We start from the raw sequence: 43102 nt of genomic DNA, 5'->3' as shown, positions 1-43102 counted from the left end.
CACCACCTCCGGGCGGTCGGCCTGCGTGCGGGTCTCCGGTGATCTGGTCTACGAGACCGTGGACGCGATGGTCGAGGCCGCCGTCCAGCTCCTCATCCGCCAGCCCAACCTCGCTGACCTGCATCTCGACCTGGCCGAACTCGTCTTCTGCGATTCCGCAGGCCTGTCCGGCCTGCTGCTGGTCCACCGCCGAAGCGCTCAGGCCGGTGTGCTCCTGCACCTCGACCATCGACCGCGATTCCTCGACCGCATCCTGGACGTCACCGGCACGTTCGAGCACCTCGTCACCGCGTCCGTCTCGGATGCGGGCGGCCAGAACGCCCCGGGAGAAACCGGGGTTCGCTGACCCCTCGGCCGCCGGGGCGAGAGCCCGTAGGCTGGAACGCGACCGATGGCACCCGACGGATTTCTCCGGCACTCTGCGACGCGCACCTTCCGCGACCGCCGCGAGGCCGGTCGCGCGCTGGCCGAGCAGCTGGTGTCCTACCGCGACAGGGACGACGTGCTGGTGTTCGGGCTCGCCCGCGGCGGCGTGCCGGTGGCGTGGGAGATCGCCGCCGCGCTGCACGCCCCGCTGGATGTGTTCCTGGTCCGCAAGCTCGGGGTGCCGCGGTGGTCGGAGCTCGCGATGGGCGCGTTGGCCAGCGGCGGCGTCGTCATGAACGACGACGTGGTTTCGAGCCTGCAGATCAGCGACGAGCAGGTCCGTGAGGTAATCCGAAGCGAGACAACCGAACTCGCCCGCCGTGAGCGCGCGTACCGGGGCGATCGCGCGCCGTCCGACCCCCGCGGCCAGGTGGTGATCCTGGTCGACGACGGCATCGCGACCGGGGCCAGCATGCTGGCCGCCGTCCGGGCGGTGCGAGCCGCGGGCCCGAGATCGATCGTCGTCGCGGTGCCGGTGGGACCGCGGTCGACCTGCCGTGAGCTCACCCTCGAGGCGGACGAGGTGGTCTGCGTGACGATGCCGCCCGGATTCGAAGCGGTCGGCCAGGTGTACGACGACTTCCATCAGGTGAGCGACGACGAGGTGCGCGAGACACTCGCCACGCCCACCTGCTGACTGTTACTTGGCGGCCTCGTCGCCGCGGCCCTCCGCGGCCACCGCCGACTGTTCGGTCGCCTCCGCCGATGGCGGCGCGCCGGCTTCCGCCGGCGCTTCGTGGGCGCCCTCGTCGGGCGCTTCCTCGGTTGCTTCCTCGGGGTAGTCGACGGCCTCATCCTCGTGTTGCTCCGTGGCGCCCGCGTCGCGGCGCTGCCGCTCCTGCAACGCGTCGATGATCAACAGGACCACGCCGAGCACGCTGGCGCCGATGCACACCCAGGCCACCAACTCGTTGCTCGTGACGACGGCGAACACCAACGCGACGAGCCCGACCAGGGCCAGCACCAGCGCAATGATCAGCATCGGTCATCCTCCAAGCGGCGAGCGGGAGAGCCAGTTCGTGTGCAGGTCTAGTGTGCCGACCGCGCAGCTGGGCGAGTGTCCGGCACGCCTGTGAGGCTAGTTGTTACCCCGATTGAATTGGTCGAACCCGCCGGCGTCGGCACTGGAGTCGACGGGCGCCGCCGATCCACGCTGGCCGAGCTCCTCCAGCTGCGATTCCAGGTAGGTCTTGAGCCGGGTCCGGTATTCGCGTTCGAAGGTACGCAGCTGCTCGAGCCGGCCTTCCAGGACGGTGCGCTGCTGGTTGATCGTTCCCATGATCTCGGAGTGCTTGCGCTCGGCGTCGGCCTGCAGGGCGTCGGCCTTCTCCTGCGCCTGGCGCAGCTGGGTCTCGGAACGGGTTTGGGCGTCGGCGAGCATCGCGTCGGCGCGCTGCCGGGCCTCGGTGACCGTGGTCTCGGCCGTCTGGCGGGCCTCGGAGAGGATCTGGTCGGCGTTGGCGCGGGCATCGGCCAGCATCTTGTCCGACTCCGCCTTGGCCGTGCTGGTCAGCCGGTCGGCGGTGTCCTGGGCCAGGCTGAGCACCCGAGCCGCCTTCATGGCCTGTTCCTCGTTGCTCGACGAGGACGCGGCAGGCGCGGCCACCGGCGCCGCCTTGGGGGCCGGCTCCGGCTCGGGGACGGGAATCGCCTGAGTGGGGGCGGCCGCGGCGGCTGGGGCGGCGCTCGCGCCGCCGCCGGAGGCCAGCTCCTGGTCCAGCTCCTCGATCCGCTGACGCAGATCGCTGTTCTCTTCGATGAGCCGCGTCAGCTCGGCTTCCACCAGATCGAGGAAGGCGTCGACCTCGTCTTCGTTGTACCCCCGCTTGCCGATCGGTGGCTTACTGAACGCCACATTGTGGACGTCGGCTGGTGTAAGCGGCATTGTTTCGTCCCCTCAAGTTCCTGTCTAACGTTCTGGAAAGTGTAGAACGCAGTGGTAGCCGTCGTGCAACTGCCGTCCATCCTGTCACACCAGGCGCGACCGTTGCTGTTTAGGCCAATAAATAAGAACCAATTTCAAACGCTCAGGGCAATAAAATCCGAAACCTTAGAATTTTTAAATCGCAGCCACCAAACCGAGGCGAAAACGTGGCCGAACCGTCTCCGGGCACCGAAGCCGGCCCGCGGACAGGGACCGAAACGGCCCGGAGACAAGGCGCCGGAGACAAGGCGCCGGAGGCAGGGCGCCGGAGGCAGGGCGCCGGAGACAAGGTTAGGCCGCGGCGCCGAAGGCGAGCTGCATGCCGATGAACGCGACCAGCAGCAGCACCATGATGGACAGGTCGAAGCGGACCGCCCCGATGGTGAGCTGAGGGATCAGCCGGCGCAGCAACTTCACCGGCGGATCGGTGATCGACATGATGATCTCGAGGATCACCACGGTGATGCCGGTGGGATGCCAGTCGCGGCTGAACGATCGGATGAACTCGACGACGACCCGGGCGATGAGCAGCAGCCAGAAGATGAACAGCGCAAACCCAAGGATCTGAAAGAACAGCACCAACTGAAGAGCCCCGACCTTACCGATGAGATGTCATGCGCCGCAGGCATGCGCGGCGCCTGCCAGCGTACCGACTCCGGGCCCTCGACCACATCTCAGCTCGCCCGGCCAGCGAAGGCGGCGGCCGACCGCCGCCGCCGAGCCGGGTTTATTGGTAAGCGTAGAAGCCGGTTTCGGCGATCCGGCGACGCTCCTCCGGGGACACGTCGACGTCGGCGGGCGACAGCAGGAACACCTTGGTGGCCACCTTGTCGAAGGAGCCGCGCAACGCGAAGGCCAGGCCCGCCGCGAAGTCGACGAGCCGCTTCGCGTCGGCGTTGTCCATCGACACCAGGTCCATGATGACGGGGGTGCCGTCGCGGAACCGCTCGCCGATGGTGCGGGCCTCGCTGTAGTCCTTGGGCCGCAGCGTGGTGATCTTGGAGAGCGGGTGGCCCTCCTCGAACATCATCGCCATCCGGCGCGGGTCCATCGCCAGCGCGCCGCGGGTCGAATTGCGCAGCCAGGACCCGAAGCGCGGCCTGCCCATCTCGGGCCGCTCGAACTCGCGGGGGTGGACGGCGCCGTACCGCGACTCCTCCGCGTAACCGCCGCGGTAGCCGCCAGGCGGCGGGTAGTCCGCGGGCTCGCGCGGGTCGTCGTAGTCGCGCCCCTCGTAGCGGCCGTACCCGTCGTCGAAACGGGGGCGCGGGAATCCGCGGGAGGGCGCGTGGTCGTCGTAATACTCGTCGTCGTAGTCGTCCATCGGGGCCATACCGAAATAGGCCTTGACTTTGTGCAGTGTGCTCATTGCGTTGACCCCTTCTAGCCCCTGATGCTTGGTGTCAGTGATGAAGATGTGACTACAGTGACTTAATACGGTGACGGTAGCGGCCGCGGGCCCAATAGCGCGGTACCGACACGCACACATGTCGAACCGTGTTTGACGGCAATTTCGAAATCGTCGGACATGCCGGCGGACAGTCCGACGGCGTTGGGATGCGATTCCAGCACGCGCAGATGCTCCGTTCGCAGGCGCCCGAAGGCCGCGTCAGGGTCCGAGCCCAGCGGCGGGATGGCCATCAGCCCGGCCAGTTCCAGGTGTTTTGACTCCTCGGCCTGCGCGCAAAGCTGGTCGACCGCGCCCGGCAGCGAGATGTCGACGCCGCCCCGCGACTCGTCGCCGTCAAGGCTGATCTGGACGTAGATCCGCATCGGATCGGCGCGGCGGCCCTCCGCCAGGGCGGCCGAGACGCCCCGATCGAGGGCGCTGACCAATTGCGAGCTGTCCACCGAGTGAGCGGTATGCGCCCAGCGGGCGACCGAGCGGGCCTTGTTCCGCTGGATGTGGCCCACCATGTGCCAGCGCATGGCCGGGACGTCCACCCGCGATAAGAGTTTGGTGACTTCGCTCACTTTTTCCGATGCTTCCTGATCCCGCGATTCGCCAACGGCCCGGCAACCCAAACGCGACAAAGTCACCACATCGGTTGCTGGGAAGAATTTGGTAATCGGCAGCAGTTCGATTTCACCGACATTGCGACCCGCCGCTTCGGCGGCCGCCGCAAGGCGCGAGCGCACCGCCGCTAATGCGTGGGTCAATTCCGTTTCGCGGTCACCCCCCGCAGGCATGTCCACCGCCATCGCGGTCACTCCATCCACACCAGGGAGGCCAGCCGGCCGGTGGGCGCGTCCCGGCGGTGGCTGAACAACGTCGGGTCGTCGACCGTGCACCGCGGGTCGATGTCGATGGCCCTCACACCCAAATCCGTTAACTGGCAAGCGATTCCGGCCCGAAGATCGAGGCCGGGGGTGCCCGCCGAGGTGGTGGTGCGGCTGCCGGGCAGCGCGGCCTCCACCTCGTCGGCCATGGCCGCGGGCACCTCGTAGTTGCGGCCGCTGACCGCCGGGCCCAGCAGGGCCGAGATGTCCTCGGGGCGCGCGCCCAGCTCGACCATCGCCTCCACGGTGCGGGCCACCACCCCGCGCTGGGCGCCGACGCGGCCTGCGTGCACGGCCGCGGCCACTCCGGCGCGCGCGTCGGCGAGCAACACCGGCACGCAGTCGGCCGTCACCACCGCCAGAGCCAGCCGCGCGGTGCCGGTCACCAGCGCGTCGGTGTTCTCGACCGCGCCGCCCCGTGGCCGGTCGACCACCTCCACCCGGTCACCGTGGACCTGGTCCATCCACACGACGCGCTCGGGCTTGAGCCCGATGGCGGCGGCCAGCCGGTTGCGGTTGGCGGCCACCGCCGCCGGATCGTCGCCGACGTGGTCGCCCAGGTTGAAGGTGTCGAACGGTGGACCCGAGACACCACCGGCGCGGGTGGTGGTCACCCGCCGGATGCGCACGCTCACTTCTTCAGTATCCGGAGCCCCCCGGCTGCCAGCGGGCAGCGCCATCCTGCCCGTGCTTTTCGTGGCCGGTTTGTCGCGCACTGGCAAGCAGATCGAGACCCTCAGCGGCGCATGAACGGCGGCACGTCGACGTCGTCGTCGTCGCCACCGATATTCAGCGTGGCGCCGTTGGTGTGAACCGGGACGCTGACCGCGTCGACGGGTTCAAACAGTGTCGAGGTGAGCTTGCCGGCCTTCGCCGATTCGATGCGGTGCGCGCCGCCTTTTTCGGCGGCGCTGTCCCCGGTGACCGGTCTGCGACCGGGACCGGTCGCGCTGAAGCCCGCGGCGATGACGGTGACGCGCACCTCGTCGCCGAGGGAGTCGTCGATGACGGTCCCGAAGATGATGTTGGCGTCCTGGTGGGCGGCGTCCTGCACCAGCGAGGCGGCCTCGTTGATCTCGAACAGGCCCAGGTCGCTGCCGCCGGCGATCGACATCAGCACGCCCTGGGCGCCCTCCATGGACTGCTCCAGCAGGGGTGAATTGATCGCGATCTCGGCGGCCTTGAGCGACCGGCCCTCGCCGCGGGCCGAGCCGATGCCCATCAGCGCGGTCCCCGCGCCGGACATGATGCCCTTGACGTCGGCGAAGTCGACGTTGATCAGGCCCGGCGTGGTGATCAGGTCGGTGATGCCCTGCACGCCGTTGAGGAGCACCTCATCGGCGCTGCGGAAAGCGTCCATCAGGGACACCGCGGCGTCGCCCATCTGCAGCAACCGGTCGTTGGGGATGACGATCAGGGTGTCGCAGCTTTCCCGCAGCGTGTTGATGCCGCCTTCGGCCTGCGAACCGCGCCGCTTGCCCTCGAAGGAGAACGGCCGGGTGACCACGCCGACGGTCAGCGCGCCCAGCTTGCGGGCGATGCTGGCGACGACGGGCGCGCCGCCGGTGCCCGTGCCGCCGCCCTCGCCGGCGGTCACGAACACCATGTCCGCGCCACGCAGCAGCTCCTCGATCTCGTCCTTGGCGTCCTCGGCGGCCTTGCGGCCGACCTCCGGGTCGGCCCCGGCGCCGAGCCCGCGGGTGGAGTCGCGGCCGACGTCGAGCTTGACGTCGGCATCGCTCATCAACAGCGCCTGCGCATCGGTGTTGATCGCGATGAACTCCACGCCCTTGAGGCCCTGTTCGATCATCCGGTTGACGGCGTTGACGCCGCCACCACCGATACCCACAACCTTGATGACGGCCAGGTAGTTATGCGGGGGGGTCATCATCTCGTCTTCCTCCCTGGTGGGGATTCGGTTTCTCCGGTCACTCACGGTCCCCCTGGCAAACCCTCAACCTCAACCATAGAGTTAGAGTTATGTCAAGTAGTTCCGCGCAACCAGAACGGTATGGGCATGGCGCGCCCTAACCCCGCAGGCGCGCCGACGCGCGGCTCGCAAATTTTTTCTGTTACGACCGTCACACGCCGCGCTTGACCGGCGTCGCTACTTCACCGTCGGCAGGTCGGGGCTCGACACGTCGTAGGTCCGTCCGGGCTGGGTCAGCAGCGCGGCCAGCTTCTCGGCCTTCTCGTCGGTGCGATCGGTCGTCCCCCAGATGACGACCCGGCCATCGCCCAGCGTCAGCGTGATCGAGGCGACCGAGGGGGCCGCGACCCGGCCCACCTGGCCCGCGACCTCGGGTCGCAGCGCGGTCAGCACCTGCAGCGCGGCCTTGGTCGCCGGGTCGTTGGGGCCCGGGTTGGCGACGTCGAGGTACGGCAGCGCCGGCGGCGGCGGCCCGGTCGCGAAGTCGACGCCGTCGCGGTCGAACAGGTGCGGGCCGTCGGGAAAGTCCTTCACCGCCACCGCGATTCGCTCGACGATGGTGATGCGCAGCGCGGACGGGTACTGGCGCTGCACCCGGGCGCTGGCCACCCGCCGGATGGCGGCCACCCGGTCGGCGACCTGGTTGGTGTTGATCTGCAGCAGCGGCGTGCCCGGCCGCACCCGGGCGGCGTCCAACACCTCTTCCCGGGTCACCACCCCGGTGCCGACGACGACGATGTTGCGGGCCGACATCGCGGGGGTGAAGTACAGGATCAGCGCGAGCCCGATCCCGAGGGCGACCAGCAGCACCGTCACCAACAGCATCTTCAGGCCGCGGACCACACCCCGGGCCACGGGTTTGGGCTCGTCGGCCGCGCGGCCGGTGGCCCGGCGTTTGGCCTCCCGGCGGGCCTCTTCGATGGCGGTGGCGCGTGCCTGCGCCGCGCGGCGCTCGGCTCTTTCCCGGCGCGCCCGTCGGCGCGGCCCCTCGAATTCCTCGTCCTCCGTGGGCTTCTCGACGTCGGGCCCCGCGGCGAAGATCGGTTCGGTGATCGCGCCGTCCGCCGAACCGGAGGCCGATTCGCCGGCGACACCCACGGGGTCGTCCGGCTGGGTCATCGCGGCACTCCCGGCCGGCCGGGCGCGCTGCGGTTGTCCCGGATCCGCAGCTCGGTGACGATCTCCGGCCCGAGCAGGGTCACGTCGCCCGCGCCCATCGTGACGATGACGTCGCCCGGGCCGGCAGCCGCGGCCACCTGCTCGGCGACCGCGGAGAAGTCCGGCAGGTAGCGCACGGGCACGCTGACGTGCTCGGCGACGCTGGCGCCGCTGACCCCGGCCAGCGGTTGTTCGCGGGCGCCGTACACGTCGAGGACGAACACCTCGTCGGCGGCGTCCAGCGCGCGACCGAATTCCGCGGCGAATTCCTTTGTGCGCGAATATAAGTGAGGCTGAAAAACCACGAGGCTGCGGCCGCCGGAGCTCTGCTCGAGGACCGTGCGGACGGCGGCCAGCGTCGCGCTGATCTCGGTGGGATGGTGGGCGTAGTCGTCGAAGACGCGCACCGACCCGGAGTTGCCGACCAGTTCGAACCGCCGGCGGACTCCCTCGAAACCGGCCAGCCCGTCCAGCACCGCGTCCGCCGGGGCGCCGATCTCGAGCGCGGCGAGCAGGGCGCCCAGCGCGTTGAGCGCCATGTGCCGACCGGGCACCGACAGCCGCATCACGCGGGGATGCTGTTCGCCCGCCAGCTGGACGTGGGCGACCGCCTCGGTGCCCTGCTGCTCCCAGGACAGCAGGGTGGCGGCCTGGTCCACGCCCGGGTCGGATCCATAACGCAGCACCCGGATTCCCAGCTCGGCCGTGCGGTCCGCCAGCGCGGCCGCGCCCGGATCGTCGACGCACACCACCAACGCCCCACCCGGGGCCAGCCGCTCCACGAAGGCGTCGAACACCCCGACGTAGGCGTCGGCGCTGCCGTAGAAATCCAGGTGATCGGTCTCGATGTTGGTGACCACGGCGACGTTCGGCGTGTATTCCAGCAGCGAGCCGTCGCTCTCGTCGGCCTCCGCCACGAAGCAGTCACCGCTGCCGTGATGCGCGTTGGTGCCGGCCTCCCCCATCTCACCGCCGACCGCGAACGACGGGTCGCGCCCGCAGTGCTGCAGCGCCACGATCAACATCGACGTCGTCGTCGTCTTGCCGTGCGTGCCGGTGACCATCAGCGTGGTGCGCCCGTCCATCAGCTTGGCCAGCACCGCCGGGCGCAGGATGATCGGAATGCCCCGCCGGCGGGCCTCGACGAGCTCGGGGTTGGTCTTCGGAATGGCGGCGTGGGTGGTGATGACCGCCGTCGGGCCGCCCGGCAGCAGGTCGAGCGACGACGCGTCGTGGCCGATGCGGATCGAGGCGCCCCGGGCGCGCAGGGCGTGCACGCCGCGGGACTCCTTGGCATCGGACCCCGAGACCAGCGCGCCGCGGTCCAGCAGGATGCGAGCGATGCCCGACATGCCGGCTCCGCCGATGCCCACCATGTGCACCCGCTGCAGCTCGGGCGGCAGCTGTTCGGCGTTCACCGCCGCCCTCCCGCGGCTGCCTTCCTGGCGATGTCCAGCGCCGCCTGCGCCACCTGGCGCGCCGCGTCGGGGTGCCCGACCCGCGCGGCGGCCGTCGTCATAGCCGCCAACCGGGGCGGGTCGTTGAGCAGGGCGGACACCTCGCGGGCCACCAGTTCCGGCGTCAGCGCGGCGTCGGCGACCACCATGCCGCCCCCGCCGTTGACCACCGGCAGCGCGTTGAGCCGCTGTTCGCCGTTGCCGATCGGCAGCGGCACGTAGATGGCCGGCAACCCGACCGCCGAGACCTCGGCGACGGTCATGGCGCCGGACCGGCAGATCGCCAGGTCGGCGGCGGCGTAGGCCAGGTCCATCCGGTCGAGGTAGGGCACCGCGACGTACGGCGGATCGCCCGGTTGGCTCTCCCGCAGGTCGAGGGTGTTCTTCGGCCCGTGCGCGTGCAGCACCGACACGCCCGCGGCCGCCAGGTCGGCGGCGGCGCCGGACACGGCCCGGTTGAGCGACACGGCCCCCTGCGAACCGCCGAACACCAGCAACACCCGCGCGTCCTCGGCGAAGCCGAAATGCCTGCGCGCCTCGGCGCGCAGCGCCGCGCGGTCCAGCGACGTGATGGCCGCCCGCACCGGCACCCCCACCACCTCGGCGCGCGGCAAACCGCAGTCGGGAACCGCGGACAGCACCCGGTCGGCGCCGCGGGCGCCGACGCGGTTGGCCAGGCCGGCGCTGGCGTTCGCTTCGTGGATCAGCACCGGGACGCGGCGCCGACGGCTGAGGCCGCGGGGAATCCCGCGGGCGGCGAGGTAGGCCGGCAGCGCCACGTACCCACCGAAACCGATGATGACGTCGGCGTCCACCGCGTCGAGCACCGCGCGGGTCTCGCGGACCGCGCGCCACACCCGCGGGGGCAGCCGCGCGAGGTCGCCGCTGGGCTTGCGCGGCAGCGGCACCGGCGTGATCAGCTCGAGGTGGTAGCCGCGCTGGGGCACCAGCCTGGTCTCCAGCCCGCGGTGGGTGCCGAGCGCGGTGATGCGCACCTGCGGATCGAGTGCGCTGAGCGCGTCGGCCACCGCCATCGCGGGCTCGACGTGGCCCGCGGTGCCCCCGCCGGCCAGCACGACCGACAGGGGTTTAAATGCCGACAACGCGGCACCGGCGGGCTGGGGACTTGTCCCCCGCCCGCCGGTCGGCTTGCTGACCGTGTCGTTCACCCGTAACGCTGACCTTCCAGTGCGCGTGCGCGCCGTGCCTGACGCTGGCCGGCCCCGCGAGTGGCGGAGCGCTGGCCAGATCCATGATGCACCGCCCTGCGCGCCGGCCGTGCGGCTGTGCGGGAGAACGCCGGCCGCAGCGGTTCCTGGGCCGTGCGGGCGGGCTTGCGCGCGCCGTTGCGCGGCGGGCTTCCCTTGCCCGGTTGCTTGCCGCCGCGCTTGCGGTCGCGGAACGATTCCAGCCGCGTCGGCACGTACGGCTGCGGCAGCGGCAGCCGCAGGAAGCGGTTCACCTTGTCGTCACGGCCGGCGCGCAGCGCGGCCACCGCCTCCGGTTCGTGACGGGCCGCGTTGGCCATGATGCCGATCATGAAAAGCGTTGCAGCCGTGGAAGTTCCACCCGCTGAGATGAGCGGCAGCTGGATGCCGGTGACCGGCAGGATCCCGATCACGTAACCGATGTTGATGAACGCCTGGCCCAGCACCCACATCGTCGTCGTGGCGGTCAGGAGCCGCAGGAAGGGGTCGGCCGACCGGCGGGCGATGCGCATCCCGGTGTAGGCGAACAACCCGAAGAGCACCAGCAGCCCGAACGCGCCGACGAAGCCCAGCTCCTCGCCGATGATCGCGAAGATGAAGTCGTTGTGGGCGTTGGGCAGGTAGTTCCACTTCGCGACGCCCTGGCCCAGTCCGTCGCCGAAGATCCCCCCGTGGGCCAGGGCGAACTTCGCCTGGCGGGCCTGGTAGCCGGTGTCCATGGGGTCGTTCTCGGGGTTCATCCAGGACTTCACCCGGTCCGAGCGGTAACCCGCGGACATGGCCAGGACCGCGCCCGCCATGAACACGGCCAGCAGCGAGGTGGCGAAGACGCGCAGCGGCAGCCCGGCGTACCACAACAACGCCAGCAGGATGATGCCCAGCGACACCGTCTGCCCCAGGTCAGGCTGGGCGACGATCAGCGCCAGCGCGATGACCGCCGCCGGCACCAGCGGGATCAGCATCTCGCGCAGCGAGGCGCGCTCCAGGCGGCGTGCCGCCAGCAGGTGCGCGCCCCAGATGGCGAAGGCGATCTTCGCCAACTCCGAGGGCTGCATCGAGAAGCCGGCGATGACGAACCACTTCCGGGACCCGTTGGCCAGGTTGCCGATGCCGGGCACCAGCACGAGCACCAGCAGGATGACGGTGACGACGTAGCCGGTGAAGGCGACGCGGCGGATGAACCGGACCGACATGCGCAGCGAGGCGTAGCAGGCGATCAGGCCGATCACCGTCCACAGCACCTGCTTGCCGAAGATCACCCAGGCCGACCCGTCGGCGTCGTAGGACCGCACGCCCGAGGCCGACAGCACCATGATCAAACCGAGCGTCGTCAGCAGCCCGGCCACGGCGATGATCAGGTGGAACGAGGTCATGGGCCGGCTCAGCCAGGCGCCGAACCGGTTACGCCCCTCGCCTCCCGCCTGCGGCTTCGTGGACGGCCTGGCCTCCGAGCTGCCTGCGGCGCTGACGGGGCCGGTCGCCGCGTCGTCGTCGGCGTCCGGCTGCTCCGGCGCGGCGGCGTCGGTGGCCTTGGTGGCGCCGGCCTCTGCAATGTCCTTGCCCCGGCGTCTGAGCCGGGCCAGCGGGTTACCCATTCCCGCCCTACCGGGTGGCCGCGCGGACGGCGGCGGCGAAGGCGTCGCCACGGTCGGCGTACCCGGTGAACTGGTCAAACGAGGCGCCCGCGGGTGCCAGCAGCACCGTGTCGCCGGGCCGGGCCAGGTCGCGGGCCGCGGCCACCGCCGCGGTCATGACGGAAGTGCCCAGATCGTCGCCGGAATATTTCACTTCTGTCACATTTGCACCAACAACCACAGCCGTCGCATTCATATCAGCATCCTCGCCTGTCACAACCTGGACGACGGGGACATCCGGCGCGTGTCGCGATAACGCCTCTGCAACCTCTTGCCGATCCCGGCCGATCAGCACGGCCCCGACCAGGCGGGAGGCCATCCGGGCGACCTCGGCGTCCACCGACGCGCCCTTGAGCAATCCGCCCGCCACCCACACCACGCGGGGGTAGGCGAGCACGGACGCCTCGGCGGCGTGCGGATTGGTGGCCTTGGAGTCGTCGACGTAGGTGATGCCGTCGGCCACCGCGACCACCTCCGCCCGGTGCCGGCCCACCCGGAAGGACGCGACCGCCTCCGCGATCGCCTCGGCGGGCACGTCGACGCTGCGGGCCAGCGCGGCCGCGGCCAGGGCGTCGAGGACGCCGACGGGCCCGGGCACCGGGATCGAGTCGACCGGCAGGAGCGCGAGGTCGTCGGCGAAGGCGCGGTCGACCAGCCGGCCGTCGCGCACGCCGAGTTCGCCCACCGCCGGCTCGCCGAGCCGGAAGCCGACGCGCACCGGCGCCGCGGCGGTGCCCAGCAACGCCGCGGCGCGGGCGTCGTCGAGCCCCACCACCGCCACCCGGCCGCCCAGCACGCGCGCCTTGGCCGCCGTGTAGTCGGCCATGGTCGAATGCCAATCCAGGTGGTCCTCCGCGATGTTGAGCACGACGCCCGCCTCGGGCCGCACCGAGGGCGCCCAGTGCAGCTGAAAGCTGGACAGCTCAACGGCCAGCAGGTCGGCCGGCTGCTCGAGCACGTCGAGCACCGGGTCGCCGATATTGCCGCACAGCACGCTGCGCCGGCCCGCGGCGGTCAGCATGGCATGCAGCATCGACGTCGTGGTCGTCTTGCCGTTCGTGCCGGTCACCACCAGCCAGCGGCGCGGTGGCCCGTAGTAACCCGCCGTGTCCAGCCGCCAGGCCAGCTCCACGTCGCCCCAGATCGGCACGCCCTCCGTCGCGGCGGCGGCCAGCAGCGGCGTGTCCGGCGAGAACCCGGGGCTGGTGACCACCAGGGCGTACTGCGCAAGGCGCTCCGCGGACGTCGACGTCGTCATCGTCGCCACGCCGCTCTCGGCGTAGCGCCGCAACGTGGCCGGGTCGTCGTCGCACAGGGTCGGCACCGCGCCGAACCGGATCAGCGCGGACAGCACCGCCTTGCCGGTCACCCCGCCGCCGGCCACCAGCACCGGCGCGCCCGGCACCAGAGGCTCGAGTCCGGGCACGTCAGGCACCGATCGCGCCCAGCCACTCACCGTAGAAGAGGGCCACGCCCAGCCCACACGTGATCGCCGTGAGCAGCCAGAAGCGAATGATCACCGTGGTTTCGGCCCAGCCCGCCAACTCGAAATGGTGGTGGAACGGCGCCATCCGGAACACCCGGCGACCGGTGGTGCGAAACGCCAGGATCTGCAGCACCACCGAGGTGACCTCGGCGACGAACAGCGACCCCAGCACGACGGCGAGGATCTCGGTGCGGCTGGTGACCGACAGGCCCGCGATGATGCCACCCAGCGCCAGCGAGCCGGTGTCCCCCATGAAAATCTTTGCGGGAGCGGCGTTCCACCACAGGAAGCCGATGCAGGCGCCCGCGGTGGCGGCCGCGACGAGCGCCAGGTCCAGCGGGTCGCGCACGTTGTAGCAGCCCAGGCCCGGCGCCGTCACGCACGCGTTGCGGTACTGCCAGAAGGTGATCAACACGTAGGCGGCGGTGACCATGGCCATGCACCCGGCGGCCAGGCCGTCCAGACCGTCGGTGAAATTGACCGCGTTGGACCACGCGCTGACGACGACCACGCAGAACAACACGAACAGCGCCGGAGTCAAAGTGACGGTGGCGATTTCGCGTACATAGGACAGGTCCGAGCTGGCCGGTGTCAATCCGCTGCCGTTGCGGAACTGCAAGACCAGCACGCCGAACAGCACCGCGGCGGCCACCTGCCCAATGGTCTTGGCCGTCTTGTTCAACCCGAGGTTGCGCGACCGGCGGACCTTGATCAGGTCGTCGAGGAAGCCGACGCCGCCGAGCGCGGTCGCCAGGCCCAGCACCAGCAGGCCCGACGCGGAGACGCCCTCGCCGTCGAACGCCAGCCCGGCCAGGTGGGTCCCGAGGTAGCCCGCCCAGATGCCGGCGAGGATCGCCACGCCGCCCATCGACGGCGTGCCGCGCTTCGAATGATGGCTGGGCGGCCCGTCCTCGCGGGTGTGATGGCCGAAACCCTGCCTGGTGAACAGGCGAATCAGCGCCGGCGTCAACAGGATTGACACCGCGAGCGCGATCGCGACGGCGATCAGGATCTGCCTCACGAGCCGGTCCCCCCGTCGCCCGATGGTGACGACCCGCTTCGCCCGGCTTCGCCGCCCTCGCGATCGACGCCCGATGGTGACGACCCGCTTCGCCCGGCTTCGCCGCCCTCGCGATCGTCACCAGCCAGGGCGTCGGCCAGCGCTCCCAGCCCCGCCGCGTTGGAGGCCTTGACCAGGACCACGTCGCCGGGCTGCAGCTCGGCCCGCAACAGCGCCAGCGCCGCGTCGGCATCGGCCACGTTGACCGCCTCAGCTCCCCACGAGCCCTCCATGACCGCTCCGTGGTGCATGGCGCTCATCGACCTCCCACTTCCCACGACGACGAGTCGAGACACATCTAAGCGCACCGCCAGGCGGCCGATGCGATCGTGTTCGGCCACCGCGTCGTCGCCGAGCTCGGCCATTTCGCCCAGCACCGCCCAGCTCCTGCGCTTCTCGCCTGCGCGGTGGGCGATCCAGGCCAGCGCCTGCAGGCCGGCCCGCATCGAGTCGGGGTTGGCGTTGTAGGCGTCGTCGATCACCGTCACCCCGTCCGCCCGGGTGGTCACGTGCATCCGGTGCCGCGACACCGGCCCCGCCTGCGCCAGCGCGGCGGCGACCTGGTCGACGGTCGCGCCGCACTCCAGCGCGACCGCGGCGGCACACAGCGCGTTGGTGACCTGATGGTCGCCGAACACGCCGAGCTCAACCGCGACCGCGCTGTCCATCGCGTGCAGGGTAAAGCGCGGCCTGGCCAGTTCGTCCAGCGACACTCCGTCCGCCCAGACGTCGCTGGGACCCGCGTCGGTGCGGCTGGACCGGCTGACCCACACCACCCTCGCCCCGGTGACGCGGGCCATCGACGCCACCACCGGGTCGTCGGCGTTGAGGATGACCACACCGGACGGCGGAACCGATTGCGGCAGTTCGGATTTGGTCCGCGCGATGGCCTCCCGTGAGCCGAACTCGCCCAGGTGGGCGGTGCCGACGTTGAGCACCACCCCGATCGCGGGCGGGGCGATCTCGGCCAGCGCGGCGATGTTGCCGGGATGGCGGGCCGACATCTCGAGCACCAGGTAGTCGGTGTCCCGCGTCGCGCGCAGCACCGTCCAGGGGTGGCCCAGCTCGTTGTTGAACGACCCGGGCGGGGCGATGACCTCGCCCAGCGGCTCGAGCACGGTCTTGACGAGGTCTTTGGTCGACGTCTTCCCCGACGAACCCGTGATGCCGATGATGGTCAGGCCGCCGGCCACCAGCTCGGCGGCCACCGCCTTGGCCAGCCTGGCCAGCGCGGCGAGCACGGCCGCGCCCGAGCCGTCGGTGTCGTGTTCGAGCACCCCGGCCAGGCCGCCGCCGCGGCTCGCCCGCTGCGGGGGCACCACGATCGCCGGCACCCCCACCGGCCGGGCGGCCAGCACGGCCACCGCGCCGGCCGCCGCCGCCGCCCGCGCGTAGTCATGCCCATCGGCGTGCGCCCCCGGCAGCGCGAGGAACAACCCGCCGGGACCCACTGCGCGCGAATCGAATTCGACGGTTCCGGTGACGCGGAGCTCGGCGGCGGCCCGCGGTGAGATGTCGGCCAGCGTGCCGCCCACCAGCTCGGCGATCTGCGCGACGGTGAGGTCGATCATGACCGAGTCTCACGGGGCCGACGGGCCCGCAACGCCTCGGACAGCTCCACCCGGTCGTCGAACGGACGGGTTTCGCCGGCGGCGCGCTGCCCGGTCTCGTGCCCCTTGCCGGCGACCAGCACCACGTCGCCCGGTTGCGCCCAGGCGACGGCGTGCCGGATGGCCGCGCGCCGGTCCCCGATCTCGACGACCTCGGCCGCACCACCGCTTTCGGTCGCACCGGACAGTATCTCGCGGCGGATGGCGGCGGGGTCCTCGCCGCGGGGGTTGTCATCGGTGACGACGACCAGGTCGGCCAGCTCAGCGGCGGTCGCGCCCATCGGCGCCCGCTTGCCCGGGTCGCGCTCGCCGCCGGCGCCGAACACCACCGCCAGCCGGCGACCCGGCCGCGCCAGGGTGGTCAGCACCGCGCGCAGCGCGCCGGGCTTGTGGGCGTAGTCGACCAGCGCGAGGAAATCCTGGCCACCGTCGATGTCTTCCATGCGCCCGGGCACCCGGGTCTCCAGCAGTCCCGGCGCCGCTTGCTCGGGAGACACCCCCACCGCGTCCAGAAGCGCAAGCGCCACAAGGCAATTGGCGACGTTGTAATGCCCCGGCAACCGGATGCCGACCCGGTGGCGCACGCCGGTGGGGTCGATCGCGGTGAACTGCTGTCCCCCCGCACCCATCGGCATCACGTCCATGGCGCGCCAGTGCGCGGGCTCGCCGGCGGCGCTGACGGTGATGGCATCCCCGGCCCGCGCCGCCATGGCGCGCCCGGCTTCGTCGTCGACGCAGACCACCACCCGCCGGGCCCGCAACGGTGACGCGGGGTCGAACAGCTTCGCCTTGGCCTCGAAGTAGTCGGCCATGGTGGGGTGAAAGTCGAGGTGGTCCCGCGACAGGTTGGTGAAGCCGCCCACCGCGAAGCCGGTGCCGTCCACCCGGCCGAGCGCGAGCGCGTGGCTCGAGACCTCCATGACCACGGTGTCCACCCCGCGCTCGGCCATCGCCGCGAACATGGCCTGCAGCGCGGGCGCCTCCGGCGTGGTCAGCGCGCTCGGGACGTCGGCGCCGTCGATCCGGATGCCGATCGTGCCGATCAGCCCGGCCTTGCGGCCCCCGGCGCGCAGCCCGGATTCGACCAGATACGTCGTGGTGGTCTTGCCCGAGGTTCCGGTGATCCCGATGACCGTCGTACGCTCCGATGGGTTCCCGTACACCGTGGCGGCCAGGGCGCCGAGGACCCCGCGGGGCGCCGGATGCACCAGCGTCGGGACGGTCGAGGCCGACGCACCCATCTCCGCGACGCCGGCGGCGTCGGTGAGGACCGCGACGGCGCCGCGTTCGATCGCCTCGGGGGCGTACCGCGCCCCGTGGGTCGAGGCGCCCGTCAGCGCGGCGAACAGGTCGCCGGGCCGCACGTCCTGGGCGCGCAGCGTGACGCCGGTGACGGGCACGTCGGGCACCGCCGCGCCCCGGTCCGCGGGCACCGCCCCGACCTGGGCCGCCAGCGCGGGCAGGCGCGCGCCCGCCACGGCGCTGGGGCGCAAATCAGTGGGCACGGCACACCTCCCGTCCACGCACGTGGTCCTCATGATCGGCCATGACACCCTACCGAGAGGCGCCTGCCAGCCAGGTGGGCTCATCGATCGAGTGTGCGTTGAGGGCGGGATTTCGGCCCGAATCCCGCCCTGGACGCACACCCGACGTCACTGCACGACAGATCGGCCGGCGGTTTCCGGTTGGCTACGTCGCCTGCAGGGTCAGCGGCGGACCCGGGTCCGGCGACAGCGGCACGTTCTCCCGCTGCATGAGCCAGCCGGCGATGTTGTGGAACAACGGGGCCGCCGAGTGGCCCGGCGTACCGTCGGCGTTGCGATCCGGGTTGTTCATCATGATCCCGATGACATAGCGCGGGTTGTCGACGGTGGCCATGCCGGCGAAGGTTATCCAGTAGACGTTGTCGAAGTAGCAGCCGCAGGCCGGGTTGATCTGCTGAGCGGTGCCCGTCTTGCCGGCCATCTGGTAGCCGGTCACCGCGGCGGAGGGCCCGGTGCCCTGCTGGTAGCCCATCGGGTCGCGCTGCACGACGGCGCGCAGCATGTTGCGCACGGTTTGGGCCGTCTGCGGCGAAACCACCCGCACGCCCTCGGGACGCGCCTCCTCGGTCCGGGTGCCGTCGGGTGCGATGGTGGCCTTGACGATCCGCGGCGGGATGCGCACCCCATCGTTGGCGATCGTCTGATACATGCCGGCCATCTGCAGCAGCGTCATCGAAAGCCCTTGCCCGATGGGCAGGTTGGAGAAGGTGCTGCCCGACCATTGGTCGATCGGCGGCACCAGCCCGGCGCTCTCACCGGGCAGGCCCACGTTGGTGCGCTGCCCGAGCCCGAATTTGCGGACCATGTCGTAGAAGCGTTCCGGCCCGACGCGTTGCGCGAGCATCAAAGTGCCGACGTTGGAGGACTTTCCGAACACGCCGGTCGTGGTGTAGGGCATCACGCCGTGCTCCCACGCGTCGTGCACGTTCACGCCGCCCATGTTGATCGAGCCGGGCACCTGCAGCACCTCGTCGGGGTTGGACAGGCCGTACTCGATGACCGAGGACGCGGTGATGACCTTGTTCACCGAGCCCGGCTCGAACGGCGAGGACACCGCCAGGTTGCCCAGCTGCTTGTCGCCCTGGCGCCCGATGTCCTGGGACGGGTCGAAGGTGTTGTCGTTGGCCATCGCCAGAACCTCGCCGGTCTTCGAATCCAGCACGACTGCCGAAACATCATGTGCGCCGGACAGATTCTTGGCCTGCTGCACCTGCTGCTGCACGTAGAACTGGATGTCGTCGTCGAGCGTCAGCTGGACCATCGAGCCGTTGACCGCCCGGTGCCGGTTGCGGTAACTGCCGGGGATGACGACGCCGTCGGATCCCCGGTCGTAGGTGACCGAGCCATCGGTCCCCGACAGCACCGAGTCCAGCGACTCCTCCAGCCCCAGCAGCCCGTGGCCGTCCCAGTCAATGCCGCCGACGATGTTGGCCGCCAACGACCCGCCGGGGTACTGCCGCAGATCCTGCCGCTCCGAACCGACTTCGGGATACTTGTCGGAGATCGCGCTGGCGACCGCGGGGTCGACGGCGCGCGCCAGATAGACGAAGTTCTCGTCGCTCTGCAGCTTCTTCAACACGGTCGCGGAGTCGGGCTTGTTGCCCAGCCTGGTGGCGACCTCTTTGGCGATGTCCCGCAGCCGCTGCTGCGGGTCGGGGGCCGCCGAGTTCTTGCTCTTGGCCTCGTCGAGTTGTTTGCGAATCCTCTTGGGCTGGAACGTCAACGCGCGCGACTCGGTTGTGAACGCCAGCTGATCCTTGTTGCGGTCGACGATGCTGCCGCGCACGGCCTTCTCGACGTCGGTGACCTTGAGCTGGCTCGCCGCCTGGGCGCGCAGCGTCGGCGCGTTGGTCACCTGCAGGACGAACAGCTGGACCGCCGCCACCACGATCAGAAGCCCGATGGCCGCGTTCCCGGCCCGATGCCGGAACACGAACGACGCGCCGCGGCTGCCCGCCTGAACGAGCTTGCGGGTGCGCCGCTCCCGAGCGGAGTGCTCGGTCGCCGCGGCCTCCGGACGGTCGGCCGCGCGGCCCTGCTTGGCTTCCTTGGCTTTCCGGAATCGCTTCGGCTCCCGGACGTCCTGGGCCTGCTGTTGCTTCCCGCGGCGCTTCGGCTGGCGAACCCCCTTGGCTTCCTGCGCTTTACGGGGACCACGGCTCGGCTGCGACCGGCGGGCGCGCATGGAGTCGCCGCGGCTCACCGGGGCGCACCCGGCGTCACGGCGGGACCGGGAGCCACCGGCTGCGGCGCCAACACGGGGGCGGCGGGCACGACGGGAGCCACCGGCGGGGGAACCGCGGGGGCCCGTTGCACCGGCACCGGAACCTCAGCGGGCAGCGGTGCGGGCACCTGCCCGGGCGGCGGAATCGGCAAGCCGCCCAACGGCACCGGCACCTCGGCGGGCCCGGGAGCGGGCGCGATCACCGCAGGCGCGGGCAGCCCCGGCACCGGCACGCCCGGCACGGGCAGCGCACCCGGCACGGGCAGCGCAGCGGGCGCCTGCCCGGCTGCCGGTGCCCCCGGTATGCCCGGCGGTTGCGGCCCGGTCTGCGCCAGGTGCTGGCCTCCGAGCGTCGACGATCCGTCCGGTGCACGCAGCAGCGCCTCGGGACCGGACCGGGCCGGCGCGGGCGCCGCGGGGTCGGGCTGCAGCCGGACCGGGACCTCGGCGGGCGGCGCCGGCGGTGCGGGGGGCACCGGCGGGCCTTGGTCGGGAAGCTTGCTGTTCAACGGTGGTGGCGGCACCCCGTCAGCCGGCTTGGGCGTGCCGACGACCACCCAGTTCCCGGACGGGTCCTGGACCAGGTGCGCGGTGTCCCGCGTCGGGATCATGCCCTGTTTGCGGGCCGCCTCCGCCAGTGCCGGTGCGGATTCCGCCTCGCGCACATCACGTTCCAGCGCTTCTTTCTGCTGTTGCAGCAGCCGAGTCTTCTCGCGGGCGTGGCTCAATTTGTAGGAGCGCTCCGCGGAGTCCGTGGACAACCACAGGGTGAGACCCAGGCCGAGGCCCAGCGCGCCGATGACCAACACGACGAACGGGACCTTGGCCGCCAGGGTGCGGGGCCGCAGGTCGATCGAGGCCAGCCGGGTCGCCAGGCGCTCGCTCAGGCGTGGGCGAACGACCTTGGGCGCCTTGGCCTTCCGTGCCTTAGCCCGCGCCTTCGCCTGGCTCGTGCTCTTGGGCCGCGCGGGACGCTCGGCGGGCCGGGCGATGGGGCCGGTGAGCGGTCCGGATTTGGGCGCGCGGCTCTCCCGGGTGGGCGCCGCGCTCCGCCCCGGCCGGGTGCGGCGGGCCGAGCCGGGCTCGGCGGCCGAGCGCCTGCTGCGCCGGGCGGAACCGTCGCGCCCGCCGCGGCGATTCGGCGTCTCCCGCTTTGCTTTCATGCGTCGCCCTTTCCGGTTGCCTGCTGGACCCGTTGCACGGCGCGTAGTCGCACCGCGGCGCTGCGCGGATTGCGTTCGACCTCGGCGGCGTCCGCGCGTTCGGCGCCGTGCGTGAGCGACCGGAATCGCGGCTCGTGGCCGGGAAGCTCGACCGGCAGATCCACCGGCGTGCGGGACGCGACCGCTTCGGCGAACAACCGCTTGACGATCCGGTCCTCCAGGGACTGGTAGGCCAGCACCACCATGCGCCCGCCGACGGCGAGCGCGTCCAGCCCGGCCGGGATCGCGCTGCGCAAAGAGTCCAACTCGTCGTTGACCGCGATCCGCAGGGCCTGGAAGGTGCGCTTGGCCGGGTGGCCCCCGGTCCGCCGGGCCGGGGCCGGAATCGCTTGGTAGAGCAGGGCTACCAGCTCCGCGGTCGACGTGAAGGGTGCGCGGGCGCGCTGGCGCACGATCTGCGCGGCGATCCGGCGCGCGAACCGTTCCTCGCCGTAGCGGTGCAGGATGTCCGCCAGCGCGGCTTCGTCGTAGGTGTTGAGGATGTCGGCCGCCGTCAACGGCGACTCGGGATCCATCCGCATGTCCAGCGGCGCGTCCTGCGCGTAGGCGAAGCCCCGCTCGGCGCGGTCGAGCTGCATGGACGACACCCCGAGGTCGAACAGCATCCCGTCGAGCGATCCGACTGTGTCGTAACCGGATTCGGCCAGTGCCGCGGTGAGGCCGTCGTAGCGGCTGTGCACCAGCGTGACGCGGTCGGCGAATCGCGCCAACCGGTCGCCGGCGATTTCCAGCGCGCTGGGGTCGCGGTCGAGTCCGATCAACCGCAGCCCGGGCAGGTCGGTCAGGAACCGCTCGGCATGCCCGCCCGCGCCCAGGGTGGCATCGAGCAGGACGGCCCCCGACCCGTCGGCATGGTGACGGGTCAGCGCGGGGGTCAGCAGTTCGACGCAGCGCTGCAGCAGGACGGGTACGTGTCCGAAGTCGCCCGAATCGTCAGCCACCGCAACGCCTCCCCGGGTCCGGCGAGACGCCCCTGCATCGAGGTCCCTGTCCGAAGGCACGAACCTGGCGTTGGGGAAGTACGCCAGGGTCGGTTCGGGCAGAGGCCACGTTGCACGGGCGTGCGCCTCAGATGATGTCGCCGAGTGCTTCATCGCTGGCCGCGGAGAAGTTCTCTTCGTGGGTCTGCTGGTAGTCCTGCCAGGCTTGCGCATCCCAGATCTCGAGGTAGTCGACCGCTCCGATCACCACGCAATCCTTGGAGAGGTTCGCGTAGCGGCGGTGGTCAGCCGACAGTGTGATGCGGCCCTGCGCGTCGGGATGCTGCTCGTCGGTGCCGGCGGCGAGGTTGCGCAGGAACGCCCTGGCGTCGGGGTTGCTCCTCGACGCCTTGCTCGCCCGGCGCGCGAGCTGCTCGAATTCGCCCCGCGGGTAGACGGCGAGGCTGTGGTCCTGGCTCTTGGTGACCATCAACCCCCCTGCCAGCGCGTCGCGAAATTTGGCGGGCAACGTGAGCCGCCCTTTGTCGTCGAGTTTGGGCGTGTAGGTGCCGAGAAACACCGGCTCACCTCCCACTCGGGGTCACCCAAACACTGTGGCCACCATACCCCACAATCCCCCACTTCGCCCCATTCCGAGAGTGTCGTGGCGGACTTTTCCGGGTTATCCGCCACCCATGGGCGCACATGCCATCGCACCCGGACCCACCGGGCCCCGCCTCGCATTCCAGTAGAAGGTAGGAAACCGCAGCTCAAAGCCGCACAGGCCACGATGTGGGGCGAAGTGGAGGCACTCGGTGGGGCGCGGTGGGGCTCAACTCCTGCGCCAAAGCACGGTTGCGGCTCGATCCGGCCTCAAAACCGCATCACCGGCCCGGCGATACTCAGCCGAGCCGGATCAATCTGTGACGATGACGGCGCGCCCGGCTACGAAACAGACATGAAAAAGGGGGAGCCCGGTGGCTACCCCAGATTCGTTGGCGAGACCGCTAGTCGTCGAAGCGGCGGCGGAACCGGTCTTCCATGCGACTGGTGAACGAACCCCCGCCGCCCTTGTTGCGGCGCTGCCGCAGCGAGCCGGGCGCCGAGCCGGGGTGGTCGGGGCGGCCGGACAACCGTGGACCCGTGATGGCGAACACCACGCCACCGAACATCACGATGAACCCGAAGACGCTGAGAATCGGGAAGTTTCCGATCATGGTGGCCTTGAACGCCACCCCGGAAACCAGCATCGCGAGGCCGATCACGAACAGGGCCGCGCCCTGCAGGCGGCGGCGCGCGGTGGGCGCGCGCAACCCTCCGCCGCGGACGCTCGACGCGAACTTGGGATCTTCGGCGTAGAGAGCGCTCTCGATCTGATCGAGCATCCGCTGCTCATGATCGGAGAGTGGCATTCGTCCCTCCTTGCCGACAGTTGACGCGTATCTATCGATAACACGCGGATGCCCGTTGTAGGGCAACTAACTGAAATGATACGAGGTCAATCTGCGCCATACCACTGGTTCGGTGGCGATTCTATCCTGGCCCCGGCCGTGCCCCCGTCGGAGCCGGAACGGCCGTGCGCTACAACCGGCTTCCCCAGCCGGGATGGGTGGGCGGTTCGTTGCCGCGACCGCCCGCCGGACGGCCTCCCCACGCGTCCGATAATGGCGGTGGCGGCGCGGGCCGCGCGACAACGTGAACGCCGGCATGCGAGCACAGGGTGAGGAGGACACCGCGAGTGGCGATATTCCTCATCGATCTGCCGCCCACCGATATGGAGCGCCGTCTGGGCGAGGCCCTGAAGGTGTATGTCGACGCGATGCGGTACCCACGCGGCACCGAGAACCAGCGCGCCGCGATGTGGCTCGAGCACATCCGCCGGCGGGGCTGGCAAGGGGTGGGCGTCGTGGACGCCGAGCCGGCCGAGGGCGCGGACGGCGCGGTCCCGTCGGCGGCCGAATTGAGCAACGCCCCGCTGCTCGGCATCGCCTACGGGTACCCCGGGGCACCCGGGCAGTGGTGGCAGCAGCAGGTCGTCCTCGGACTGCAACGGGGCGGCCGGCCGGCGCAGGAGATCGCCGGGCTGATGAACAGTTACTTCGAGTTGACCGAGCTGCACATCCACCCGCGCGCGCAGGGTCGCGGCCTCGGCGAGGCGCTGGCCCGGCGGCTGCTCGCCGGTCGAGCCGAAGAGAACGTCCTGCTGTCCACGCCCGAGACCAACGGCGAACCGAACCGGGCCTGGCGGTTGTACCGCCGGCTGGGCTTCACCGACGTGATCCGCGGCTACCATTTCGCCGGTGACCCGCGCGCATTCGCGATCCTGGGCCGCAAGCTCCCGCTGTGATCGCCGGATCGCGGGCGCGCCCGGGCGGACCCGCGCTGGCGGCGCGCCGAATCTGGCACGATGACCTGGTGCGCGCCAGCCTCTCCCCGCCAAGATCCCGCGGATTCACCGCTCGGCGCCGCCGCCTGGTGGCCATCGCGATGCTGCTCATGCTGGTGCCGCTGGCCACCGGCTGCCTGCGGGTCAGGGCGTCGCTCACCGTCTCCCCCGACGACCTGGTGTCCGGGGAGATCGTCGCCGCCGCTAAACCCAAGACGCCCAAGGACACCGGCCCCCAGCTCGACAGCAACAACCTGCCGTTCAGCCAGAAGGTGGCGGTGTCGAACTACGACAGCGACGGCTACGTGGGATCGCAGGCGGTGTTCTCGGACCTGACGTTCGCCGAGTTGCCGCAGCTGGCCAACATGAACTCCGATGCGCAGGGGGTGAACCTGTCCCTGCGGCGCAGCGGCAACCTGGTCATCCTCGAGGGCCGCGCTGACCTGACCTCGCTGACCGATTCCGAAGCCGACGTCGAGCTGACCGTCGCCTTCCCCGGCGTGGTGACGTCCACCAACGGCGACCGGGTCGAGTCCACGGTGGTGTCCTGGAAGCTCAAGCCGGGCGTCGTGAGCACGATGACGGCTCAGGCCCGCTACACCGACCCGAACACGCGGTCATTCACCGGGGCGGGCGTGTGGCTGGGCATCGCGTCGTTCGCCGCGGCCGGCGTCGTCGCGCTGCTGGCCTGGATGAACCGCGATCGTTCCCCGCGGTTCACCGCACCGCGGGACCAGCCGCCGAGCTAGCTGTACTGGGCGGGCGACCAGTACGCCAGCATCTCCGCGAACGTCTGGAAGGCGGGCGCCGACACCCCGTAGGTGGCCTCGAGGTGGATGCTCAGCGGGAACCCCAGCTCGGCCACCCCGTCGATCACGCGCTTGTAGAGGTCGGTCATGAGCTGACGCTTCTGGGGCGGTTCGCTGGCGGCCAACCGCTTGACGAACTCCTGCTCGTCGGCCACCGCCGCGTTACCCGGGTCCTGAATCAGCCAGTTGATCAGGCCGACCCGGCCCTCCATCTTGGGGACGAAACCGAAGGACAGCAGGATCTCCGGCCGGTGATCGGTGGTTTCGGCGAATTCGCGCAGGAAGCCGACGATCGCGTCGGAGTACAACAGCTGGGTCATGCCGTAGGTGGCGCCCTGATCGCACTTGAAGTTGAACCGGCCGTGCTCCCCCTCGCGGGTGGGTATCAGGATGACGCCGCGGTTGGGCACGAGCTCACGGTAGATCGACAGGGCGTCCGTGGGCGCGACGCCGGAGCCTTCGCCGTCGTTCATCGTGCGCGGGACGCCGACGAAGACCACGCCTTCCATCCCGGCCGCGCGCAGATCGGTCAGCCGCCGCCGCAAGGTCGGCTCGTCGGAGAAGGCGGTGACCTGGGTGCACAGGCCATGGAATCCCGGCAGCTCGGGCTTGACCATGGACCAGAAGTCCAGCACGTCGAGTTTGGGCTTCATCACGATGGGACGGTCGTCGTCCTCAGCGATGATGCCGGGGATCATCACGTGCCGCAGCCGGCCTGCCAGACCGGTTTCCGCCGAGTACTGCACCACCTTTCGCGCGTCCTCGAGCGCCCGCTCGCGGCCTTCGTCGGCGTTCGGCGGCACCAGCTCGAGCGCAATGGTGTTGAGTGTCACGCGGCTTCTCTCCATCCGACGATGCTTGGGGCGTCTCCCGGCCGCACAGCGGGCGGCTCCGACACCCCGCCAGCATAGGCGTGGGGGTGCCGCCCGCTTGCGGGGGAACAGTGCGGCGGTCGAAGCGATCAGCGCCACGCCAGGTTGCAAAGGTCCCCGGTGCCGCGCCGAATACACTGGTCGGGCCTGCCACACCAAGCACGTCGAGCAGAAGGGGGCGCGGCGCTGAGCTCGAAAGCCCCAGCAGCAGCGGCAACCGTCGAGTTGACCGGCGCGATCACCGATCGGCTCCGGCGGTATCTGCACGACCGGCGCGCGGACACCGCCTACATCGGTAGCGACTACGAGGTGCTGGTCGCCGCCCTGGAGAGCTTCGTGCTCAACGGCGGCAAACGGCTGCGACCCGCCTTCGCCTACTGGGGCTGGCGCGCCGTGGCCAGCGGGGAACCCGATTCCGAAGTGCTGCTGCTGTTTTCCGCGCTGGAGCTGCTGCACGCCTGCGCGCTGGTGCACGACGACGTCATCGATGACTCCTCCACCCGCCGCGGCCGCCCGACCGCCCATGTCCAGTTCGCCGACCTGCACCGCGGCAGGCGCTGGCGGGGTTCGCCGGAGCAGTTCGGCATGTCGGCCGCGATCCTGCTCGGCGATCTCGCGCTGTCGTGGGCCGACGACATCGTGTTCCACGCGGAACTGCCGCCCGACGCCGTGCGGCGGGTACAGCGCGTGTGGGCCGAAATCCGCACCGAGGTACTGGGCGGTCAATTCCTGGACATCGTCGCCGAAGCCAGCGCCGCCGAGTCGATCGCCTCGGCGATGAACGTCGACACCTATAAGACCGCCTGTTACACGGTGTCGCGACCGCTGCAGCTCGGGGCCGCCGCCGCCGCCGACCGGCCCGACGTGCAGGACGTCTTCGGCCGGTTCGGGACGGACATCGGCGTGGCCTTCCAGCTCCGTGACGACGTGCTGGGTGTGTTCGGTGACCCGGCGGTGACCGGCAAGCCGTCGGGTGACGACCTGCGCTCGGGCAAGCGCACCGTGCTGCTGGCCGAGGCGCTGGAGCTGGCCGACGGGTCGGATCCGTTGGCGGCCAAGTTGTTACGCGACTCGATCGGGGCGCAGTTGACCGATGCCGAGGTGGACCGGTTGCGCGGGGTAATCGAGTCGGTGGGCGCCCTGGCCGCGGCGGAGCGCCGCATCGCCGAGCTGACCCAGCGGGCCCTGGCGGCGCTGGCGGCCGCGCCGATCAACGCGGCGGCCAAAGCGGGGCTCTCCGAGCTGGCCAGAATGGCCACCGACCGGTCCGCTTGAGCCGATGACGACGCCGACGCACACCCCACCGTCCGACTCGCCGGAAGCGAAACCGGCTGGCGCCGGGTGGTTTTCACAGCTGCGCGCGTTCGCCGGCGCGGCGGAGTCCGGACCGGCGAAGCTGGGCATGCTCGGTTCGGTGCTGATCCTGGTGGGCGGCCTCGGCGCGGGCAGCACCCGCCAACACGACCCGCTGCTGGAGTCGATCCACATGTCCTGGCTGCGTTTTGGCCACGGGCTGGTGTTGTCGTCCGTGGTGTTGTGGGCGGGCGTGGGCCTGATGCTGATCGCCTGGCTGCGCCTGGGCCGGCGCGTGCTGGCCGGCGAGGTGACCGAGTTCATGATGAAGGCCACCACCGGCTTCTGGCTGGTGCCGTTGCTGCTCTCGGTGCCCGTCTTCAGCCGGGACACCTATTCGTACCTGGCGCAGGGCGCGCTGCTGCGCGACGGCCTCGACCCCTACGCGGTGGGGCCGGTCGCCAACCCGAACAGCTTGCTGGACAACGTAAGTCCCATCTGGACGATCACCACCGCCCCCTACGGCCCGGCATTCATCCTGGTGGCGAAGCTGGTCACCATGGCCGTCGGCAACAACGTGGTGGCCGGAACGGCGCTGCTGCGGCTGTGCATGCTGCCGGGGCTGGCGCTGCTGATCTGGGCCACCCCGCGGCTGGCCCGGCACCTGGGCACCGACGGATCGACGGCGCTGTGGATCTGCGTCCTCAACCCGCTGGTGCTCATCCATCTGATGGGCGGGGTGCACAACGAGATGCTGATGGTGGGCTTGATGGCCGCCGGCATCGCGCTGAGTTTCGCCGGGCGGCACGTGCTGGGCACGACGCTGATCACGGTGGCCATCGCGGTCAAGGCCACCGCCGGAATCGCGCTGCCGTTCATGGTGTGGGTCTGGACCCGCCACCTGCGCGACCGCCGCGGATACCGGCCGGCCACGGCGTTCGCGGCGGCCACGGCGATGTCGCTGTTGATCTTCGGCGTCGTGTTCGGCATCCTGTCGGCCGTGGCCGGGGTGGGCCTGGGGTGGCTGACCGCGCTGGCCGGTTCGGTGAAGATCATCAACTGGCTCACGGTGCCGACCGCCGCCGCCAACATCATCCACGCCGTGTTCAACGGGTTCTTCGTGGTGCACTTCTACCCGATGCTGCGCATCACCCGCCTCGTCGGAATCGCGGTCATCGCGGTGTCGCTGCCGTTGCTGTGGTGGCGCTTCCGGCGCGACGACCGCGCCGCGCTGACCGGCATCGCGGTCTCGATGCTCGTCGTGGTGCTGTTCGTGCCCGCGGCCCTGCCGTGGTACTACTCCTGGCCATTGGCGGTGGTCGCCCCGCTGGCGCAATCGCGACGGGCGATCGCGGTCATCGCCGGGCTGTCGACGTGGGTGATGGTGATCTTCAAACCCGATGGCTCGCACGGGATGTACTCGTGGCTGCATTTCTCGCTGGCCACGGTCTGCGCGCTGATCGCCTGGTACAGCCTGGACCGCGCGCCGGACCGGCGGGCGGGCGCGGCGGACGACGCGCTGGAAAAGGCGTAGTGCCGGCTCAATAGGCCGGCTCAGTAGGCCCGCTCAGTAGGCCATGGCCTGCGCCCGCCGCACGACCTCGCGCGCCTGGTGCGCGTGCAGGGCGTCGACGGGGCGGGCATTGCTGACGGCATCCCGGCTGCCGTCGCGGGTGATCGTCAGCGACGGGTCGGGGGTGAACAACCACCGCACGATCTCGGTGTCGTGGTAGCCGCCGTCGTGCAGGATCGTCAGCAGCCCCGGCAGGCTCTTGACCACCTCACCGGACTTGGTGAAGAACACCTGCGGCACCACCACGCCGCCGTCCCGCTTCACCGCGACCAGGTGGCCTTCCCGAAGCTGCTGCTGCACCTTGCTGACCGAGATTCGGAGCAATTCGGCGACCCGCGGCAGGTCGTAGGTGGGCTCGTCGGGGTCCAGAACATCGTCGCCGGCAGGAACACTGCTCACGGCGCAAGTGTAGGCCTTGCCACGCGGATTGAACCCAAGTTCCGGCGTCCAATCACACCGCCGCACCTACGATGGCCCCGTGGCCGAAGCTGAATCGCCCGGGTCGTCCGGCCGTCCCGGCCCGCACCGTCGCCCGGCCGACGCCGGCGCCGCAGACCCGCTGGACAACGCGTTGCTGGACGGCCGCTACCTGGTGCAGTCCAAGATCGCCAGCGGAGGCACGTCGACGGTGTACCGCGGCCTCGACACCCGGCTCGACCGCCCGGTGGCGGTGAAGGTGATGGATTCGCGCTACGCGGGCGACGACCAGTTCCTGACCCGCTTCCAGCGCGAAGCCCGCTCGGTCGCTCGGCTGAAGGATCCCGGCCTCGTCGCGGTCTACGACCAGGGCCTGGACTCCCGGCACCCGTTCTTGGTGATGGAGCTGATCGAGGGTGGCACGCTGCGCGAGCTGCTGGCCGAGCGCGGTCCGATGCCGCCGTACGCCGTGGCCGCGGTGTTGCGCCCGGTGCTGAGCGGGCTCGCCGCGGCGCACCGGTCCGGGCTGGTCCACCGCGACGTCAAGCCCGAAAACGTGCTGATCTCCGACCAGGGTGAGGTCAAGATCGCGGACTTCGGCTTGGTCCGCGCCGTCGCGGCCGCCGGAATCACTTCCACGAGCGTCATTTTGGGAACCGCGGCGTACCTGTCGCCCGAGCAGGTGCGCGACGGTGACGCCAGCCCGCGCAGCGACGTGTACGCCGCCGGGATCCTCACCTACGAGCTGCTCACCGGGCGCACCCCGTTCACCGGCGACTCGCCGCTGTCGATCGCCTACCAACGGCTGGATACCGATGTGCCGCCGCCCAGCGCGGCGATCGACGGCGTGCCCCCGCAGTTCGACGAGTTCGTCCGGCGCGCGACGGCGCGCGACCCGGCCAACCGCTACGCCGACGCGATCGAGATGGGCGCCGACCTCGAGGCGATCGCCGAAGAGCTTGCGCTGCCGGACTTCTCCGTCCCCGCGCCGCGCAACTCCGCGCAGCACCGGTCGGCGGCGCTGCACCACAGCCGCATGAGCCAACGCCCGTTTGCCGCGCCACCGCCGGCGGCGGCTCCGGTCCGCCACCCCACCCGCCAGTTGACCCGCGGCCCCGAGGACTGGTCCGAGCCGCAGCGCGCACCGGTGTCCGACGACGAGCCCGAGGAAGCCTACGAATACCAGCCTGTCACAGGCGAATTCGCGGGCATTCCGATCGGCGAGTTCGCCTACGCCCGCCAGCGCGGGCGGCGCTTGGTGCTGATCTGGGTGGCCCTGGTGCTGGCGCTCACCGGGATGGTCGCCACCGCGGCGTGGACGATCGGGAGCAACCTGAACGGGCTGTTCTAGTCGCGCAACATCTCGGCGACCAGGAACGCCAGCTCCAGCGACTGCTGGGTGTTGAGCCGCGGGTCGCAGGCCGTCTCGTACCGCCCCGCCAGATCCAGGTCCGAAATGTCTTGCGCCCCACCGAGGCATTCCGTGACGTCCTCGCCGGTGATCTCGACGTGGATGCCACCGGGGTGAGTGCCCAGCGCGCGGTGCACCTCGAAGAAGCCCTGCACCTCGTCGACGACGCGGTCGAAGTGCCGCGTCTTGTAGCCGTTGGACGACTCGTGGGTGTTGCCGTGCATGGGGTCGCACTGCCAGATCACCTGGTGGCCGGTGGCCTGAACCTTCTCGACGATCGGGGGCAGCAGGTCGCGCACCTTGTTGTTGCCCATCCGGCTCACCAACGTCAACCGGCCCGGCTTGTTGTTCGGGTCAAGCCGTTCCACGTATTCGACGGCCAGCTCCGGGGTCATCGTCGGGCCGATCTTCACGCCGATCGGGTTGGCGATCACTTCCGCGAACGCGATGTGCGCGCCGTCGAGCTGGCGCGTGCGCTCGCCGATCCAGACGGTGTGCGCCGACAGGTCGAACAGCTGCGGTTCGCCGTCCTCGCTCTCCGACAGCCGCAGCATGGCCCGCTCGTAGTCGAGCACCAAAGCCTCATGGCTGGCGTAGATTTCGGCGGTCTGCAGGTTACGGTCGGCCACCCCGCAGGCGCTCATGAACTTCAGGCCGCGGTCGATCTCGTTGGCCAGCGCCTCGTACCGGGCGCCCGCCGGCGACGTCCGGACGAACTCGCGGTTCCAGTCGTGCACCAGGTGCAGCGACGCCAGCCCCGAGGACGTCAGCGCCCGCACCAGGTTCATCGCCGCGCTGGCGTTGGCGTAGGCGCGCACCAGCCGCGACGGGTCGTGCTCGCGGGCGGCCGCATCCGGGGCGAAGCCGTTGATCATGTCGCCGCGGTAGGACCGCAACCCCAGGGCGTCGATGTCCGCCGACCGCGGCTTGGCGTACTGGCCGGCGATGCGGGCCACCTTGACCACCGGCATGCTCGCGCCGTACGTCAGCACCACGGCCATCTGCAGCAACGCGCGGATGTTGCCCCGGATGTGGGGCTCGGTGTTGTCGGTGAAGGTCTCCGCACAGTCGCCGCCCTGCAGCAGGAATGCCTCGCCCCTGGCGACCTGGGCCAGCTGCTCCTGCAGCCGGAGGATCTCCGAGGGCACCGTCACCGGCGGCACGCTCTCGAGGACGGTCCGCATCGCCGTCGCCTGGTCGGCCGGCCAACTGGGTTGCTGGGCGGCCGGCTTGGCCAGTGCGGCGTCCAGCCGGGCCCGCAGGTCGTGCGGCAGCGGCGGCAGCGCCGGTAGCTGGTCGATCGGGATGTCGACGGTCCAGTTCATCGGTCCATGGTAACCGGGCGGCGAGGGTGACTGATCAGGGCGAACGCCGTTCGGACGGGCTCAGGCCGGCGCCCCGGTCGCGTCGCCGCCAGGACCGTCCGCGTCCGCCGCGGTGATGAGCCGGTATCGCCGCAGCTGGTCGCGGGCGTCGACCAGCGCGTCGTGGGCGTCGCGCGACCGCGGCGGCATCGGCGGGCACCCCCGGTCCTCCCACAATTGCCGCAGGTCCCGGGTGAAGCGGGGCAGCGCGCGCGGCAACTCGGGCATCGTGCCCCACAGCTGGCACAGGGCGACGTGGTCGTAGGCGCCGATCCACGCCCACAGCTCGATCGGGTCGGCCCCGTCGATGCCGAAGAAGTCCTCGAGGTCCGCGCGGATCTGCCTGCGTGAGCGCCACAGCTTCGACGCCGGGGACGGCAGCTTGGGCAGCACGTTGGCGCGCACCCAGCCACCGGCGCGCTCGGGATCGAATTCCGTGGACACGGCGTAATACTCGCGCCCGTCCTCGGCCACCACCCCGATCGAGATCAACTCGATGGTGCGGCCGTCCTCGATGAACTCGGTGTCGTAGAAGTACCGCACCTTGAAAGCCTATGAGTAGCCTATCTGCTGATCAGGATGGGCCCGGTCGGCGGCGGCGCGGGGTGCACCTCGTGGTCCAGCTGGGCGTCGACGACCCGCTCGTCGGGCATCCCGGGGGTGCCGGCGATCGCGCACTGCAGGTACAGCTTGGCCCGCACCACGGGGCGACGCAGCGTCCGTTCCCGCTGCAGCGCGCGGCGCATCTTCTCCGGCTGCGCGGTGTATCGCCAGCGGGCCCAGGGCGCGTGCGGGCGCGACAACCGGATCGCGCCGATCACCAGCAGGACGACGATGAACATGCCGAGCAGCCCGGTCCACACCTTGCCCTTGAGCACCACCACCACGGCCAGCGGCAGCGTCAACACCAGGCCGCCGGCCACCGCGGCACGCAGCGGCCACGAATCGGTGCCCTCCCAGATCGGCAGGAAGAACATCAGCGGGTGCAGCCCCATGATCAACAGGCCGGCCACCCCGACCGCGGCGAAGACGGCGTCCACCGACGTCCGACCGTCCTCCGACCAGTAGACGTCCGACAGGTGCAGGATCAGCGCGTACTCGTCGAGCACCAGGGCCGCGCCGATCCCGAAAAATATTGCGGACAGGGTGAATTCGGGCTCGTGACCGTCGATGGACAGAGTGACCAACGTCAGCCCGGACAGCAACACCAACACCACGCCGAACGTCACGTGGTGGATGTGGATGCCGCCGACATGGACGTTGCGCGGGTGCCACCACCGGGCCGGCCGGCCCGCGTCGGCGCGGTGCCGGATGAGCCGCACGAACGTCCGCGTGACGAAGAAGGTCAGGATGAACGCCACCAGGCAGCACAGCAGGGGCAACCGGCCACCGCCGAGGATGTCGTTCGCGAACCAGTGCGTCACCCGCAGAACGAACCAGTGGAGCACTCTTGAAACGTACGCCTGTGGGCGTCCGCCCCGCGGGAGCCGCGCTGGGCCACCTCGCACGCCCAGGCACCCATTACGCTGTTGTGCGACATGAGTAGATCGCGGACGCCCGGCGCGGGCAGCCACCCCGGGCGCGTCCTGTTGTGGTGCGGGCTCTGGCTGCTGGCGGCGGCGGGGCTGGGCTATGTGGCCTGGCAGCTGTTCGGGCACACGCCCTACCGCATCGACATCGACGTGTATCAGATGGGCGCGCAGGCCTGGATGCAGGGGCATTCGCTGTACCACGGCGATGTGTTGTTCCACACACCGATCGGGCTCAACCTGCCGTTCACCTATCCCCCGCTCGCCGCGATCGTGTTCTGCCCGTTCGCCTGGCTGCACATGCCGGCCGCCAGCGTCGCGATCACGGCGCTGACGCTGGTGTTGCTGGTCGTGTCGACGCTGATCGTGCTGACCCGCCTCGACGTCTGGGCCGCGTCGACGGCGCTGCCCGGCCCGGCGTGGCTGCGCCGCTGGTGGCTCGCGGTCGTCATCACCGCGGCGGCGACGATGTGGCTGGAACCGGTCACGTCGAACTTCGCCTTCGGCCAGATCAACGTCGTGCTGATGACCCTGGTGATCGCCGACTGCGTGCCGCGCCGCACACCGTGGCCGCGCGGCCTGTTGCTGGGCCTGGGCATCGCGCTCAAACTCACGCCGGCCGTGTTCCTGCTGTACTTCCTGCTGCGCCGGGACAACCGCGCCGCGGTGACCGCGCTGATGTCCTTCGTGGGGGCGACGGCGCTCGGTTTCGTTCTGGCGTGGAGCGATTCGTGGGAGTACTGGACGCACACGCTGGCCCACACCGACCGGATCGGCGAGGCCGCGTTGAACACCGATCAGAACATCGCCGGGGCGCTGGCCCGCATCGGGCTGGGCGAGCAGCAGCGCTTCCTGCTCTGGGTGGCCGCCTCGCTGCTGGTCCTGGCGCTGACGGTGTGGGCGATGCGCAGGGTGCTGCGGGCCGACGAGCCCGTGCTGGCGGTCGTGTGCGTCGCGCTGTTCGGGTTGGTGGTCTCGCCGGTCTCCTGGTCACACCACTGGGTGTGGGGGCTGCCGACGGTCGTGGTGCTGGCCGTGCTGGCCTGGCGGCGCCGCAACGTGGCGCTGGGCGTGGTCGGCGCGGCGGGGGTGGCGCTGATGCGTTGGTCGACGATCGACCTGCTACCCAAGCATCACGAGGCGGCGGCCGTCTGGTGGCGGCAGCTCGCGGGGATGTCCTACGTCTGGTGGGCGCTGGCGGTCCTCGTCGCGGCCGGGCTGACGGTCACCGCGCGCACGCCCGCGCGGGATTCCGCCCCGCAGCGATTGACGCCGGTGACAGCGGTCGGCTGATCGCGACGGTTCAGCCGACGGCGGTTTCGGGAATCCGCGCGGCCTCGCCGGTCGATCCCTGACCGGACGCCCCGTTGCGGTTTTCCTTGACGCTGGCGGCGTAGATGTCGACGTACTCCTGGCCGGAAAGCCCCATCAGCTCGTAGATCACCTCGTCGATGACGGCGCGCTCGATGAAGCGGTTGCCGGCCAGCCCTTCGAAACGGGAGAAGTCCATCGGCTTGCCGAAGCGGACGGTGACCCGCCCGAAGCGCAGCATGTTCGAGCCGGGCGGGTTCACGACGTTGGTGCCGATCATCGCCACCGGGATCACCGGCACCCCGGTGTGCAGCGCCAGCCGCGCCAGACCGGTCTTGCCCTTGTACAGCCGGCCGTCCGGCGAACGGGTGCCCTCGGGGTACATCCCCAACAACTTGCCCGCCGACAGCAGCCGCTCGGCGGTGTTCAGCGCGGCCTGCGCGCTGTCGGCGTCGGTCCGGTCGATCGGCACCTGGCCCACCGCGGTGAAAAACCAGCGCTGGAACCAGCCTTTCAAGCCGGTTCCGGTGAAGTATTCGGCTTTCGCCAGGAAGGTGATCCGGCGGCGCACCACCAACGGCAGGTAGAAACTGTCCATCACCGCTAGGTGATTACTGGCCAGGATCGCCGGGCCGGAACTCGGAATATGTTCCAGGCCTTCAACTTTCGGCCTACCGAGCAGGGCCAGCAACGGGCCGAGGAGTATGTACTTGAATAGCCAGTACCACATGGCCCTCCCTCTCGCCCGCCCGCCGGTGTTCTGCGCCAACTGTACCCATCGCGTGGGCGGCGGACCACCTCCGGCGCGGCCGGGTCACTCCTCGACGGTGACGGGGATGGGCTGATACCGGGTCCTGGTCGTGGCCTCGGGACTCGCCGGCCCGGCGCCACCGTCGTCGGTCGGCCCGTCGGGCGGCGGTTTGGCCGCGCCGTTGATGTCGTCGAGCATGGCGCGCACGACCTCGAGCAGGGCGATGCTGTGGTCGGCGATGACGGTGATCAGCGGGTGCTGATCACCGGTCGCCAGCGCGGCCAGCGCGCAGACCGGGCACCACACCTGCTGACACTTGCCGGTCCCGACTCCCCGGCCCGCCGTCAGCGCGGCCGCCGTCCGCATCGCCGGATCGATACCGTCCAGGATCGCCTGGGCGAGCCTGCGCAGCTCCGGACCGATTTCGGAATGACCCCCACTCACTTAGGCCACACCTCCGGGTCTGGTCGAAATCGGACTGTCAGCTCGCTACCGCGCAGGTGGGCGTCCAGCACCGTGCACCGTCGCAGCACGGATGCCAGGCGAACCCTGCGCCGCAACCCGCCCGCGCTGATGATCAGGTCGTCATCGACGCGCCCCAACGTCAGCCCCGACGGATCGAGTTGCGGCAACGCTAGCCGCATCCGGTAGATCGAACCAAGTCCCGTGCCGGATTCCAGGTCCACCGTCGGACGCAGCGGTCCCGGCGGGGGCGTTCCGCCACGGCGGCGGGCGTTGTCGAGCAAAGCGCCCAGCGCCTTGGGGCCGATCGGCTCGCCGGACAGATGCGGAGTCATCACCAGGGCCACCTCACCGATGGTGGCGTCGAGCTCGTCGAGAACACCACGTTGTTCGGAAATGCGTTCGGCGTACCAGTAAAACGCGGGGTGCTCCGGCAGGTTGCGGTATTCGTAGGACTCGTCCTCGGCCAGGACCTGGTTGACGATGAGTTCCTCGACGCGCACCCCCATCAGGGCCAGCGACCCGAGCGTCCTTGCCGCCTCGGCCGCAACCACCCGCTCGGGCGTCAACACCAAATGCGCGCTGACCAATTCGCCGTCGGTCAAAAGGGCACCGAGCCCCTCGACGCTTGCGCTGATGCGCTCCAGCAGTTCCACCGCCGCCGCGGACCGCGCGTCGTCGGCGCCGACGGAGAGCCGGCGATGGCGCGGCCACGCCCGCTCGACGTACAGCCCGAAGGTGGCGGGCAAGGTCAACATCCGCAGCGCGTCGGCGGTCGAGGCGCAGTCGACGACGATGCGGTCCCAGGCGCCGGAGCAGGCCAGCTCACCGACGGCGTGCAGGCCGAGCACCTCCTGAACCCCGGGCAGCGCCGAAAGCTCTTCTGGAGCAATGGTACTCAGCTCCGAGTCGGGAAATCGCCGATCCAGCGTCTCGACCACGTCACGCCACCGCACCTCGAGCAGGGCCAACGTGTCCAACGCCAGCGCGTCCAGAAAACCACCGCCGGCCTGGGCGTCATCGGCGAGGACCCGAACCAGTTCGTCCTGACTGGGCGGGACGGGAACACCGAGCACGTCGCCCAGCGAGTGCGCCTGATCGGTGGAGACCACCAGCACGCGCTGGCCCGCGCTCGCGGCGCTGACGGCCGTGGCGCAGGCCAGCGTGGATTTTCCTACCCCGCCCTTACCAACGAAGAGGCTGATCCGGGCCGGGGTGGGCGCCGGCGATTGGCTGGACTCACTCAGCCCTCGACTCGTTTCTTCAGATCCTTCAACGCGGTGTCGGTCAGCCGGCGTTCGGCCTTGCGCTTGAGCAGGCCGATCATCGGGACGGCGAGGTCGACCGAGAGCTCATAGGTCACCTCGGTGCCAGATCCCTTGGGCGCCAACCGATATGTGCCTTCCAGCGAGCGCAACAGCGAGCTGGAGACCAGTGTCCAACTGACCGATTGCCGGTCCTTGGGCCACTGGTAGGCCATGACCAAGGTGTCCTTGAGCACGGCGGCGTCCAGCACCACCCGCGCGACTTTCGGGTTGCCGTCGGCGTCCGTCTCCTGGACCTCGGCCTCGCGGTACTCCGAGATCCATTGCGGGTAGGAATCGATGTCCGCGATGACGTCCATCACGGTGCCCGGGTCGGCCTCGATGTAGATGGTCTGCGACGTTTTTTCCGCCACCTGGTGCTGCCCTCTCTCCCGCAAGCGGTCGACGCCGCCGGCGGGGAACTACCGTGCGGGTCTGACCCCCGGGCCTACGGCCCGAAACGGTACTCTCCCTGCAAGCCTGACCCGGCTAAACTACCGGAGAAACTCCGACCGGACGTGACCGTTCCAGTGTCGTCTTGACCTCGAAGGCCATTTTCTTGCCCGCCACCCGACGGCGGTGTGTCATTTTCGCCAGATTGAGCTTGGCCAGCTGCCAGGCCGCCACGCCGGTCGGCTCGGCATGCAGGAAGTAGTGCAGCACAACCCCGTCCAGTGACGGCTCCAGCCAGATCTCCATGGTGCCGGTCAGCGCGCCGGTGATCGCCCACCGGATGCCTTTGTCGGCCCGGTCCTCGACGACCTGCAGCCGCAGGTCCGGCCACCAGCGACGCCAGCACGACCGGTCGGCGACCGCGGCCCCGACCCGCGCACCGTCGGCGGCGATGAACGTCTCGTCCGCGATCTGGATACTGTTCACCACCCCAGCTTCACACAGCTCTCCCGAGGCCCCGCAGACTGCCACGATTCCTGCACGAACGCGCGGATTAGGCTGGACCACAACCAGCCGTCCCCCCGGACCGTCAGCCAAGCCAAAAAACGAGGTCAGTAAGAGTGCGTGAGTACAGTGTCCCCGCCCGTTTCACCGTCGGCGAGCACGACAACATCGCGGCCATGGTCTTCGAGCACGAGCGATCAGATCCCGGCTTCGTCATCTTCCGCCGTCAGGTCGACGGCGTCTGGACCGACGTCACCTGCGCCGAGGTGGCCACACAGGTTCGCTCCGCGGCGCTGGGCCTGATCGGCCTCGGCGTGCAGGCCGGCGACCGGGTCTCCATCTTCTCGGCCACCCGCTACGAGTGGGCGATCATCGACCTCGCGATCCTGTCCGTGGGCGCCGTCACGGTGCCGATCTACGAGACGTCGTCGGCCGAACAGGTGCGCTGGGTGCTGCAGGACTCCGAGGCGGTGCTGGCCTTCGCCGAAACCGACGCGCACGCCGCGATGGTCACCGAACTCACCGCCGAGCTGCCCGCGCTGCGCCGCGTGCTGCACATCGACGGGTCGGGCCCCAAGGCACTCGACCAGCTCGCGGAGGCCGGCGCGTCGGTGGAGCCCGCCGAGCTCACCGCCCGCCAGGAGGCGCTGCGCGCCGACGACCCGGCGACGCTGATCTACACCTCCGGCACCACCGGACGGCCCAAGGGCTGCCAGCTCACTCACTCCAACCTGCTGTACGAGACGCGGGGCGCCAAGGAGTGCCTGCCGACGCTGCTGGACGAGGGTCAGCGGCTGCTGATCTTCCTGCCGCTGGCCCACGTGCTGGCGCGCTCGCTGACACTTTCGGCGTTCGCCAACAAGGTGACCGTCGGGTTCACCAGCGACATCAAGAACCTGCTGCCGATGTTCGCCGTGTTCAAGCCGACGGTGGTGGTGTCGGTACCGCGGGTGTTCGAGAAGGTCTACAACACCGCCGAGCAGAGCGCGGTCAACGACGGCAAGGGACGCATCTTCGCCGCCGCCGTGCAGACCGCGGTCGACTGGAGCCAGGCGCAGGACCGCGGGCGCACCGGGCTGGTGCTACGCGCCAAGCACGCGCTGTTCGACCGGCTGGTCTATCACAAGCTGCGCGCCGCGCTGGGCGGCGAATGCCACGCGTCGGTCTCGGGCGGCGCCCCGCTGGGCGCGCGGCTGGGCCACTTCTACCGTGGCGTCGGGCTGACCATCCACGAGGGCTACGGCCTGACGGAGACCAGCTCGGCCATCACGGTCAACCAGGTCGGCAACGTGCGGATCGGGACGGTCGGAACGTTGTTGCCGGGCAACAGCATACGCATCGCCGAGGACGGCGAACTGCTGGTCCGCGGCGGCGTGGTGTTCAGCGGCTACTGGCGCAACGAGCAGGCCACCGACGACGCGTTCACCGACGGCTGGTTCAGGACGGGTGACCTCGGCGCGCTCGACGAGGACGGCTTCCTGAAGATCACCGGCCGCAAGAAGGAGATCATCGTGACCGCCGGCGGCAAGAACGTCGCCCCGGCGGTGCTCGAGGACCAGCTGCGGGCGCACGCGCTGATCAGCCAGGCCATGGTGGTGGGCGACGCCAAGCCGTTCATCGGCGCGCTGATCACCATCGACCCCGAGGCGTTCGGCGCGTGGAAGGAGCGCAACCACAAGGCGGCCGGCGCGTCGGTGGCCGACCTGGTCAACGACCCCGACCTGGTCGCCGAGGTGGACGCCGCCGTCAAGCACGCCAATCAGTCCGTGTCGCACGCCGAGTCCATCCGCAAATTCCGCATCCTGCCGGTCGATTTCACCGAGGACACCGGTGAGCTGACGCCGACGATGAAGGTCAAGCGCAACGTGGTGGCCGAGAAGTTCGCCTCCGACATCGACTGGATCTACGAAAAGGAATAGCTAGCCGCGCCCGGCAGCGGTGGGCGACCATCCCGTTCTCCCCAGTTCGAGGTGGCGCACTGCGGACCGCCACCGCTTGCGAGCGTCACGCCAGCATGACGAGGGGCGTCGAGCGTCACGCCAGCGTGACGCTCGAGCGGCTAGGCGCGCAAAAGCTCGGCCAGCCGGGCCGCGAGCGTGTCCCACCGCCAGTGGGCCTGCACCCACTCGCGTCCGGCCGCCCCCATTGCCGCGGCCCGGTCCGGATCGCCGAGTACCTCGGTGACGGCGTCGGCGACGGCGTCCGGCGACCGTCCATCGACCACCAAGCCAGTCTTGTTGTGCTGCACGGCTTCCGGTGCCCCGCCGGAGTCGCCGGCGATCACCGGCTTGCCGGTCGCGGACGCCTCGAGGAACACGATGCCCAGGCCCTCGACGTCCATGCCGGCGCCGCGGGTGCGGCACGGCATCGCGAAGACGTCGGCCAGCGCATGGTGGGCGGGCAGTTCGGCGGCCGGCACGCCCCCGGTGAACGTCACGTGCTCGGCGACCCCGCAGTCGCGGGCCAGCTTTCGCAGCGAGTCCAGGTAGGGACCGCCGCCGACGATCACCAGGGCCGCGCCGTCTACGCGTTGCCGGATCGACGGCAGCGCCTTGATCAGGGTGTCCTGGCCCTTGCGCGGCACCAGCCGGGACACGCACACGACCGTCGGCCGCTGGCCAAGCCGATACCGGTCGCGCAGCTCGGCGCCGGCCGCCGGGTCGGGCCGGAACCGGTCGGTGTTGACCCCGGGCGGCAGGTATTCCAGCGAGGCTTTGGGTCCGAACGCCGGCGCGAACCGGGCGCGGGTATAGCGGCTGACGAACGTGACGACGTCGGTGGTGTCTCCGATGCGGCGGAGCACCGACCGGGCGACCGGGAGCATCGACCAGCCGACCTCGTGGCCGTGCGTGCTGGCCACCACCCGGGTCGCGCCGGCCTGGCGCGCGCGCGACGCCAGCAACGCCAGCGGCGCCGCCGCCCCGAACCAGACGGTGTCGATGTCGTTCTCGGCGATCAGCCGGCGCATCCGAGCGTCCACCGCCGGTCCCGGCAGCATCAGCGTGCCCGGGTGACGGAACACCCGGTAACCGGCCGCCCCGGCCGACTCGTCGAAGGCGTCGGCGCCCTTCCACTGCGGCGCGTACACCGTCACCGAATGCAACCGGGCATCGACCAGCCGTCCGACGAAGTCGTTCAGGTAGGACTGGATCCCGCCCGGCCGGGGCGGAAAGTCGTTGGTAACCAGCAGGACCCGACTCACCGCGTCAGGCTAGCCTGCGCGCGCACCCGGGCCGTGCGGGGCATCTCCTCAGCCCGGGTGGGTCAGCCAGTCGTGCCAGCGCGCGAGCAGGCCGGCCGAGTCGGTCGCCAGGACGTCGTGGACGGCGGCGGGCACGTCGGTGTGGCGGACACCGCAGACGGCCAGATACAGGTCGCGCAGCTTGGCCGCGCCATAGGTGTCGGCGACGAAACGCGCGAACCACCAGGCCCGGTCGTAGGCGAGCGAGCGCTGCGACCCGGGCGCGTCCAGGTCGGCGTCCGAGGGCAACGTCAGCGGCACCGGCAACGCGTCGGCGGACACCGGCGTGCGGGGCCGGGCGACGAAGTCGGCCACGCCCTCGGCCAGCCATCGGGGCGCGTCCGCGGCGGTCTCCGCCCGAGCGGCGTAGTGAAAAAGCTCGTGCGCCAATACGATTCGGAGCGCCCCCTCGGTCATGGTGGCCGCGCCTGGCGCAAAGACGATCCGCTCACCCACCGCCGCCCGGTGCGGCGGATCGACGCGGTCGGCAACTGTTACCGCCGCGATGTCGACCCACTGCGCCACCGGTCCCCCGCCGGCGGCGGCGCGAAACTCCTCGTCGGTGCGCGCCGCGACCAGCGAGATCTCGCGCGACCATTGCACGCCCCAGAACCCCTCGACCGCGTCGATCGCGGCGCCGGCGTCGGAGGCCAGCCGCGACAGCAGACGATCACTGGCCGGGCCGCCGAAACCGGCCAGCCGAACGGTGCGGTCACCGACGGCCAGCGACTTCGTCGTGGCGCTCGCCTGGGTGCGCGTCGGCGTGACCAGCTGCGCCGGCCGGATCCCGACACCGCGTCCGGCTTCGAGCGGCACGGCCGCCGCGACGATGAGCTCGACCAGGAATACCCAGGCCAGCAGCAGCGTGAGCCGACGGGCGGGGCCTCTAGTAGCGGCGGGCGTCGTGGACCGGGCCTGCGGCATTCATCGGCACCACCCGCACCGGCTGGCCGTAGGTGGAGGAATGGATCACCATGCCGTCACCGACGTAGAGGCCGCTGTGTGACGCGTCGTTGTAGAAGGTGATCACGTCCCCGGGCTGCAGGTCCGACAGCGCCACCGGTTGGCCGCCTGTGGCCTGCGCCTGGCTGGAGTGGGGCAGCGAAATGCCGGCCTGCTGGAACGCCCACATCACCAGCCCGGAGCAGTCGAACCCGCCGGGCGCGGCACCGCCCCACACATAGGGCGAGCCGACCTGGGTCAGCGCCGCCTGCACGACGGTCGCGCGGTCACCGCCGCCGACCCCGCCGCCGAACGGCCCGGGCATTCCGCCGGGGGGCGGCGCCTCACCGGGTGCCTGCCCCGCGGGCGGCGGCGCGCCCACTGGCGACGGCGGACGCGACAAGCACGTCAAGGCCACCTCGGCCGCCGACGCGGCGCTCCCGAAGGCCTACGCCA

At 70.6% G+C, this 43102-nt stretch carries 40 protein-coding genes and 3 pseudogenes; 10 read left to right on the top strand and 33 right to left on the bottom strand.

The annotated features are described in order from the left end of the window. Both A9X03_RS03765 and A9X03_RS03760 read left to right on the top strand, forming a co-directional pair. A partial coding sequence (locus A9X03_RS03765; protein WP_068259735.1) for an STAS domain-containing protein occupies positions 1–346 on the top strand: 346 nt, incomplete at its 5' end. Between the two features lie 39 nt (positions 347–385). Then, positions 386–1063: pseudogene (locus A9X03_RS03760) on the top strand (phosphoribosyltransferase); the annotation flags it as partial. A gap of 3 nt (positions 1064–1066) precedes the next feature. Here A9X03_RS03760 and A9X03_RS03755 read toward each other — a convergent pair. From A9X03_RS03755 to A9X03_RS03660, 20 genes are all read right to left on the bottom strand, one after another. After that, positions 1067–1408, bottom strand: coding sequence for a hypothetical protein (locus A9X03_RS03755; protein WP_068259726.1), 342 nt, complete (start codon positions 1406–1408; stop codon positions 1067–1069). A gap of 96 nt (positions 1409–1504) precedes the next feature. After that, the gene (locus A9X03_RS03750; RefSeq protein WP_067758604.1) at positions 1505–2311 is read right to left on the bottom strand and encodes a DivIVA domain-containing protein; all 807 of its coding nucleotides are present in this window, start codon (positions 2309–2311) and stop codon (positions 1505–1507) included. Between the two features lie 330 nt (positions 2312–2641). Continuing rightward, positions 2642–2932, bottom strand: coding sequence for a YggT family protein (locus A9X03_RS03745; RefSeq protein WP_007170773.1), 291 nt, complete (start codon positions 2930–2932; stop codon positions 2642–2644). A 145-nt stretch (positions 2933–3077) separates the two neighbouring features. Next, on the bottom strand, positions 3078–3719 hold the full coding sequence (locus tag A9X03_RS03740; RefSeq protein ID WP_067274456.1) for a cell division protein SepF: 642 nt from the start codon (positions 3717–3719) through the stop codon (positions 3078–3080). 62 nt (positions 3720–3781) lie between these two features. Continuing rightward, positions 3782–4552, bottom strand: coding sequence for a YggS family pyridoxal phosphate-dependent enzyme (locus A9X03_RS03735; protein ID WP_067758685.1), 771 nt, complete (start codon positions 4550–4552; stop codon positions 3782–3784). A 5-nt stretch (positions 4553–4557) separates the two neighbouring features. Beyond that, on the bottom strand, positions 4558–5265 hold the full coding sequence (gene pgeF / locus A9X03_RS03730; RefSeq protein ID WP_067758601.1) for a peptidoglycan editing factor PgeF: 708 nt from the start codon (positions 5263–5265) through the stop codon (positions 4558–4560). Between the two features lie 101 nt (positions 5266–5366). Beyond that, a complete protein-coding gene (gene ftsZ / locus A9X03_RS03725; protein WP_067758682.1) occupies positions 5367–6518 on the bottom strand; it encodes a cell division protein FtsZ in 1152 nt (383 codons plus the stop codon). A gap of 219 nt (positions 6519–6737) precedes the next feature. Next, positions 6738–7679 carry a cell division protein FtsQ/DivIB gene (locus tag A9X03_RS03720; RefSeq protein ID WP_067758598.1) on the bottom strand — a complete coding sequence of 314 codons (942 nt, stop codon included), beginning with the start codon at positions 7677–7679 and terminating at the stop codon, positions 6738–6740. Further along, a complete protein-coding gene (gene murC / locus A9X03_RS03715) occupies positions 7676–9136 on the bottom strand; it encodes a UDP-N-acetylmuramate--L-alanine ligase (protein ID WP_067758595.1) in 1461 nt (486 codons plus the stop codon). Before murC ends, A9X03_RS03720 begins: the two co-directional genes overlap by 4 nt. Beyond that, complete coding sequence (murG, locus tag A9X03_RS03710) at positions 9133–10344, bottom strand: undecaprenyldiphospho-muramoylpentapeptide beta-N-acetylglucosaminyltransferase (RefSeq protein ID WP_067758591.1); 1212 nt, start codon at positions 10342–10344, stop codon at positions 9133–9135. Before murG ends, murC begins: the two co-directional genes overlap by 4 nt. Continuing rightward, positions 10341–11978 (bottom strand): putative lipid II flippase FtsW, encoded by a 1638-nt coding sequence (gene ftsW / locus A9X03_RS03705; protein WP_067758588.1) that lies wholly within the window; start codon positions 11976–11978, stop codon positions 10341–10343. Before ftsW ends, murG begins: the two co-directional genes overlap by 4 nt. Before the next feature lie 7 nt (positions 11979–11985). Next, positions 11986–13443 (bottom strand): UDP-N-acetylmuramoyl-L-alanine--D-glutamate ligase, encoded by a 1458-nt coding sequence (murD, locus tag A9X03_RS03700; protein ID WP_369830991.1) that lies wholly within the window; start codon positions 13441–13443, stop codon positions 11986–11988. A 1-nt stretch (position 13444) separates the two neighbouring features. After that, positions 13445–14524 (bottom strand): phospho-N-acetylmuramoyl-pentapeptide-transferase, encoded by a 1080-nt coding sequence (gene mraY / locus A9X03_RS03695; protein ID WP_067758585.1) that lies wholly within the window; start codon positions 14522–14524, stop codon positions 13445–13447. After that, positions 14521–16134, bottom strand: a complete 1614-nt coding sequence (gene murF, locus A9X03_RS03690) for a UDP-N-acetylmuramoyl-tripeptide--D-alanyl-D-alanine ligase (protein WP_082950338.1) — start codon at positions 16132–16134, stop codon at positions 14521–14523. Before murF ends, mraY begins: the two co-directional genes overlap by 4 nt. Then, positions 16131–17711: a UDP-N-acetylmuramoyl-L-alanyl-D-glutamate--2,6-diaminopimelate ligase gene (locus A9X03_RS03685; RefSeq protein WP_067758677.1), complete on the bottom strand. Its 1581-nt coding sequence runs from the start codon at positions 17709–17711 to the stop codon at positions 16131–16133. Before A9X03_RS03685 ends, murF begins: the two co-directional genes overlap by 4 nt. Before the next feature lie 151 nt (positions 17712–17862). Next, a complete protein-coding gene (locus A9X03_RS03680) occupies positions 17863–19902 on the bottom strand; it encodes a penicillin-binding protein 2 (protein ID WP_156670197.1) in 2040 nt (679 codons plus the stop codon). A gap of 14 nt (positions 19903–19916) precedes the next feature. Continuing rightward, positions 19917–21104: a hypothetical protein gene (locus A9X03_RS03675; protein ID WP_067758576.1), complete on the bottom strand. Its 1188-nt coding sequence runs from the start codon at positions 21102–21104 to the stop codon at positions 19917–19919. Beyond that, positions 21101–22258, bottom strand: coding sequence for a 16S rRNA (cytosine(1402)-N(4))-methyltransferase RsmH (rsmH, locus tag A9X03_RS03670; RefSeq protein WP_156675691.1), 1158 nt, complete (start codon positions 22256–22258; stop codon positions 21101–21103). Before rsmH ends, A9X03_RS03675 begins: the two co-directional genes overlap by 4 nt. Beyond that, on the bottom strand, positions 22233–22664 hold the full coding sequence (mraZ, locus tag A9X03_RS03665) for a division/cell wall cluster transcriptional repressor MraZ (protein WP_007170790.1): 432 nt from the start codon (positions 22662–22664) through the stop codon (positions 22233–22235). The genes rsmH and mraZ overlap by 26 nt, the downstream gene beginning before the upstream one ends. A gap of 427 nt (positions 22665–23091) precedes the next feature. Further along, on the bottom strand, positions 23092–23496 hold the full coding sequence (locus A9X03_RS03660; protein WP_067274495.1) for a DUF3040 domain-containing protein: 405 nt from the start codon (positions 23494–23496) through the stop codon (positions 23092–23094). 326 nt (positions 23497–23822) lie between these two features. On the opposite strand from A9X03_RS03660, the gene A9X03_RS03655 reads away from it, so the two are divergent. Beyond that, positions 23823–24431, top strand: a complete 609-nt coding sequence (locus A9X03_RS03655; RefSeq protein WP_068018194.1) for an N-acetyltransferase — start codon at positions 23823–23825, stop codon at positions 24429–24431. A gap of 140 nt (positions 24432–24571) precedes the next feature. Continuing rightward, positions 24572–25219: a DUF3153 domain-containing protein gene (locus A9X03_RS03650; RefSeq protein ID WP_067758674.1), complete on the top strand. Its 648-nt coding sequence runs from the start codon at positions 24572–24574 to the stop codon at positions 25217–25219. Here the strand turns inward: A9X03_RS03650 and A9X03_RS03645 are convergent. Continuing rightward, the gene (locus tag A9X03_RS03645; protein WP_067782927.1) at positions 25216–26112 is read right to left on the bottom strand and encodes a mycobacterial-type methylenetetrahydrofolate reductase; all 897 of its coding nucleotides are present in this window, start codon (positions 26110–26112) and stop codon (positions 25216–25218) included. The genes A9X03_RS03650 and A9X03_RS03645 overlap by 4 nt on opposite strands. A 264-nt stretch (positions 26113–26376) precedes the next feature. Here A9X03_RS03645 and idsA2 point away from each other — a divergent pair, with 264 nt between their 5' ends. Further along, a complete protein-coding gene (idsA2, locus tag A9X03_RS03640; RefSeq protein ID WP_067758557.1) occupies positions 26377–27426 on the top strand; it encodes a bifunctional (2E,6E)-farnesyl/geranyl diphosphate synthase in 1050 nt (349 codons plus the stop codon). Positions 27427–27430: 4 nt separating this feature from the next. Beyond that, complete coding sequence (locus A9X03_RS03635; RefSeq protein WP_067758553.1) at positions 27431–28978, top strand: alpha-(1->6)-mannopyranosyltransferase A; 1548 nt, start codon at positions 27431–27433, stop codon at positions 28976–28978. Between the two features lie 33 nt (positions 28979–29011). On the opposite strand, the gene A9X03_RS03630 is transcribed toward A9X03_RS03635, so the two are convergent. Beyond that, positions 29012–29416: an Rv2175c family DNA-binding protein gene (locus A9X03_RS03630; protein ID WP_067758550.1), complete on the bottom strand. Its 405-nt coding sequence runs from the start codon at positions 29414–29416 to the stop codon at positions 29012–29014. Between the two features lie 79 nt (positions 29417–29495). On the opposite strand from A9X03_RS03630, the gene A9X03_RS03625 reads away from it, so the two are divergent. After that, a complete protein-coding gene (locus A9X03_RS03625; RefSeq protein ID WP_068018186.1) occupies positions 29496–30785 on the top strand; it encodes a protein kinase in 1290 nt (429 codons plus the stop codon). Here A9X03_RS03625 and A9X03_RS03620 read toward each other — a convergent pair. Genes A9X03_RS03620 through A9X03_RS03610 form a run of 3 tightly spaced genes read right to left on the bottom strand, consistent with a single transcriptional unit; the run spans position 30782 to position 33639 of the window. Then, the gene (locus A9X03_RS03620) at positions 30782–32170 is read right to left on the bottom strand and encodes a class II 3-deoxy-7-phosphoheptulonate synthase (RefSeq protein WP_067758544.1); all 1389 of its coding nucleotides are present in this window, start codon (positions 32168–32170) and stop codon (positions 30782–30784) included. The genes A9X03_RS03625 and A9X03_RS03620 overlap by 4 nt on opposite strands. A gap of 60 nt (positions 32171–32230) precedes the next feature. Further along, positions 32231–32752, bottom strand: coding sequence for a polyadenylate-specific 3'-exoribonuclease AS (locus A9X03_RS03615; RefSeq protein WP_067758541.1), 522 nt, complete (start codon positions 32750–32752; stop codon positions 32231–32233). A 20-nt stretch (positions 32753–32772) separates the two neighbouring features. Then, positions 32773–33639: a hypothetical protein gene (locus tag A9X03_RS03610; protein WP_156670200.1), complete on the bottom strand. Its 867-nt coding sequence runs from the start codon at positions 33637–33639 to the stop codon at positions 32773–32775. Between the two features lie 108 nt (positions 33640–33747). On the opposite strand from A9X03_RS03610, the gene A9X03_RS03605 reads away from it, so the two are divergent. Beyond that, the gene (locus A9X03_RS03605; protein ID WP_067758535.1) at positions 33748–35031 is read left to right on the top strand and encodes a glycosyltransferase 87 family protein; all 1284 of its coding nucleotides are present in this window, start codon (positions 33748–33750) and stop codon (positions 35029–35031) included. 10 nt (positions 35032–35041) lie between these two features. Here A9X03_RS03605 and A9X03_RS03600 read toward each other — a convergent pair whose 3' ends face one another. From A9X03_RS03600 to A9X03_RS03580, 5 genes are all read right to left on the bottom strand, one after another. Then, a complete protein-coding gene (locus tag A9X03_RS03600; RefSeq protein WP_067758531.1) occupies positions 35042–35779 on the bottom strand; it encodes a 1-acyl-sn-glycerol-3-phosphate acyltransferase in 738 nt (245 codons plus the stop codon). 84 nt (positions 35780–35863) lie between these two features. Beyond that, complete coding sequence (locus A9X03_RS03595; protein WP_067758528.1) at positions 35864–36244, bottom strand: hypothetical protein; 381 nt, start codon at positions 36242–36244, stop codon at positions 35864–35866. After that, positions 36241–37509 carry an ArsA family ATPase gene (locus tag A9X03_RS03590; RefSeq protein WP_197694445.1) on the bottom strand — a complete coding sequence of 423 codons (1269 nt, stop codon included), beginning with the start codon at positions 37507–37509 and terminating at the stop codon, positions 36241–36243. Before A9X03_RS03590 ends, A9X03_RS03595 begins: the two co-directional genes overlap by 4 nt. Continuing rightward, the gene (locus A9X03_RS03585; RefSeq protein ID WP_067758522.1) at positions 37506–37940 is read right to left on the bottom strand and encodes an SRPBCC family protein; all 435 of its coding nucleotides are present in this window, start codon (positions 37938–37940) and stop codon (positions 37506–37508) included. Before A9X03_RS03585 ends, A9X03_RS03590 begins: the two co-directional genes overlap by 4 nt. A 115-nt stretch (positions 37941–38055) precedes the next feature. Continuing rightward, complete coding sequence (locus tag A9X03_RS03580) at positions 38056–38445, bottom strand: polyketide cyclase / dehydrase and lipid transport (RefSeq protein ID WP_067758671.1); 390 nt, start codon at positions 38443–38445, stop codon at positions 38056–38058. Between the two features lie 134 nt (positions 38446–38579). Between A9X03_RS03580 and A9X03_RS03575 the strand changes: the two genes are divergently transcribed. Then, the gene (locus tag A9X03_RS03575; protein ID WP_068259723.1) at positions 38580–40382 is read left to right on the top strand and encodes a long-chain fatty acid--CoA ligase; all 1803 of its coding nucleotides are present in this window, start codon (positions 38580–38582) and stop codon (positions 40380–40382) included. Between the two features lie 140 nt (positions 40383–40522). On the opposite strand, the gene pimB is transcribed toward A9X03_RS03575, so the two are convergent. The 3 genes and pseudogenes from pimB to A9X03_RS03560 all read right to left on the bottom strand — a co-directional run. Then, a complete protein-coding gene (gene pimB / locus A9X03_RS03570; protein ID WP_068259720.1) occupies positions 40523–41665 on the bottom strand; it encodes a GDP-mannose-dependent alpha-(1-6)-phosphatidylinositol monomannoside mannosyltransferase in 1143 nt (380 codons plus the stop codon). A 48-nt stretch (positions 41666–41713) separates the two neighbouring features. After that, entirely contained in the window at positions 41714–42565 is an 852-nt protein-coding gene (locus A9X03_RS03565; protein WP_068259729.1) for a hypothetical protein, read from the bottom strand. 25 nt (positions 42566–42590) lie between these two features. Continuing rightward, positions 42591–43040: pseudogene (locus tag A9X03_RS03560) on the bottom strand (NlpC/P60 family protein); the annotation flags it as partial. Here A9X03_RS03560 and A9X03_RS30750 point away from each other — a divergent pair. Beyond that, positions 42997–43102: pseudogene (locus A9X03_RS30750) on the top strand (hypothetical protein); the annotation flags it as partial. The pseudogenes A9X03_RS03560 and A9X03_RS30750 overlap by 44 nt on opposite strands.

Source organism: Mycobacterium sp. E1715, assembly GCF_001667625.1.
GTDB lineage: Bacteria > Actinomycetota > Actinomycetes > Mycobacteriales > Mycobacteriaceae > Mycobacterium.
The sequence above is the reverse complement of the archived record's forward strand: the minus strand, read 5'-3'. Positions and strand labels throughout refer to the sequence as shown.

Excerpts from the sequence above, each read along its gene's own strand:
- A9X03_RS03680 (WP_156670197.1), bottom strand. The coding sequence starts at position 19,902 with ATGCGCGCCCGCCGGTCGCAGCCGAGCCGTGGTCCCCGTAAAGCGCAG.
- A9X03_RS03720 (WP_067758598.1), bottom strand. The coding sequence starts at position 7,679 with ATGACCCAGCCGGACGACCCCGTGGGTGTCGCCGGCGAATCGGCCTCC.
- A9X03_RS03675 (WP_067758576.1), bottom strand. The coding sequence starts at position 21,104 with ATGAAAGCAAAGCGGGAGACGCCGAATCGCCGCGGCGGGCGCGACGGT.
- A9X03_RS03740 (WP_067274456.1), bottom strand. The coding sequence starts at position 3,719 with ATGAGCACACTGCACAAAGTCAAGGCCTATTTCGGTATGGCCCCGATG.
- A9X03_RS03620 (WP_067758544.1), bottom strand. The coding sequence starts at position 32,170 with ATGAACTGGACCGTCGACATCCCGATCGACCAGCTACCGGCGCTGCCG.
- A9X03_RS03660 (WP_067274495.1), bottom strand. The coding sequence starts at position 23,496 with ATGCCACTCTCCGATCATGAGCAGCGGATGCTCGATCAGATCGAGAGC.
- A9X03_RS03750 (WP_067758604.1), bottom strand. The coding sequence starts at position 2,311 with ATGCCGCTTACACCAGCCGACGTCCACAATGTGGCGTTCAGTAAGCCA.
- rsmH (WP_156675691.1), bottom strand. The coding sequence starts at position 22,258 with ATGAAGCACTCGGCGACATCATCTGAGGCGCACGCCCGTGCAACGTGG.
- A9X03_RS03685 (WP_067758677.1), bottom strand. The coding sequence starts at position 17,711 with ATGAGGACCACGTGCGTGGACGGGAGGTGTGCCGTGCCCACTGATTTG.
- A9X03_RS03635 (WP_067758553.1), top strand. The coding sequence starts at position 27,431 with ATGACGACGCCGACGCACACCCCACCGTCCGACTCGCCGGAAGCGAAA.
- A9X03_RS03605 (WP_067758535.1), top strand. The coding sequence starts at position 33,748 with ATGAGTAGATCGCGGACGCCCGGCGCGGGCAGCCACCCCGGGCGCGTC.
- A9X03_RS03650 (WP_067758674.1), top strand. The coding sequence starts at position 24,572 with ATGCTGCTCATGCTGGTGCCGCTGGCCACCGGCTGCCTGCGGGTCAGG.
- A9X03_RS03755 (WP_068259726.1), bottom strand. The coding sequence starts at position 1,408 with ATGCTGATCATTGCGCTGGTGCTGGCCCTGGTCGGGCTCGTCGCGTTG.
- murF (WP_082950338.1), bottom strand. The coding sequence starts at position 16,134 with ATGATCGACCTCACCGTCGCGCAGATCGCCGAGCTGGTGGGCGGCACG.
- ftsW (WP_067758588.1), bottom strand. The coding sequence starts at position 11,978 with ATGGGTAACCCGCTGGCCCGGCTCAGACGCCGGGGCAAGGACATTGCA.
- A9X03_RS03600 (WP_067758531.1), bottom strand. The coding sequence starts at position 35,779 with ATGTGGTACTGGCTATTCAAGTACATACTCCTCGGCCCGTTGCTGGCC.
- A9X03_RS03735 (WP_067758685.1), bottom strand. The coding sequence starts at position 4,552 with ATGGCGGTGGACATGCCTGCGGGGGGTGACCGCGAAACGGAATTGACC.
- ftsZ (WP_067758682.1), bottom strand. The coding sequence starts at position 6,518 with ATGACCCCCCCGCATAACTACCTGGCCGTCATCAAGGTTGTGGGTATC.